The sequence below is a fragment of the Absiella sp. AM09-50 genome, from assembly GCF_003433845.1.
GTDB lineage: Bacteria > Bacillota_I > Bacilli_A > Erysipelotrichales > Erysipelotrichaceae > Hoskinsella > Hoskinsella hominis.
In genome coordinates, this window is sequence record NZ_QVFI01000014.1 from 1 (window position 1) to 57,671 (window position 57,671).

55 protein-coding genes, 1 tRNA gene, 1 CRISPR repeat array and 1 other annotated feature (1 of these 58 running past the window's edge) are annotated in these 57,671 nt (G+C 34.4%); of the genes, 8 read left to right on the forward strand and 48 right to left on the reverse strand.

From position 1 onward, the window contains the following. Positions 1-100: 100 nt before the first annotated feature. The 15 genes from DW114_RS12325 to DW114_RS12400 form a co-directional block, all read right to left on the reverse strand. Positions 101-1,450, reverse strand: coding sequence for an IS4 family transposase (locus DW114_RS12325; protein ID WP_158552255.1), 1,350 nt, complete (start codon positions 1,448-1,450; stop codon positions 101-103). A gap of 337 nt (positions 1,451-1,787) precedes the next feature. Continuing rightward, the gene (locus tag DW114_RS12330) at positions 1,788-2,630 is read right to left on the reverse strand and encodes a radical SAM protein (RefSeq protein WP_117454064.1); all 843 of its coding nucleotides are present in this window, start codon (positions 2,628-2,630) and stop codon (positions 1,788-1,790) included. Continuing rightward, a complete protein-coding gene (locus tag DW114_RS12335; RefSeq protein WP_117454065.1) occupies positions 2,623-3,339 on the reverse strand; it encodes a DNA alkylation repair protein in 717 nt (238 codons plus the stop codon). Before DW114_RS12335 ends, DW114_RS12330 begins: the two co-directional genes overlap by 8 nt. 76 nt (positions 3,340-3,415) lie before the next feature. Continuing rightward, on the reverse strand, positions 3,416-4,432 hold the full coding sequence (asnA, locus tag DW114_RS12340; RefSeq protein WP_117454066.1) for an aspartate--ammonia ligase: 1,017 nt from the start codon (positions 4,430-4,432) through the stop codon (positions 3,416-3,418). A 97-nt stretch (positions 4,433-4,529) separates the two neighbouring features. Then, complete coding sequence (locus DW114_RS12345) at positions 4,530-5,174, reverse strand: ABC-2 transporter permease (protein WP_117454067.1); 645 nt, start codon at positions 5,172-5,174, stop codon at positions 4,530-4,532. Then, complete coding sequence (locus DW114_RS12350) at positions 5,168-6,031, reverse strand: ABC transporter ATP-binding protein (protein ID WP_117454068.1); 864 nt, start codon at positions 6,029-6,031, stop codon at positions 5,168-5,170. Before DW114_RS12350 ends, DW114_RS12345 begins: the two co-directional genes overlap by 7 nt. 45 nt (positions 6,032-6,076) lie before the next feature. Then, positions 6,077-6,454, reverse strand: coding sequence for a GntR family transcriptional regulator (locus DW114_RS12355; RefSeq protein ID WP_117454069.1), 378 nt, complete (start codon positions 6,452-6,454; stop codon positions 6,077-6,079). A gap of 128 nt (positions 6,455-6,582) precedes the next feature. After that, the gene (locus DW114_RS12360) at positions 6,583-6,858 is read right to left on the reverse strand and encodes a hypothetical protein (RefSeq protein ID WP_117454070.1); all 276 of its coding nucleotides are present in this window, start codon (positions 6,856-6,858) and stop codon (positions 6,583-6,585) included. Between the two features lie 59 nt (positions 6,859-6,917). Continuing rightward, the gene (locus DW114_RS12365) at positions 6,918-7,379 is read right to left on the reverse strand and encodes a GNAT family N-acetyltransferase (protein WP_117454071.1); all 462 of its coding nucleotides are present in this window, start codon (positions 7,377-7,379) and stop codon (positions 6,918-6,920) included. A gap of 272 nt (positions 7,380-7,651) precedes the next feature. Next, positions 7,652-8,818, reverse strand: a complete 1,167-nt coding sequence (locus DW114_RS12370; protein WP_117454072.1) for an ABC transporter permease — start codon at positions 8,816-8,818, stop codon at positions 7,652-7,654. Between the two features lie 3 nt (positions 8,819-8,821). After that, complete coding sequence (locus tag DW114_RS12375) at positions 8,822-9,721, reverse strand: ABC transporter ATP-binding protein (RefSeq protein WP_117454073.1); 900 nt, start codon at positions 9,719-9,721, stop codon at positions 8,822-8,824. Between the two features lie 13 nt (positions 9,722-9,734). Continuing rightward, entirely contained in the window at positions 9,735-11,087 is a 1,353-nt protein-coding gene (locus DW114_RS12380; protein ID WP_117454074.1) for a hypothetical protein, read from the reverse strand. An 861-nt stretch (positions 11,088-11,948) separates the two neighbouring features. Then, entirely contained in the window at positions 11,949-12,566 is a 618-nt protein-coding gene (locus DW114_RS12385; RefSeq protein WP_117454075.1) for an ATP-binding cassette domain-containing protein, read from the reverse strand. A gap of 533 nt (positions 12,567-13,099) precedes the next feature. Beyond that, entirely contained in the window at positions 13,100-13,747 is a 648-nt protein-coding gene (locus DW114_RS12395) for a hypothetical protein (RefSeq protein WP_117454077.1), read from the reverse strand. Between the two features lie 399 nt (positions 13,748-14,146). Beyond that, a complete protein-coding gene (locus DW114_RS12400; RefSeq protein ID WP_117454078.1) occupies positions 14,147-15,379 on the reverse strand; it encodes a helix-turn-helix domain-containing protein in 1,233 nt (410 codons plus the stop codon). Between the two features lie 318 nt (positions 15,380-15,697). Here DW114_RS12400 and DW114_RS22095 point away from each other — a divergent pair, with 318 nt between their 5' ends. Then, complete coding sequence (locus DW114_RS22095) at positions 15,698-16,621, forward strand: collagen-like protein (RefSeq protein ID WP_270324846.1); 924 nt, start codon at positions 15,698-15,700, stop codon at positions 16,619-16,621. A 46-nt stretch (positions 16,622-16,667) separates the two neighbouring features. On the opposite strand, the gene DW114_RS12410 is transcribed toward DW114_RS22095, so the two are convergent. The 7 genes from DW114_RS12410 to DW114_RS12435 are packed head-to-tail and all read right to left on the reverse strand — an operon-like array spanning position 16,668 to position 21,774. Continuing rightward, entirely contained in the window at positions 16,668-16,985 is a 318-nt protein-coding gene (locus tag DW114_RS12410) for a (Fe-S)-binding protein (protein WP_117454079.1), read from the reverse strand. 18 nt (positions 16,986-17,003) lie between these two features. After that, positions 17,004-17,177 carry a hypothetical protein gene (locus DW114_RS21285; protein ID WP_158552256.1) on the reverse strand — a complete coding sequence of 58 codons (174 nt, stop codon included), beginning with the start codon at positions 17,175-17,177 and terminating at the stop codon, positions 17,004-17,006. Between the two features lies 1 nt (position 17,178). Then, positions 17,179-17,760, reverse strand: a complete 582-nt coding sequence (locus DW114_RS12415) for an electron transport complex protein RnfA (protein WP_117454080.1) — start codon at positions 17,758-17,760, stop codon at positions 17,179-17,181. Positions 17,761-17,763: 3 nt separating this feature from the next. Next, on the reverse strand, positions 17,764-18,423 hold the full coding sequence (gene rsxE / locus DW114_RS12420; protein ID WP_117454081.1) for an electron transport complex subunit RsxE: 660 nt from the start codon (positions 18,421-18,423) through the stop codon (positions 17,764-17,766). Between the two features lie 12 nt (positions 18,424-18,435). After that, entirely contained in the window at positions 18,436-18,954 is a 519-nt protein-coding gene (locus DW114_RS12425; protein WP_117454082.1) for an FMN-binding protein, read from the reverse strand. Positions 18,955-18,967: 13 nt separating this feature from the next. After that, the gene (locus DW114_RS12430) at positions 18,968-20,470 is read right to left on the reverse strand and encodes an RnfABCDGE type electron transport complex subunit D (protein WP_117454083.1); all 1,503 of its coding nucleotides are present in this window, start codon (positions 20,468-20,470) and stop codon (positions 18,968-18,970) included. A gap of 11 nt (positions 20,471-20,481) precedes the next feature. Further along, complete coding sequence (locus tag DW114_RS12435) at positions 20,482-21,774, reverse strand: RnfABCDGE type electron transport complex subunit C (protein WP_117454084.1); 1,293 nt, start codon at positions 21,772-21,774, stop codon at positions 20,482-20,484. Positions 21,775-22,031: 257 nt separating this feature from the next. Here DW114_RS12435 and DW114_RS12440 point away from each other — a divergent pair, with 257 nt between their 5' ends. Further along, positions 22,032-23,144: an FAD:protein FMN transferase gene (locus tag DW114_RS12440; RefSeq protein ID WP_158552257.1), complete on the forward strand. Its 1,113-nt coding sequence runs from the start codon at positions 22,032-22,034 to the stop codon at positions 23,142-23,144. Between the two features lie 37 nt (positions 23,145-23,181). Here the strand turns inward: DW114_RS12440 and DW114_RS12445 are convergent, their stop codons facing one another. After that, positions 23,182-23,373: a hypothetical protein gene (locus DW114_RS12445; protein WP_117454085.1), complete on the reverse strand. Its 192-nt coding sequence runs from the start codon at positions 23,371-23,373 to the stop codon at positions 23,182-23,184. A 77-nt stretch (positions 23,374-23,450) separates the two neighbouring features. Then, positions 23,451-24,521 carry a branched-chain amino acid aminotransferase gene (locus DW114_RS12450; protein WP_117454086.1) on the reverse strand — a complete coding sequence of 357 codons (1,071 nt, stop codon included), beginning with the start codon at positions 24,519-24,521 and terminating at the stop codon, positions 23,451-23,453. A 559-nt stretch (positions 24,522-25,080) separates the two neighbouring features. On the opposite strand from DW114_RS12450, the gene DW114_RS12455 reads away from it, so the two are divergent. After that, positions 25,081-26,823, forward strand: a complete 1,743-nt coding sequence (locus DW114_RS12455) for a carbon starvation protein A (RefSeq protein WP_117454087.1) — start codon at positions 25,081-25,083, stop codon at positions 26,821-26,823. Positions 26,824-26,966: 143 nt separating this feature from the next. Beyond that, positions 26,967-28,025: a CRISPR direct-repeat array (repeat unit 34 nt; unit sequence GTTTAAATCCACATCATGCATATAGCATAATGAC). 375 nt (positions 28,026-28,400) lie between these two features. Here DW114_RS12455 and DW114_RS22000 read toward each other — a convergent pair. Beyond that, positions 28,401-28,532 (reverse strand): hypothetical protein, encoded by a 132-nt coding sequence (locus tag DW114_RS22000; RefSeq protein WP_255411903.1) that lies wholly within the window; start codon positions 28,530-28,532, stop codon positions 28,401-28,403. A 123-nt stretch (positions 28,533-28,655) separates the two neighbouring features. Here DW114_RS22000 and DW114_RS12460 point away from each other — a divergent pair, with 123 nt between their 5' ends. Then, positions 28,656-29,558 carry an HD-GYP domain-containing protein gene (locus DW114_RS12460; RefSeq protein ID WP_117454088.1) on the forward strand — a complete coding sequence of 301 codons (903 nt, stop codon included), beginning with the start codon at positions 28,656-28,658 and terminating at the stop codon, positions 29,556-29,558. 86 nt (positions 29,559-29,644) lie between these two features. Here DW114_RS12460 and DW114_RS12465 read toward each other — a convergent pair whose 3' ends face one another. The 3 genes from DW114_RS12465 to DW114_RS12475 form a co-directional block, all read right to left on the reverse strand. Next, positions 29,645-32,266 carry a valine--tRNA ligase gene (locus DW114_RS12465; RefSeq protein WP_117454089.1) on the reverse strand — a complete coding sequence of 874 codons (2,622 nt, stop codon included), beginning with the start codon at positions 32,264-32,266 and terminating at the stop codon, positions 29,645-29,647. After that, complete coding sequence (locus DW114_RS12470; RefSeq protein ID WP_117454090.1) at positions 32,250-32,825, reverse strand: GNAT family N-acetyltransferase; 576 nt, start codon at positions 32,823-32,825, stop codon at positions 32,250-32,252. Before DW114_RS12470 ends, DW114_RS12465 begins: the two co-directional genes overlap by 17 nt. Before the next feature lie 33 nt (positions 32,826-32,858). Then, positions 32,859-33,065, reverse strand: a binding site (T-box leader). Positions 33,066-33,166: 101 nt separating this feature from the next. Next, positions 33,167-33,919 (reverse strand): stage VI sporulation protein D, encoded by a 753-nt coding sequence (locus tag DW114_RS12475; protein ID WP_117454091.1) that lies wholly within the window; start codon positions 33,917-33,919, stop codon positions 33,167-33,169. Between the two features lie 144 nt (positions 33,920-34,063). On the opposite strand from DW114_RS12475, the gene DW114_RS12480 reads away from it, so the two are divergent. Next, the gene (locus DW114_RS12480; protein ID WP_117454092.1) at positions 34,064-34,699 is read left to right on the forward strand and encodes a hypothetical protein; all 636 of its coding nucleotides are present in this window, start codon (positions 34,064-34,066) and stop codon (positions 34,697-34,699) included. A 14-nt stretch (positions 34,700-34,713) separates the two neighbouring features. Here DW114_RS12480 and DW114_RS12485 read toward each other — a convergent pair whose 3' ends face one another. From DW114_RS12485 to DW114_RS12515, 7 genes are all read right to left on the reverse strand, one after another. Then, a complete protein-coding gene (locus DW114_RS12485; RefSeq protein ID WP_158552258.1) occupies positions 34,714-35,595 on the reverse strand; it encodes an SdpI family protein in 882 nt (293 codons plus the stop codon). Next, positions 35,573-35,866, reverse strand: coding sequence for an autorepressor SdpR family transcription factor (locus DW114_RS12490; RefSeq protein ID WP_117454094.1), 294 nt, complete (start codon positions 35,864-35,866; stop codon positions 35,573-35,575). The genes DW114_RS12485 and DW114_RS12490 overlap by 23 nt, the downstream gene beginning before the upstream one ends. Position 35,867: 1 nt before the next feature. Then, positions 35,868-36,152, reverse strand: a complete 285-nt coding sequence (locus DW114_RS12495; RefSeq protein WP_117454095.1) for a DUF1648 domain-containing protein — start codon at positions 36,150-36,152, stop codon at positions 35,868-35,870. Between the two features lie 95 nt (positions 36,153-36,247). Further along, positions 36,248-36,838, reverse strand: coding sequence for a ribosome biogenesis GTP-binding protein YihA/YsxC (gene yihA, locus DW114_RS12500; RefSeq protein WP_117454096.1), 591 nt, complete (start codon positions 36,836-36,838; stop codon positions 36,248-36,250). Continuing rightward, on the reverse strand, positions 36,839-39,163 hold the full coding sequence (gene lon / locus DW114_RS12505; protein ID WP_117454097.1) for an endopeptidase La: 2,325 nt from the start codon (positions 39,161-39,163) through the stop codon (positions 36,839-36,841). Positions 39,164-39,218: 55 nt separating this feature from the next. Next, positions 39,219-40,496, reverse strand: a complete 1,278-nt coding sequence (tig, locus tag DW114_RS12510) for a trigger factor (protein WP_117454098.1) — start codon at positions 40,494-40,496, stop codon at positions 39,219-39,221. 25 nt (positions 40,497-40,521) lie between these two features. Continuing rightward, the gene (locus tag DW114_RS12515; RefSeq protein WP_117454099.1) at positions 40,522-41,250 is read right to left on the reverse strand and encodes a hypothetical protein; all 729 of its coding nucleotides are present in this window, start codon (positions 41,248-41,250) and stop codon (positions 40,522-40,524) included. 211 nt (positions 41,251-41,461) lie between these two features. On the opposite strand from DW114_RS12515, the gene DW114_RS12520 reads away from it, so the two are divergent. After that, positions 41,462-41,761, forward strand: a complete 300-nt coding sequence (locus DW114_RS12520) for a hypothetical protein (RefSeq protein ID WP_117454100.1) — start codon at positions 41,462-41,464, stop codon at positions 41,759-41,761. Between the two features lie 72 nt (positions 41,762-41,833). Here DW114_RS12520 and DW114_RS12525 read toward each other — a convergent pair. The 4 genes from DW114_RS12525 to hpf all read right to left on the reverse strand — a co-directional run bounded on the left by DW114_RS12525 (position 41,834) and on the right by hpf (position 45,180). Further along, a tRNA-Arg gene (locus tag DW114_RS12525) sits at positions 41,834-41,910 on the reverse strand. 311 nt (positions 41,911-42,221) lie between these two features. Next, positions 42,222-42,779 carry a DNA-3-methyladenine glycosylase I gene (locus DW114_RS12530; protein WP_117454101.1) on the reverse strand — a complete coding sequence of 186 codons (558 nt, stop codon included), beginning with the start codon at positions 42,777-42,779 and terminating at the stop codon, positions 42,222-42,224. 25 nt (positions 42,780-42,804) lie between these two features. After that, on the reverse strand, positions 42,805-44,388 hold the full coding sequence (locus DW114_RS12535; protein WP_117454102.1) for an ATP-binding cassette domain-containing protein: 1,584 nt from the start codon (positions 44,386-44,388) through the stop codon (positions 42,805-42,807). A 252-nt stretch (positions 44,389-44,640) separates the two neighbouring features. Further along, positions 44,641-45,180, reverse strand: coding sequence for a ribosome hibernation-promoting factor, HPF/YfiA family (gene hpf, locus DW114_RS12540; RefSeq protein ID WP_117454103.1), 540 nt, complete (start codon positions 45,178-45,180; stop codon positions 44,641-44,643). Positions 45,181-45,338: 158 nt separating this feature from the next. Between hpf and DW114_RS12545 the strand changes: the two genes are divergently transcribed. Continuing rightward, the gene (locus DW114_RS12545; protein WP_117454104.1) at positions 45,339-45,752 is read left to right on the forward strand and encodes a DUF1893 domain-containing protein; all 414 of its coding nucleotides are present in this window, start codon (positions 45,339-45,341) and stop codon (positions 45,750-45,752) included. A gap of 3 nt (positions 45,753-45,755) precedes the next feature. Here DW114_RS12545 and DW114_RS12550 read toward each other — a convergent pair whose 3' ends face one another. From DW114_RS12550 to DW114_RS12565, 4 genes are all read right to left on the reverse strand, one after another. Then, positions 45,756-46,706, reverse strand: coding sequence for a dipeptidase (locus DW114_RS12550; protein WP_117454105.1), 951 nt, complete (start codon positions 46,704-46,706; stop codon positions 45,756-45,758). A gap of 28 nt (positions 46,707-46,734) precedes the next feature. Next, positions 46,735-47,718: a zinc dependent phospholipase C family protein gene (locus tag DW114_RS12555; protein WP_117454106.1), complete on the reverse strand. Its 984-nt coding sequence runs from the start codon at positions 47,716-47,718 to the stop codon at positions 46,735-46,737. Positions 47,719-47,812: 94 nt separating this feature from the next. Further along, positions 47,813-49,684: an ATP-dependent zinc metalloprotease FtsH gene (gene ftsH / locus DW114_RS12560; protein ID WP_117454107.1), complete on the reverse strand. Its 1,872-nt coding sequence runs from the start codon at positions 49,682-49,684 to the stop codon at positions 47,813-47,815. Next, positions 49,668-50,114, reverse strand: coding sequence for a MarR family winged helix-turn-helix transcriptional regulator (locus DW114_RS12565; protein ID WP_158552259.1), 447 nt, complete (start codon positions 50,112-50,114; stop codon positions 49,668-49,670). The genes ftsH and DW114_RS12565 overlap by 17 nt, the downstream gene beginning before the upstream one ends. 358 nt (positions 50,115-50,472) lie before the next feature. Here DW114_RS12565 and DW114_RS12570 point away from each other — a divergent pair, with 358 nt between their 5' ends. Then, positions 50,473-51,864, forward strand: coding sequence for a peptidoglycan-binding protein (locus DW114_RS12570; RefSeq protein WP_117454109.1), 1,392 nt, complete (start codon positions 50,473-50,475; stop codon positions 51,862-51,864). A gap of 30 nt (positions 51,865-51,894) precedes the next feature. On the opposite strand, the gene DW114_RS12575 is transcribed toward DW114_RS12570, so the two are convergent. From DW114_RS12575 to DW114_RS12595, 5 genes are all read right to left on the reverse strand, one after another. Further along, positions 51,895-52,596 (reverse strand): LrgB family protein, encoded by a 702-nt coding sequence (locus DW114_RS12575; protein WP_117454110.1) that lies wholly within the window; start codon positions 52,594-52,596, stop codon positions 51,895-51,897. After that, on the reverse strand, positions 52,597-52,947 hold the full coding sequence (locus tag DW114_RS12580) for a CidA/LrgA family protein (RefSeq protein ID WP_117454111.1): 351 nt from the start codon (positions 52,945-52,947) through the stop codon (positions 52,597-52,599). Continuing rightward, positions 52,944-54,821, reverse strand: a complete 1,878-nt coding sequence (locus DW114_RS12585) for a YgiQ family radical SAM protein (RefSeq protein ID WP_117454112.1) — start codon at positions 54,819-54,821, stop codon at positions 52,944-52,946. Before DW114_RS12585 ends, DW114_RS12580 begins: the two co-directional genes overlap by 4 nt. Before the next feature lie 246 nt (positions 54,822-55,067). Continuing rightward, positions 55,068-56,933, reverse strand: a complete 1,866-nt coding sequence (locus DW114_RS12590) for an ATP-binding cassette domain-containing protein (RefSeq protein ID WP_117454113.1) — start codon at positions 56,931-56,933, stop codon at positions 55,068-55,070. After that, positions 56,926-57,671: the 3' portion of a GHKL domain-containing protein gene (locus tag DW114_RS12595; RefSeq protein ID WP_117454114.1), read on the reverse strand. 556 nt of this gene lie beyond the right edge of the window; 746 of the gene's 1,302 nt are visible here — the last part of the coding sequence; its start codon lies beyond the right edge, outside the window — the gene reads right to left on this strand; the stop codon is at positions 56,926-56,928. The genes DW114_RS12590 and DW114_RS12595 overlap by 8 nt, the downstream gene beginning before the upstream one ends.

The window sequence follows — 57,671 nt, forward strand, 5'->3', positions numbered from 1 at the left end:
AAATCAAAGGCTAATTCCTCTTTTTTTTGCGTTTTTTCTGATATATAGATAGATTTATGGCATTATGAAAACAACATTTTGATTCTTGATAAAAATTAGACTAATACGTGCTTTTATAAGACATTGAAGAAGGCGTTGTTGTTCGCTTTCGTTCATAGGCACGTCCTTTTTTAATCCATACTAAATTGCCTGCTATATTATCCTTTATTACTGATAATGCATAATCATTTGTATCTTCATCCATGCTGATTAATGCCCTTATAAATAACTTCTTCATAATTCCTATTGCTTTATTGAAATTTCGCTTTAGTATGTATTCTCCCTCCTGTTTCTGTTCTATCGCTACTTGATCATTCGCATACAAGATTTCTAATGATATGATATTATATAGCCAGATATCTGCGTATATATCCTGATAAATAAGTGTTGATTTGTATCCACTGAAATTCTCCAGTTTCATCCTGTTTTTTAATCTGTTATAAGATGTTTCAATCCTCCAACGTAAATGATATAGTTCTTTTAAATCATCCTTACTATATTCATCTTCTGGTAAGTTTGACATTAGTAATTCAACGATATCTTGGTCGTCTTTGTCCTGTCCTATAATCAATTTAGTGAATCGTAGGGTATACGTGGTATTCATCAGATGCTGTCGAAACTGAATGTCATCTCGATATTGATTCGTACTTTCTCTATCAAAGGTAATGTGTATGACCTTGTCTTCTCCCGCCTTTATTTGATTTGTATATGCTTTCAAAAAACTACTAGGTAATCTGAATACGAAATATTGCTTACTGTTTATCAGTTGATCTACAAGTCTCATAGATGGATATCCTCTATCCAAGGTGAAAATGGCACTATCAATGAAGTTTTCGCAGTATGTTGTGATATGCTTCGAAGCGAAATACTTCTCACTTGATGAACATGGACCAAACTTTACATCAAGAAACGTATCGTTCAAACAATCATGAAGGGTAGATAAAAGACCACTAACAGGTTTGGAATCAAAATCTTTGGATGTAGGCTTCGCATTTATACGACCAAAGATGGCTTCATTCTCTTTTGTATTAGGTAGGATGATCTTGGAACCATCAACGGATAGTACTAGATGGTTTTTCCATTTTTTCATTTCATCGGCATTGTTGTCATAAAAATTGGCAATAAACTCATTGCTCATGACACGCAATGCCTCAGGATTGAATTTTTTTCTGGCAAGGTAAAAGCCAGTTTCTGTTATTGTTTGTTTTTTATTGAGGTCATCGTAAAAGTTCATAATATCACTCCATTGTGAGCACCCTTTTCGATCAAACATTTGATAAATAATATCAAGAACAGATAGTTTCCGTAATCTGGTAAAAGAATCAGGATTATCGCCTTTGATAAGTTCTAAAAAATGCAGGGATGCATCGGGTAGATAATCATGTACGGCATGAATAGCACTATCTACCATATAAGTTACCTCCATTATAACCTAAAACCAGGCTTAGCGAATAGTAAATAAAGAATAGAAACAAAGAAAAAAAGAATATACATGAGAATGAAACATGAATCGTATTCAAATGAAAAGTGTCAAATGAATTCTGTTTATAAATGAATAACATAAATGAAGTCCTCCTTTGTGTGCATTCACTTATAAACAAAGCCGCGTAAGCGGCCAAATTTTGATTCTTTTGTCAATAGTGAAAAATAAAAAGTGGTACCTAGTGGGAAATTCACTAGATATCACTTTTCATTGTTGTCAATGCCCTTAACTTATTGGCATTGGAAATGAACAAATCTTCTCTTTTTTACGATGCATTTTTCTGTTTCTTTTCTTCTACCAGTTCTTCATGGTAAAAATAATTGATATGTGGAATCTTATGTTCCATACAATAATCATGAATATCCTTCGCAAGACTTTGCCAATAAGATTTATCTTTTTTGTGATAGATTTGATCATATAAATCCATATATTGAGGGTAATCTGTTTTTATGATATCCAAAATTTCCTTCTTATAGGTTCCTCTCAAATTTAAATTTTCAAACCAGAAACAATCAACGAAATCCCTGCTTTTCTCTATGATGCCTTTCCAATCTGTCAACATGGGAAAAATTGGCGACATAAATAAAATGGTATAAATTCCATGTTCATGTAGTTGTTTTAAAGTAGAAAAACGATCCTCTATCGTACTAGCATGATCCATTTTCCTTCTAAAATCTTCATCTAATGTATTGATAGACATGGATACAGTACAATGTTTACATTTCGTTAAAAGATCAATATCCCTTAAAATCAGTTTTGATTTCGTAGAGATATTTAACGTGCAATCAACATCCCTTAGTTGTTTTAAAATTGAGCGGGTCTTTTCATATTGTTCTTCGATAGGCTGATAACAATCCGTCACGGATGATAGAAACACGGTTTTCCCTATCAGCTTTTTGGTATTCATTAATTTATCGCAATGCTTTACATCCACAAAACTTCCCCACGGCTCTTTATGTCCGCTAAATCTTTTCATAAAACTAGCATAACAATAACGACAGCCATGTGCACAGCCTGTATAAGGATTAATCACATAATCACTATCAGGAAGATTAGATTTCGTTAACAAATCTTTGACCTGAATTTCTTTTACAATTATCTCATTCATCTTTTTCTTTACCCATCATGGAATCTGCGGAAATTAGCCTTCCCCTACCTTCTACCTTCACAACATTTTCCAGTTCTTTTAAAGCATCTTTCGCAATCCATTGCTGGGGCTTACTGCCCTCTTTTAACTCATGTGCCAGCAAAATAGCCTTTTCATTTTCTGTGAAATCCTTCTTTCCAATCTCACGTAATGCCCATGAGGCAGCTTTCTTTACATGATCTCGATCATCATCACTATAATTTTTTACCATATCCAAATACTCATCTATGGTATCTTCTGTGATTTTCTTATTATGAATAACATCTGCGACCATTAAGGTAAAAGCACCGCGTTTTTTATATGTATCATTGGATATGATCCATTCATTGATCAGCTCTGTGAACCCTTTGATTTTCACAATCAGATTCTTACATAAATGATCGCATAAATCCCAGGATATCACATCATCCATTAACTTAGCAGCTTCCTTGATGGTTAATGTCTTTTTATCAAATAAAAGCACTGCCAGTAATCTTGCCTCATGATATCCACTTTCCCATAATGCATATGCCAATGCATTTGATTTTTCAATGGTTTTCGCTAACTTGCGAACTTCTCCTGTTGATACGCCAATGCTATTTGCTTCCGGAATACCCATTTTCACAACATTAGCCTTATATTTTTCATTAGACATACCCTGTAACTGCGTTATTATTTCTTGTACTTCCATTTTCCTCACTCACTTTCCCAAATATTTGTAGTATCATTATACCATAAAAAAACAGGATATATGAACTTCTATCCTGTTATAGTAATGTAATATGGTGTTCTTCACAGACTTTCACCATTTCATCATCCCACTGGCTTACCTGTACTTCACCAATGTGTGCTTTGTTCAATAGAATCAAACAGATACGGCTTTGACCAATTCCTCCACCAATGGTTAATGGCAATTCATCGTTCATCAGCATTTGATGAAATGGGAGTTGTAAACGTTCTTCACAACCAGCTTTTTTCAACTGTTCCTGTAATGATTGTTTATTTACACGAATGCCCATACTACTGATTTCAATAGGGCAATCCAGAATTGGATAATATAATAAAATATCACCATTTAATGCCCAGTCATCATAATCCGGTGCACGACCATCATGTTTTTGACCACTTTTTAATACATCACCAATCTGCATGATAAATACTGTTTTATATTGCTTGGTAATTTCATATTCTCTTTGTTTCGGTGTTAAATCAGGATAACGGTCTTCCAATTCTTGAGAAGTGATAAAATAAACATCTTCCTGAATAAAAGGCTCTAGATTTTCAAATACAATATCCAGTTCTTTTTCCGTTTCCTTTAACGCTTTCATAATATTACGAACTGTCATTTTCAAAAATTCAACATTACGGCTTTTTTCATCAATGATTTTTTCCCAGTCCCACTGATCCACATACGTAGAATGAAGATTATCCAAGACCTCATCACGTCGTATTGCATTCATATCGGTATAGATACCTTTTCCAATATTCATGTTATAGCGTTTTAACGCCATACGTTTCCATTTTGCCAAAGAATGTACGATTTCAATATCTTCATCTTTGATTTCTTTTATATCAAAATCAACTGGGCGTTCAATCCCATTTAAATCATCATTTAAACCACTGCTTTTTCTTACATAAAGCGGTGCACTGATACGCATCAGATTCAAATGATGCGCCAGTCTTCTTTCAAATAAATCCTTGACATATTTAATCGCTATCTCTGTGGATATGATATCCAACTTGTTTTCATAATATTTTGGTATCAATAAATCTTTTGCGGCCATATCATCTCTCCTCACTATACAGCCTCTATTATACCGTATTTTGTTTCTAAAATATATCTTTTTTTGAAAATATTTTCGTAATAATTTTCATTTTTTATCATTCTATAGATTTTATTTCATAAATTTTTAAACTAAGGAAGTATGAAAGAATAAATAATACTAGGGATATCGCTAAAAATACGTAAACATACATATTTAAATCTGTATATTGAAAAGAAATCGTTGTGTATTTAATAATCAAAGCACCACCACCAAAGATTAAAAACATCAAAATCATACACGTAAGCATCGCCATTTCCAGTTTTTCTCCTTTATAATAATAAATACTTGGAAAAAACAATGAAGCATAAAATAATGGCATAAGTAAGGCAATCGCCATTCCTAATTGCAAAGTAAAGTGATGATTTGTTTGTGAAAAATTTGTTATATTCATATAAACAACACCAAATACAAAGGAAAATAATGCACCTATACCCATTAATATAGCAAATGTCAGATATCTTGCGAATACAACATTTTTTGCAGATATTGGTAATGTCATACATTTTTTATTCCATTTTAAAGCTGCATCACATTGAAAACTTCCCGTGATTGAAAATGCAAAGAATACAGGTAAACTAATCACCATAATCATTCCATAGTTAAAAAAGATTGCGACCACCATAATAAAGATAGATGATAATATAATTGACCTTAAGGAAGCTTTTAAATTGATAAAATCCCGATATAATAGCCCTAACATACTTTTCTTTCTCCTTTCGCATACAGCAACATGATATCATCAATACTTGGCTTATCCATAATGATATCCTTATATTTCTTTTCCATTTTGTTCTTATGATCTACCAAAATATCAACTGAATAATCATGTTCTAATTTAGCAATAATATCTTCTTCATCAATCAATGAAGCTTGGTTTTTGCTACAACGCATAATACCAAAGTTCTCTAATAATTCATCTTTAGATTTACTAAAGATCACACTGCCTTCATGAATATAAGTGATGTAATCAGCAATTTTTTCTATATCTGTAGAGATATGTGAGGACAACAAGATAGAATGATGTTCATCTTGTACAAAATCAAGAAAAATATCTAATATTTCATCTCTTGTGACAGGATCTAAACCACTCGTTGGTTCATCCAATATTAATAACTTCGCCTCATGCGATAATGCCATGGCAATCGCTAATTTCATATGCATGCCTCTTGAAAAATCTTTAATCAACTTATCTTCTGGCAATGCAAATCGTGAATGACACATTTCAAAAAATTCATCTGCATGCCAGTTTTTATAAATTTTTAGCATCATCTTATTTATTTGTTGGATATTCATAGTATCAAAATAATTATTTTCATCAAATACAACGCCGATGTCATCTTTTAAAACAGGATCTGTATGTTTTCTACCCAGCACTTCGATTTCACCATCATCCAGTTTTAATAAATTTAAAATGCATTGAATCGTGGTTGTTTTTCCAGCACCATTTTCACCAACAAACCCCATAATCGTTCCTTCTGGTACTTCCATATGTATGTTTTGTAATGTGAATTGAGGGAATATTTTATTCACATTTTTTATAATCAAACTTTGTTCCATCTTTGTGAATCCTCCTTGTCTATTTCAGCGATATCAATTAGATAATCATTCATCATCTTGATAAAACATCGTCAATAGCTCTATCATTTTTTCTAATGAAACAGCACTGCTTCTTCCTAAATCTGCAGCATCCATAAGCTTTTGTTCGATCTGGCGTAAGTGTTCCTCTTGGATAAAGTCCTTGTTTTGCGCAGCAACAAAGGTTCCTTTTCCAGTTACCGTTTCAATAAAGCCATCTCTTTGTAATTCTTCATAAGCTTTTTGGCCAGTGATTACACTGATATGTAATGATTTTGCCAGCGCGCGCATGGATGGCAGCATTTCTCCGGATTGCAATTCTCCACTCATAATCATTGCTTTTATCTGTGAAATAATCTGTTCATAAATAGGCTTACTACTGTTATTACTGATAATGATATCCACATCATCACTCCTTCCATTAGAAAAGTGTAATATAGTGTACTTATTGTACAAGTACACTATATTACACTTCATAAGATATGTCAATCTCCAATCATGATTTTTCTAAAAAATTCGCTCAAACTATATATCTACATTTCATCAATTTCAATTTTATATTTCAATTTTGATCCTTTTTTTATTTTAGATGAAATCAACTTATCCAGCTTACATACAGCTTCATTTTCATCATTACTATTAAACCAATATATCCAATTATCCTCTAAATCTGCTTCATTACTTGTGGAATCAAAAGATATATTTTGAATCTGATCTGTTATAAAATCTATTACATCCACATCGATCATTAATTCTTTTTCTACATCTAAATCATGATTGCCATAATCAAAAAAACATAGTTTAATCATCTTTACCTCCTGCCCTATTCACATTATTTAATTTAACATGATGTGAATATATTTTCAATCTATTTATATTTTCGATAAATAAACAGGTGTTCTATTTTCTCTTTTTGAAAACCATTGTGCTCCAATACTTTCTGACTAGCAATATTTTTTTGATCTACCATTGCATATATACAAAAAACAGGCAATTTATCAAATGCTTCCTTGCATAGTAAAGATACTGCTTTACTCATAATCCCCTTTCTCCAATATTTGACTCCAAGCCAATATGAAAGCTCTGCAGAATGTTCATTCTTCACCTGTGCGCTGATAAAACCCGCAACGTTTCCATCTACGATTACAGCACGATATAAAAAGCGTTTCGGATCTGCATTTTGATAAAAGTAAATCGTACTCATTGCATTTAAAAATGTATCTGGATAAAAATATCGAAATAATCGTTCTTTTGACAAATATGGATGTTTTGATAAAGAATGTAAAGCAAACGCATCTTCCTCATTCCACTCTCTAATTTCAACAAACATAAAAACACCGCCCTTTTCTTATAAGTATGCACAATTATCCATTTTGATATACAAAATAGGTATTCGCATATTCTTAATATTTTTTAGCGCATAGCTTAAGTAACGGTGAAAAATTATTGAGAACAATCATGAAAGCCAAAAATGAGTTAATATAAAACCGTAAAAAACGAAAGAGGAAGATTCATGATAATAATTGATTCTTCCTCTTTTATTAACACCCTTTTCTATAAGTATTAGAAATCACTTATAATATAGAGTTTCATATAGCTTGACTATCCTTTTAAATCGCAATAAACAAGATATAAATAATTAATGAAAAAACATAGGATACCTATCAAAGCCAACATGCCAAATGTTGATAACTGCGACACGTATTGTGTTTCACTATATAACTTTTCTAATTGATAAATATTTATCAGATTGGCATGTTCACTTAAACCAGCAAAGACCATCGCAATCAATAGTGTAAAAATTACCAGCAAACTCAATTCGGTTTTCTTCGCAAAAAATGAAACAGTATGGATTACAATCTCTAATATGCTAATATACAGAATCTGGCGTAATAGAAATTTTATCAGCAGTGATGAAGTTGTTACATATGTAAACACCTGATCAGCGGATGTTTGTACACCATGCAGCATTGTTTGATTCACTGCTACAATGATTGGTTCCCCAACTCCATATTGAATATATGCACATGTAGCAAGGGTCACAATCATCAAGAAGAATAGACCAAGACTCATGATGATCTGCACAAGTAATTTAGATATATAAATACTTTTTCTTTGATATGGTTGAATGAACGCCAACCGATATGTTTGATTTTCAAATTCCGATGACCAGATGTTAAAATTCACAATACACAAGATAAACAGAATCAGAAAAATCGTCGCATCAGAGCCAGAAAATATTTTATATAAGACATAATTGACATCTGGCACATTCTTGACCACTTTCTCTTTGATATGCTGTTGTTCATAACTTTCCCGTAATTTTATGCGATTATTTAAATCTTCAGGTGTATTACGATAAATCTGCATATTCATTGGTTCTATTCGATTTTCTTCTAAACGTAAAAGGTTTTCATCCCGCTGCTTTTCCAAAGATAACAATTCCTCATCAAATCGTCCATCTGTATTATTGTTCCATAGATTCATTTCTTTTGCTAATAATTGATATTCTTTATCATATATATCATATGCTATCTTTAAATCTTCACTATCATCTATTTTCATATTCATTCCATAAATTCTCATCACCGAGCTTACATCTGTATATTCATTTTTTAAATTTACGTATTCTTTTTCATAATATGAGAGATAGCTTTGATGGTAATAAAATTCATAAAACAATACGCAACAGCCCATCAGACATAAGAATGCACAGATTTTTTTTCTTGTAAACCACCTTCGACACTCATTTTTTATTAACTGTTTCATACGCTATTTCTCCGCATTTCGATATAAATTTTTATAATACTGTTCCAAATGGTCTGCACTATTCACTTCTATGATATCAATATTTTCACTTACAACAGCCTTAAAGAATGCATTCAATATCTGTGGAGTATCAAAACGAATGGATACATGTGTACCTTCTTCTCTTATTTCTAAATTCATTTTTTTACATACTTGTCTTGCTTTTTCAATAGGTTGTAATTGAAATGTATAATATTGCATTTGTTGTAAAGCTTCAGTAGTAATAGAATTCACGATTCTGCCATCTTTTATAAACACGATACGATCACATATCTTTTCTACCTCATTTAATTGGTGAGAAGATAATAAGATACTTGTATTTCGTTTTCTTAAATCCAATAGTTTTTCTCTAAACTCAAACGTCGCCTGTGGATCTAATCCATTTAATGGTTCATCCAACAATAGCAGTTTGGGAGAACCAATCAATGTCAATGATAGCATTAAACGTTGCTTCATTCCCATTGAATATGTACGTACTGGTCTTTTTAAAGCTTCCTTTTTTAATCCACTTAATTCATATAACTCCTGTAGATTTTCTTTTTTCTCTTTTCTCCAATTTGCCACCATCGAAAAATGATCATATCCATTTAAGTCTGGAAATAAAGCAGGTGCCTCAATACTTGCTCCTAAATACCGCAAAGCTTCCACATGGTGATCATACATATCTTTTCCCATAATATATACCATATCTTTAGGAACTTTGAATAAACCTGTTATACATTTCATGGTAGTAGATTTACCTGCTCCATTTGGCCCCACAAAACCTACGATTTCATTTTCAAATACTGAAAATGAAATATCATGCAAAATTTCAGTTTTCCCAATCTTTTTTTTCAGCTTTTTTACTTCTAATATAGTTTCCATCTCATTTTTCTCCTTATTCAATACTGCATTTATCTGAAATGATTTTATTAAACACAATCAATACCAGCCATGTTGCTATTAAAATCAAAATCGCATGTAAATAAGTAATCGTAGCTCCTCCACCAAGTATCTTGAATCCATTTTCCATACTAAATGGATTTATTGACAACGCATGTGGATAGAACAATTGTGAAACAAATAAATATCCTACCAATACAGAACCTGTCATAATGATATAAGGAACCTTTCGCAACCAGAAAGTAATACTTACTGTGACTGTAATAAATGTTATTATTTTCATAGTTAACAATAATACAGCTAAGCTCATATTATTTAAAAAAGTTGTCATTTGTACTTCTGATGGTATTGACACTTCAAGTGTTTGTCCAAGATTCTCTTTTGTCGGAAGATAAGACAATCCGACATAATTTATTACATCGCCATGATCAAATAATTGAAAGCCTGTTAATCCATCTTTATACATGAATACTGGTTGTCGCAATCCATCAAAACCATATTGAACCCCTAGTAATAAAACAGGTATCAATAAAGACAATACAATAATAAGCAAATAAGTTAGAGCTATCATCATGACCTGTTTCATCACGATTCGAAATAAAGAAGTTGGTTGAATACACATCAGATACAAACGATGATCTTTTCTTAGCATCATCACACAGGAAATCGTATATAACATGCCAATCATCACAATGACTGTTTCTGCGTAACTCTGATCTCCTAAATGATAAATCAGATAGCTCCAAGGATTTATATCTTTTTCTGTTACTTCCACCATATCTTGATCTAACATTTTAAAATAATACTCTAATTTCTGACAATTAGCTTTATATTGAATATCCTTTGTTGCGACACCACCAAGTTTTGATAATCTTTTGGTATCAAAGCCAAAAGCCTCCTCATTGATAAAATCTTTATGATTTTCTATTTCTAATGAGTATTTTTCTTGATAATAAGGATAAACTGTATTTCCATCTGCATAAAGATTGATTTCCAACAAAGTTTCTAATATATTTAATTTTAATATAATTTTTTTATAATCTTTTAAAGTTTTATCCTCATCCATTTGATCGTAGGCTTGATGATGGAAATTAGCTAAAGCCAAATTATTCTTATAAAGAATTTCAAATACCTCTTTGTATTTTGGAGAATCTGTTGATTCTACATATGATGTCAATCCCATATAAAATAATTCTAAATCCTTCATTTCCTGTTTGATCGATTCTTTTGTGACAACATCTTCTCTAGTTACAAAATTGTATAATTGAAACATATTGAACATCAACAAAATGATAAAACAAAAGACTGTCGTTTTTGTCTTTAAAATGTATTTCATTTCTTCTCTCATAATCAATATCCTTTCTTTTAGACTTTTTAGCTAAACGATGATATAAATTTAAAAATCACTCAATACTATCTTGTATTCCTACTACTCCTTGTTTTGTAATGCTCATTATAATTTAGTGATAGATTGAGATATTTTTCTAAAGAAAGATAATAGCTAGCTTTCTGATACCTTTAGTATACTATATTAACATAAATTATACTATATGAAATTATCAAATACAGGAATCATAGTTTATATTAATAAGTGCCTTATTTAATAGAAAGTCTCAAAAAAAGAGCTTTACTAAACATCTTGCTTAGCAAATGCCCTATCTTTTTTGTTAACTGATTCTTTATAGTATAAAGTACTTTATTGAAAAAAACGATGTTGATATTTCAAAAATTATTAAACAAAGTTTTCTTAATTCAAAATATATAATACAAGCATTTCAAGATAAAAATACAAAATGAAAAAATGATTATCAATATGTCTTGAGAAATACTTCCTAAAAATCTATTTAATATGAAAAATACAGAAATGATAATTGAAAAATATAAAAGGGTTATTCCTAATAAAATTTCGCCACAAGCTATATAATTTAAAATGCATTGTGAAATACCTAGTAAAACGAAACAATATAATATTTTTTTCAATAACAATGTATAATAATAATCTTTACTTGATCTGATTACTATTTCATTATACATTTTCACATAGTAGTATATATTGTCAATCAAGAAATAACCATTTGCCAATATAAGAGTTAATGTGAAGACCAATTCAATCATTCTTTTCGGAACAAAATAAACCATAAGAATATAGTTATCTCTGTTGAAATAAAAAACAAATATTAGCGTAATAAATATGGCGGTTATTATAAATCTATACTTTAATATTTGTCTTTTCAATTAGATGTCCTTCTTCCATATCATACAATTTATTAAAATTTATATTTGAAACACCATCATGTGCGCATATTATACATGTTTTTCCCATTTTATTCAATTCAGAGATTAGTTTGTCAAATGATTTCATACTAGCTTTATCAAGACCTCTAGTTGGTTCATCAAATAATATAAAATCCTGATCTTCCATTACTGCTTGAATAATACCTAATTTTTGACGCATTCCAATACTATATTTTTTAACTATAGTTTTATCCTCAATATCAAGTTGAAAATCTTTAAATAATGAAGAAACCAGTTCTTTATCAAAACTTCCTGTTAATTCCATTAGGAACTTCATATTATATAGAGCTGATTCATTCTCAATAAAATTAGGATTTTCAATAAAAGCTCCAATTTTGAGCGGTTTTTCAAAAATTATAGAGCCTTTCTCATAAGACATTAGCCCAGATATAATTTTTAAAAGTGTTGATTTCCCACATCCATTAATGCCTTGTATTAAAATCAAATCACCCTTATCTATACAAAAGTCTAAATTCTTTATCACCTGTTTATCCTTGAATTTCTTTGACAATCCTTTAATTTCAATTAACATTTTACTTCCTCCTTTTTTATATTTGAAAAAATAATATCGGAACAATTACATAATGGAATACAATATTAAATATAAAAGGCACTATAATATAAAGAGTACTTTTTTGTTCTATGATCATATAATTAAAGAATACTTCATATAAAGAGAAGATCACTAAATTAAGAATAATAAAGACGAAATATGTAGAAACTATAGAAAGGGTATTTATGAATAATAAAGAAAGAAAAATATATGTTGTGAAAAAATATAATGTCAGACCTTTGAAAGACATCTTATAAAGTTGAAAATAAAAATTGTTCTTTCCTATTCTAATTAAAACCATATCTCTAACATTCTTTAATACACCCATTTTCTTTACTTGTAATAAGAGAAATGCATTATTTACCAAAATAGTTATAGTGTTATTCGTTATTAACCATTGATCGATTGGCGTGGTATAATTACTTTCTATAAAATATCGCCTAAAATAAAGTTGTATCAAAGATAGAAAGAATAACAAGAAATAAGGCGATTTAAATAATCTTCTATATAAACTAACCATTTTTAAGCTTCTTTCTAATAAATACATTCAGTAATAAGCTAGTCGCTAATGGATATATGATTGAAAATCCTATCATTGAAACAAAAAGCCATAAGACCATAATTCCTCTAAATATATATTTGTTTTTTATAAAGTATATAATTGAGAACCAAAAGCAGCTAAATACACCTGTTCCTATAGAAGAAGTGATTATATACGCTAGTAAATTTACTAAGGCTTTATCACCAAATATTGCATGTGTTGATACTGAAGAAGTGAAATTTATATTAGATTTTAAAAAATGTATTTCTAAAACGAATACAATCTCAACTATAATTCTAAGTAAAAAAGTCAAAATCAATATTTGAAGAATAGCTCGTAAATAATATTTCTTATATCCTATTCTTAATAAACAAAGATTATCGTGTTTATTATGATAATCATCATAATAATAAATCAATAGCAATGATGGAATAAGTATTATCAAAAAAATTGTATAAAATATTTCTCTACTAGAATTTTGAATTGAGAAATAGATATTATAACCTAAATTAGGTTCTGTAGGAACGTCCGCCAACATTAATAATATATTTTGAATAATTATAATAACTAAGGCAAGGAGTAGACCTCGCTTTACTATCTGTTTATATTCAACTTTCATTTATAAATCGCCTCCTTTTATATGAAAGGAAGCAAAACATAGTAGCATTACTTCCATGATGATATACATTACCCTTATGAATTACATAAATGTAAGCAAATCCAGTATCCAGTAGTATCTGTTTTTCAGATCATGCTTACAAATGAAATACATAACAGGTAAACTAACATCAAAGCCACAGCAATGGTAAGTAATACCTTAATTCTTCACATTTTTGCATACTGCATGTAATGTACATGAAATTCTACTAAGTTCGCTTTCATTAAACAAATGAGCATCCTTTGTTTATGGTCATAGTATATAATATGTAAATAGAACAATCAATACAGGTCTAATAAAAGCAGTTAACTCATTTTTGAAATTTTTTTTATATTTGATGAATAATATTCTTTATTTGATTTACGCCTCATATAATTTGATTTTTTCTTTTAAATATTTATTAGAAAGCTTGTATTTTCCAATTTCTTCATAATACTCTATTAATTCATCTAAAACAAATACCCTCAAATCTACATCATATTTTAAATTGTCATTAGAATGAGTTTCCAAAAGAAGATGTAAATATTCTTCATTCTGTTTTTCGTTATTTATTTTCATATGTAATATTTTAGTTTGCTGTTTAAAAAGAATTGTCTTTATATTATTAATATTACTTTCATAATACTCATTAAAATCTTTTTTGTTAGATAATTCATAATAAACATATAGTCTCATAAATATAACATTATCATTTACTATATTAATTTCATCTAATATATGTAAAGCTTCTTCATATTTTTTTAAACTAATGTTCGATTGTGCCAAATTAATAAGGAGTGTTTTTTTAAAATTCTCATTTAACTGATAATTATTCAATATTTCTTTTAGAACTTTTTCAGCTCTTTCCAATTCTCCACATCTCCCTAATATTATAGCTTCTTGTGCTTGCGAATATATTATGCGTTTAAAATTCCCATCACATTTAAATCTCAATATTGATTTTTGAATATTAAGTAAAGCAATTGCTACACTGTTTTTTAATGATTGTGTTATTGATAATTGATAATATGTTATTCCTGTTATATCCTTAAATTCACCAAATTTTAAAGATTCTAATAAAAAAGATTCACTTTTATCACAATTTGATTTTTGTCTATAGTATATACCTACAAAAGTATAGCATATACTTCTGTCTTTTATCTCAAATATATTAATGTTATCTAACAATGATTTCATTAAATAATCTAATTCACTATCTGTTTGGTTATTCATGGAAACATTATAGACAAATTTACTTAGGCAATAACGTGGAAATGCTTTATATGATTTATAATCTTCTTCTTCGTTTCTCATTTTGCTATATAAAGCATCTCTTTGCTCTTGTAAATTATAAAATATATAGTGCAATAAATCATCTACATCTTGCTGCAAGCATAAACCTTTTTCTAGATAATTTTGATAATTTAAATTTAAACAAGTAAAAATAGCGTCAATAGTATTATTTAATTTTTCTGATGGTATTACTCTGCCACTTTCTATTTGACTCAGGTAAGAGCGACTAAAGTTACATTTATAAGCTAATTGGCTGATATTCAAATTACGTCTTTCTCTTTGCAATTTTATATATTTTCCTAAATATACTAAATCTTCCATTTTCAAATCCTCCTATTCTAGAATTATAATTTCCTGTATTTATGAATATATTTGTCGATTCTAAGAAATATTAGATCTACACCATTCTGATATATCTTCCACATTTTTCATAATATTTATCATAATACCATTTATGGTTAAATTTATTCATTATTTTACTTCATTATAACAGAATAAAAATAGTTTTTGTATCAGTTTTTAGAAAGTCAAGCTGAATACAAAAATACTATATAACGTTTGAAATTATACTATATACAAAACAGGTTATTGCATATACTTTAAAATTGTATATACATAACCTGTAATGGAGGTGAAATCATGTGTGATTTTAATAACATATACGATGATGATATATGTTGTGGCTGTTATTACTACAGGGGGCCAAAAGGCGATAAAGGTGATACTGGACCTACGGGACCAAGTGGAAGTACTGGAGCGACTGGACCTACTGGAAATACTGGAATTACAGGCGCTACGGGTGCGACAGGCAGTATTGGAATCACCGGAGCAACAGGTCCAACTGGTGCCACTGGAAATTCAGGAATCACTGGTGCGACCGGGCCTACTGGCCAGGATGGAATTCCTGGACCAACAGGTAATACTGGATTAGCAGGTGCGACTGGACCTACAGGAAACACTGGAATTACTGGTGCTACTGGCCCTACTGGAAATACCGGAGTTACAGGACCAACTGGACCAACTGGAAATACCGGAGTTACAGGACCAACTGGACCAGAAGCTGTTAGTATAGGATGTGTATGTGTTCAACAAATGCGAAATGTCATTGAACAGTTAATTACCTTATATCCTACAGATAACGTTGTTGTTTCTATGGAAAGTGGCAATAATGCAAGCGGTCGTTTAGGTTCATTATTGCCTGCACCAAATAGCAATCCAAATGCTGGTTTATTACAATTAGTCAATGCCCAGGGTGTTCCACAGGAAGCAATATCGCTATGTCGTATTGCGGCAATCAGAATAACGAGTGCCACATACAATGAGGCGATTTCGTATTTACCAGCACCATCCCCACTTCCTACAAGCTGCGATGCAAACTGTGAGTCTGCTGTGCAATCATATCTACCAGTAAATACAACGAATGTATCTATTAATGCAGGTGGTCAGACTGTTGGACAGGGCACAGTTCATGTAAATGCATTTGGTATGGTCGTACTGGTATCCAATGGAAATTCCGATCCTACCTTTGTTTCCACATGTAAAACAGAAATTATCACAAAATAAAAAAATAGAGGCATATGTAAATAAACATTGCCTCTATTTCATTTGTTTAAGGTTTTACCTTTACACAGACACCATCTGGTCCCGGTGTATTATTTAAGTATTCAGCGATTGCAGCTTTCTGATCTGGTTTACATGGTTTACAAGTACCAACGACACTGATTTCACCATTTACCAAAGCTTCAGCAAGTCCGCTACATCCAGCATAACCACAGCTACCACAGTTGTAGTTAGGAAGCATGCTTGATACTTTTTCAATACGTTCATCAACTTCAACACTTAAAAACTTATCAGCGATACCTAATCCCAGTCCAAGAATTGCTCCTAGAACAAGCATCATCGCAATCGCAGTAATTACTGTTTCCATGGATTCCTTGCCCCTTTCTTATTCATCATGTGCAGGGTTGTTACAGCAGGATAGGTCATGACAGCCATTGCACTCTGCTTTTAAATTTTCGCATCCTTTAGGTAAAGGTGTTTTATGATTTAAATAATAAACCAATGCATATAGCCCACCTAAGATACCTAAGTAAATGACAGATTTTAATATGATATCCATTTTATACCAATCCCATCAATCCAGAGAATGCCAGTGCCATGATTCCTGCTACGATCAAAGCAATTGGATTTCCTTTGAATGCTACTGGAGTATCACAAGCCTCTAAACGCTCACGAATTGTAGAGAAGATATAAAGTACCATTGTGAAACCTACTGGAATCGCAATAGAATATGTCAACATTTCAATGAAATTATATCCATTAGTAATATTGTTTAATGTTACGTTTAATACAACACAGTTTGTTGTAATCAAAGGCAGATATACACCTAACGCTTTATATAATACTGGACTTAATTTTTTAATGATCATTTCTACTAACTGAACCAAAGCGGCAATTACCAGAATGAAAGTAATCAAATCCATAAATTCTAGATGCAATGGTGTTAAAATACCATAATACAAACCATAAGTAACGATAGATGCTACAACGATAACAAAGGTAACAGCAGCACCCATACCAATAGCAGAGCTGCTCTTCTTGGAAACACCCATGAATGGACACATACCAAGGAACTGGTTTAAGACGACGTTGTTAATGAAAACAAACGTGATCAGCATAACGAATAAATTACCCCAATCCATACCTTATTTCGCCTCCTTTTCCAGTTTTTTAGCTTTATCAGCCTGATGATTCTTATAGGCAGCAAGTGCAGCTGCCAAAATAGCGAATGTACAGAAAGCACCAAATGGTTGTGAGAACATAGAAATTGTGAATTCCTCTGGAATAATACGAATAGAGAAAATATTCTGTGTTACATCAAATGGATTGTCAAATGACAAGATACCAGTTGCGATAATCTGACGAATTGCAGACATTACAATAATACTTGCAGTATAACCAAGACCCATTCCTAAACCATCTAATGCAGAATCCAGCGGTTTATTTTTGCTGGCGAATGCTTCTGCACGTCCTAAGATAATACAGTTTACAACGATTAATGGAATAAATACACCCAGTGCACTATCCAAACTTGATGCGTATGCTTTGATTAACATCTGAATAACTTTAACCAGTGTCGCAATAATTACGATATATACTGGGATACGGATTTCAGATGGTGTAATGTTACGAATCAATGAAATGATAACATTACTCATGATCAATACCAGAATAACGGCAACACCCATACCAATGGCATTGTTTAAGGTTGTCGTAATCGCTAATGTAGAACATAAACCTAAATAAAGTGAGAATACAGGATTTTCACGGATGAAACCTGCTGTAAAATTTTCTTTACGATTCATTATTCATCCCTCCTATTTCAAATTGTCAGCCTGATATTTGGCTGCTTCCATAATACCTTCAATGACAGGTTTACTTGTAACAGTGGCACCTGTAATCGTATCATTTAAGATATCTTTGCTTGTTGCATCCGCACCTTTTAGTTTTTCACGGAATGGTGCTTCTGTAACCTGTGTACCTAAACCTTGTGTATCGCCATTAGAGATTGCTACATAATCAACTACTTTACCATCTTTATCAAGTGCTACAAGGAAACTTGTACCGTCTTTATAACCTTTGGTCTTCATCTTGAAAATATAGCCTTTTCCTTCTACCTGGAAGATTTTTTCAATGGTATCAGATGCATTATCTGCGACCTTTTTGAAAGCATCATCCGCTACATCAGGATAGATTTCTTTTAATGTTTCTTTTTCTGCTGCCAGCTCATTTGCTTCAATAACAGGCGCTGTCATTTTATTGGCAAAACCTAGTGCAGCACCAGCAAGTGCAGCAATCAGAGCTAAGAAAACAGTTAAATGAATAATTTTTTTCATGTTTGCTTACCTCCTAATTTCCCATTACATTCTGCACTTCTTTAACCGCACGAACGGCTGATTTTGTGGAGAATGTAGCGCCAGTAACAACATCATTAACTTCTACCTGTACATCTTTTGTCAGGTCGGCATCTTTAAACTGTTTTGTGAAATCTTCAGCCAAGATGCGATCTCCAACATATTCTGTATCATTAACTTTTGTAGGAGTTAAAGAAACGATTTTCTTATCTTTTACAATGATTTCAAATTCATTGTATACATCTGGTTTTTGAATAGATGCATATCCTTGTGCTTTTACACGATATGTTGTAGATCCATCAGAATTTACAAATTGTTCTGTAACTTCCGCTTTGAATTTATCAACATCTGCATCTTTTGTAGAAACAAATACCTGTGGAGCAGGTTCTTTTGCTTCCACAACACTGCCGGCAAGTAATGTAGCACCAAGTCCTACTACTGCCACAACGCCAAAGATAATGCTTGCTTTTTTACGTAAAACCAATTGTTTTCCTTCCAATGCTTTTTCAATCATTGGTGTCAACATGTTCATCATCAGGATAGAATATAAACATCCTTCTGGAAGATTTGCTTTTACACGGATCAATACAGTAATGATTGCTGCACCTAATGCAAAGATACAACGTCCCTGTGCACTCGTTGGAGATGTAACAGGATCTGTCAACATAAAGATTGCACCAAATACAACACCACCAGTTAATACATGTAATAATGGATACCAGATAAATCCAGGCAGACCATTATAAGAACCAACTCCACGCATCAAAGCGATAGCCGCTGTCAATACAAAGATACTTCCAAGATAAATCGTTGGTACACGCCAGTCAATTACTTTACGGATAGCAAGTACCACACCGACCAATAAAATGATCAATGCACTTGTTTCACCGATTGCTCCAGGATACCATCCAATAAATAAATCTTTAAATCCACCCAGTTTTTCCATCATTTCCGTAATCATTTCTGGTTTAATGACCAACCAGTTGAATTCAGAAGCAATCATCGTTGTAGGTGTTGCACTTGTGACAACATCGGTTGTTGCGCCCATAAAGGTTGCAAATACGATAGCTCTACCAACGGCTGCCGGGTTGAAAATGTTATTTCCAAAACCACCAAATAACAGTTTTGCAAAGAAGATGGCAAAGAATGTTGATACACCTAATGCATATGGTGTGATATCAATCTTGCACATCAATGTCAGTATAATAGCTGTAATCCAGCCAAAGCTTCCTGACAAATAGTTCTTTAAATATGTAAGATCAAATTTGTTTTCTTTCTTCGTGAAAAATGCCCAAGCTGATTCCGTAACCAGTGCAACCACTAAAGATACGACCATCAGTTTGACAGCCTGCATAGCGTAATCCATACCCCATGCATTATTGTAGTATACCAAAGAGAAGGCGAATACTACCAATAAACCAATCATCAACTCTAACATGATGCGTTTCGTGCTTTGTGCCTGACGTAAGTTAGGTGATGCATTAAAATTAAATTTCATGATGCCCCTCCTTACTTCTTAGCCAGCATCAACTGGCGTTTTGCTGTTCTCACATTTTCTGTAACATTTAAACGTGATGGACAGATATAGGTACAAAGACCACATTCAATACAATCCATGGCACATAGATTTTCCATGGCTTTTTTATCTTTTGTTTTTACTGCCTGTGCAATTCTAACCGGCTGTAGTCCAGCAGGACAATGATCAGAACATTTACCACAGCGTAAACATGCTACAGAATCAAATGGTTTATTTTCCAGAACAGTCAATGCGTTCATATTACGATCGATAACGAATTTATCATTTACGATTGTTTTACCCATCATAGGTCCACCTGCAATCAGTTTTACATCTTCGCTGGTGTAACCACCACATGCAGCAATGACTTCACTTGCTGGAACACCAACAGGTACTCTGACATTTACAGGGTTTTTAACTGCATTTCCAGATACTGTCAACACTTTTTCAGTAATTGGCATACCTTTGCTTAATGCTCTACCAAATGCAATTGCAGTAGATGCATTATTCACAACAGCACCAACTTCTCCTGGCAGTTTATCATATTCTTTATGAATCAATTCTCTTACCAGTGTACGTTCCCAGCCCATAGGATATACATCTGGTACAGGTGTAACTTTAACACCCTCCATGCCTTTGATTGCTTCTTCCACAAATGAAATCAAATCAGGGTGTGTTTTCTTGATAGCAATGCAAACCTCAGGTGCATCTGCCATCTTTTTCATAGCCGCAATACCAGTTACGAAATCTTCCTTATTTGCAAAAATCATTTTGTAGTCTGCAGTGATATATGGCTCACATTCAACTGCATTGATAATCAGTTTTTCAACATTTTTCGCAAACTTGTACTTAATATATGCAGGGAATCCTGCACCTCCTAAACCAATAATACCGGCATTCATCATAAAATCTACCAATTCATCTTTGCTGGCAGTTTTATAATCCAACGTATCGAAAGACTGTTCTTTTCGATATTCCCCGTCATTCTCTATTACAATGTGATCAGCTGGTTTTAATGAAGAATGCATAATCTTCTGAATACCCTTTACCGTACCACTCACACTGGAATAAATAGGAACCACATTGCGTTCATTGCACTCGGCAAGCTTTGTTCCAACGGCAACCTTGTCGCCCTCTTTTACAAACATTTCAAAGTTTTTTGCAGCTCCGGCAACCAAAGGAATATATACTTCCTTGCCTGCTTTTACTTCCTGGATATCACTATGATCCGTCAAATCTTTGAAACCTTGTATGTGCTGACGCATTGGACCTTTAAACAATGACATCATAGTCACCTTACCTTTCTCTAAGATTTTCTATTTATCATGTGGCTGTGTTTTCCACATACAGTTCTTATTATAGCATTATCATGTGCCAAGAAAAAGCAATTTTTTTAATTTTTGTTACAATTCTTATAGATTGTATATCCTGCTGAGAACATATCCCCATTCCTTTCCAATTTATATATATTAATAAGATAGGAAAATGTTTTTCTTGTATTTATAATACAATGTCGGCTATAATAAGGGACGGTGATGAAGAAATGAAAAAATTAATTTGTGTACTACTTGTTTTGTTTACAATGAGCGCATGCAGTGAAAAAGCAGTCAGCAAACATACCACAACCATGACAGATGTTGGATTTGATACGTTTGTTAATTTTACAGGATATACCACAAACGAAGCACAATTTGAAGAATACGCCAGTGATTTAAAGAAAGAATTTAAACGCTATGATAAACTGTTCGATAAATATAATGATTATGAAGGTACCCATAATATCAAAACTATCAACGATCAGGCTGGTATCAAACCAGTGAAAGTAGATAAGGAAATTATTGAGTTACTGAATCTTTCTAAAAAATATTACGAAATCAGTAATCATCAATTTGATATCACGATGGGAGAAGTGTTAAATATCTGGCACGACTATCGAGATGAAGGTGTAAAAGCCAATGAAGAAGGAAAAGAAAGTCGTATTCCTTCCAAAGCAGAACTTGAAAAAGCTGAAAAAGACAGTGGCTGGGATAAAATAGAAATCAATGAAAAAGACAGCACCGTTTATATTAAGGACAAAAACACATCCTTAGATGTCGGGGGTGTTGCGAAAGGATTCACAGTTGAAAAGGTTGCCAAGAAATTAGAAGCTGATGGATTGAAGCATGGCATCATCAATGCAGGCGGCAATGTTCGTCTGATTGGAGAAAAACCAGATGGTGATGCATGGAGTGTTGGTCTTCAGATTCCAAATGCAAACGAACTGTCCAGTGATTCATTATTATCTTTAAAATTCAGTGAATCTAATTCATTTGTGACCAGTGGTGATTATCAACGTTACTATATGTATAAAAATGAAATTATGCATCATATTATCGATCCAGATACCCTCTTTCCTGCAAAACATGCAAGAAGTGTAACTGTAATATGTAAAGATAGCGGTATCGCAGATATTTTATCTACAACTTTATATACCATGACCTATGAAGAAGGAACTGCCTTATTAAAAAACCTTCAGGCAAAAGAAGGTTTCAGTGTAGAAGCAATCTGGGTATATGATGATCAAGTAAAACCTGAAAAAGGTGCAGATACAATTGATGTAAAAGGCTATCACATCGCAATGAGTGATGGTTTAAAAGAACATACCAATATTAAATAAAGCTGTGATGATGACATCTTAATTCAAATGTCAAATATCATAGCTTTTTCTTTACCTTTTCATTCTTATAAAACTCCCATGTACGAAAGTAACCAATATAATCCGTTTTGCGATAACGTAACGTTTCCCAAAATGATTTTAAGTCTTTCCATTTATCAAATTTTCCATCTAAAAGACCAATTTTACCATATGGTCCTTTTGCTGTTTCTTTATAATCTCCCCAGTTCATTCATATCCCTCCCGTTTCTTTCCTTTAAAATAACATAAAAAAGATGGATATTTTATAAACATCCACCTGTTATCACTTTATTTTTTAACAACTCTTGTCCATCCAAAATTATCTTCTACATTACCCCATTGAATACCAGTTAATGTATCATATAATTTCTGTGTAAGCTCTCCTGTTTTGAAATTATTGATTGTTACGATTTCACCTTTATAATTCAATTCTCCAACCGGTGAGATAACCGCTGCTGTACCAGTACCAAATGCTTCTTCCAAATGACCAGTCTTGCCAGCTTCCATCAAATCATCAATTGCAAGATGACGTTCTTCTACTTCATAACCCCAAGATTTTAATAAATGAATAATTGAATCACGAGTTACACCAGGAAGTACTGTTCCATCACATGGTGCAGTCACGATTTTTCCATCAATCTTGAACATAACATTCATAGTTCCTACTTCTTCAACATATTTACGTTCAACACCATCTAACCATAGAACCTGTGTATAACCAAGTTTTTCTGCTTTTACCTGTGCAGCAATACTAGCGGCATAGTTACCACCACATTTTGTAAATCCAGTACCACCTTTTGTTGCTCTGACATATTCATCTTCAACAAAGATTTTAACAGGATTTACACCTTCTGGATAATAAGCACCAACTGGTGATAAAATAATGACAAATTTATAAGCATTACTTGGATGTACACCAACAGCTGCTTCATTTGCGAACATAAATGGTCTGATATATAAGGAAGTTCCTTCTGCTGTAGGAATCCAGTCAGATTCATAAGCTACCAGCTTTTCAATTGCTTCTACAAACATATCTTCCGGCAATACTTCCATACACAAACGACGATTACTATTCGCAAAACGTCTTGCATTCATTTCTGGACGGAATAATAAAATTCTTCCATCTTTTGTCTTATAGGCTTTCAAGCCTTCAAATGTTTCCTGTGCATAATGCAATACCATTGCCGCAGGATCCATACAAATCGGTGCATATGGTTCAATTTTTGCATTGTGCCATCCTTTTTCAACTGTCCAGTCCATTGTAAACATATAATCTGTAAAATATTTACCGAATCCTAAGTTTTGATCCCAGGCTGGTTTTTCTTTTAGTGTTTTTGCTTTTACATATTCGATTTCCATAACTACACTCTCCCTTACACTTGTGGTTTTAGATTACACCCATTTGCTTTATAAGTCAATAAATTTTCATAAACTTTCATAACTTTTTCATTAATATAAGTTTTAAAGTGCATCTTACTTCCCTTTTATGTCAAATAAAATCATTGTTTTATCACATATATAAAGAAATGTAACAAATTACACGATTTTCATATTTTTTCAATTTTATATTGACATCACAAAAAAGCAGGTGTAAGATAAGTGGCGAACAAGGGTAAATGCAATGAACAAGACATATTGCATAGGTTATCCGCCTTACAGAGAGTTTACGTATTGCTGCAAGTAAACAGGTGGAGCTTATGCATCTCACTTGTGAGCAGTAAACAGAACGTAGTCATATTGACTATCAGTAAGGGATACCGTCATTCCACGTTACAGGAAATCATATTGCACACGATATGGTAAAGGGGCATGTATTTGCAAACTAAGTGGTACCGCGTAAACATTCAGGTTTTCGTCTTAGAATCTAAGCGAGAACCTTTTTATTTACCCTTGTATTTAGGAAAGTGAGGAAATTTGTATGAGTGGATTAGCAATTTTAGGTATTGCAATCATTGTATTGGCAGGAGCGTACTTATTATATGGTCGTTACCTGGCAAAAACATGGGGTATTGATCCCAAAGCAAAAACACCAGCTTATGAAAAAGAAGATGGTGTCGATTTTGTACCAAGCAATAAATGGGAGGTATTTGCACATCAGTTCTCAAGTATTGCAGGTGCAGGTCCAGTAACTGGTCCTGTTATGGCAATGATGTTTGGCTGGCTGCCAGCATTTTTATGGGTATTGCTGGGAGGCATTTTCTTTGGAGCTGTACAGGATTTCGGTGCATTATATGCATCAGTTAAAAGCCATGGTAAATCCATGGGTGGTGTCATTGAACAATACATTGGAAAAGCTGGAAAGAAATTATTTTTCTTGTTCTGCTGGCTGTTTACATTATTAGTTATCGCAGCTTTCGCAGACATGGTAGCTGGAACATTCAACGGGTTTAGCGCTGATGGAGCCAAACTTCAGCCAAATGCCGCTGCAGCATCTATTTCCATGTTATATATCGTTGTTGCGATTGCCTTTGGTTTATTCCTGAAGAAAACCAAAATTGGTGGTTGGAAACAAGCATTGATGGGCATTATACTTATCATTGCCATGTTGGCTGGTGGTATCGCCTTCCCATTATATTTCAGTAAGAATGTATGGATCTATGTTGTATTCATCTATATATTCTTTGCCAGTGTTACACCAATGTGGTTATTGAAACAACCTCGTGATTATTTGACAACCTTCTTATTTATCGCAATGATTGCTGGTGCTGTTATTGGTGTATTGATCAGTAATCCAAGTATTACAACCCCTGCATTCACAGGTTTTGTCGCAAAGAATGGTTCTTATATGTTCCCTACTTTATTTATCACGATTGCATGTGGTGCTGTAAGTGGTTTCCATTCTCTGGTATCCAGCGAAACAAGTTCTAAGCAAATCAAAAACGAAAAAGATATGTTACAAGTTGGATATGGTTCCATGTTACTAGAATCATTATTAGCTGTTCTTGTTATCGTAGTTGTTGGATCTTTAACTGCTATGGCAAGCAATGGTACTTTAGATGCTGGCCTTGCTGGTATTGCACTTGCAGATACAGCTACACCATTCACGAAATTCTCCGTTGGTGTAACTGGACTGTTAAGTAAATTCGGCCTACCTCAGGAAGTCGGCATGTGTGTTATGACAATGTTTGTTTCAGCCCTGGCTTTAACATCTTTAGATGCTGTCGCAAGAATCGGTCGTATGTCTTTTCAGGAATTCTTTGAAGTTGAAGAAGGAAAAGAAGCAAGTCCACTTGTAAAATTTGCGACAAACAAATATGTTGCAACTTTAATTACATTAGCTGGTGGCTATTTATTATCACTTGGTGGATATAATAATATCTGGCCATTATTCGGTAGTGCTAACCAGTTATTAGGCGCTATGGTTCTTGTATCATTATCTGTATTCTTAAAAGTCACTGGAAGAAAAGGATGGATGTTATATGTACCTATGACCCTGATGTTAATTTGTACTATGACATCACTTGGTTTATCTATCTACAATATCTGTTTGAAATTATTTGTTAATGGTGGTTTCGTATTTATGACAGATGGTTTACAATTAATCTTCGCTGTTCTACTTGTGGCATTAGGCTTAATGATTACCTTCTGTTCAGGTAAAAAGTTATTCAATGAAGAAGAAAAGCCAGAAACTAAAACCGTTCTGGCAGATAGTAAAGCTTAAACATTTTGAAGATATCATATCCAAATCGGATGTGATATCTTTTTTAGTTTAAATTCAAGACATTTACAACGATACAATGCTTCAATCATTGCCGTATAAAGTATAACAACAGTTGCAAATGGTTCATTAGCACCGGTGCTAATCGTTAGATTCACATTACGCATATAGCATAATGACGAAACAATATATATAGATGGTATTTTTAAAATAGGTTTAAATCCACATTATGCATATAGCATAATGACTCTTTTTATCTTATTAAAAAATCAGGAATAACAGTTTAAATCCACATTATGCATATAGCATAATGACAAAGTAACTGTAAACCAAAAGCAATTAGAAGTAAAGTTTAAATCCACATTATGCATATAGCATAATGACCTTTAAGATGTATAAAAAAAATCTTAATCTTATCGTTTAAATCCACATCATGCATATAGCATAATGACGCTGGCAGTTTGGATTATTTGGTTGGTCTATCATAGTTTAAATCCACATCATGCATATAGCATAATGACTTAACAGCAATTGAAACACCTCTTTGCCATACTTGTTTAAATCCACATCATGCATATAGCATAATGACTTAAATAGTAATCAATGGGGAAACGTATTCGAAGTTTAAATCCACATCATGCATATAGCATAATGACCATGACTATATACAAGTGTGTATCGTACCTAAAAAAGTTTAAATCCACATCATGCATATAGCATAATGACCCTTGGTCGGATGGGAGCGACATTTTTACTTTCTTGTTTAAATCCACATCATGCATATAGCATAATGACAGGCGGCTTTTATGGCCGTCTCCGTCATAGTGTGTTTAAATCCACATCATGCATATAGCATAATGACTTACTTGGTGGCGTTTTAGCATTATTGGTCAAAATGTTTAAATCCACATCATGCATATAGCATAATGACTCTACCGTGCTACCATAATTTCCACCTACTATCAGTTTAAATCCACATCATGCATATAGCATAATGACCGGGGACACCATCTCCTCCGTCAGCAGAGGTTTTCGTTTAAATCCACATCATGCATATAGCATAATGACGCTATGGTTTCTTACGAGTATACAGCTCACGAAATGTTTAAATCCACATCATGCATATAGCATAATGACCTGGACAATCAGGCACAGAAAATTTTAATGACCAGTTTAAATCCACATCATGCATATAGCATAATGACCGCAAAATTGTTAGAATCATACGCTAATGAAACAATTTTTTTTGCTTTTCAACGCATGATTTTAAATCTTTTTTTCATTTCGATACATATAGTGCAAAATAAGATATCTCCATGCGCGAATGTCCTAGGAATATCATGTGAGCTTAAGGTTCGCAAGCGTTTAAATAAGATGATTGTTTAAGCATTTAGTATGATATGCAAGCTGTTGAGATGTTTGGAAATAATGCTCTCCATTCTTCATGACTTGTAAATCACAATGAAATTTGTGAACAACCAATCACACATATCATTCTTTTCTCCATAAAGGATATCCGAATAGACCATATCTAAATTGGTTTATCTCTTGTTTTCTAATTGTGTTTCATCTATATGAAACTATTCCATCATATTTTCTACAATAACCTGCATATTCACAATTGGTGATAGAAACCACGCATGCTGAATTGGTTCATCTGCATATGCCAGCAATGAAAAATAAGTTCCTATACTATATTTATATTTTATCACAAATCTGTCACTTATCCATTGTAATCGCTTCAATTTCCGATTTTTTAATTCTTTTTTTGTAAATAATCTTCTTTTTCGCTGATATTTTCGATATAATAAAATTCTGAAAGTGGGGAGTATCCTATGACGATTACAGAAATCCGACATAACGCCGATATCTTGCAAGATACAAAACAACGTGCAGAAGAAATCTATACAAATTCACGTCTACAGTTAGGTATTTACAATATCTATCAGGGTACAAATATGGGTATCACACATGAAGAAGGCGAAGATGATACAATATTCATTGTATATGTTTTAGAAGGTGAATTACATTTTACATCAACGTTAGAATCTTTCACGTTAAAGAAAGATGACAGCGTTATGATATATGATATCGTGGAATCATATTTTGCGAAGGCTATAACACCATGTAAATTATTGATGATTTCATCTCAAAGCAATCATCAAAAAATTCAGGAAACCAATGCCTGTTTCAACAAACTTGTTGAGGTTGAGTTAAAAGACAGTTATACGAAAGGACATGGACGAAGAGTCAGCACCTATGCTGTAGCTATTGCCCTTGAACTTGATCCTTCTTATGATATTCTCAGTCTTGGTTCTGCAGCTACCTTCCATGATCTTGGCAAATATTATACACCTATTGAAATTCTTCAAAAACCAGGCAAATTGACGGATGAGGAATATAAAATTATAAAACAACATCCAATCGATTCTTATAAGTTGTTACAGAAAACACATGGTGAAGAAATTGCAAATATTGCTTTACAGCATCATGAACGTATGGATGGCAGTGGCTACCCTTATGGATTAACAAAGGATAAAATATGTTTTAATGCACGTATTGTTGCTGTCGCCGATGTCTTTGATGCCCTGACCAGCAATCGTGTGTATAATCGCCAGATGAGTTTTGATGAAGCAATGGAATTGATGATATCACAAAAGCATTTATATGATCCAATCGTTTTAAATGCATTAGTAAGACTTGTGAAAGAAAATAAGCTTGAAACAGTAGATGTTTAAAATCTGCTGTTTTTTTGAATTCTATCGCTTATTATATAAACAAAAAGAAGAAATCACATCATCTCATGATTTCCTCTTTTTTTGATTTATGCTTTTTTCTTCATTTCTTCTAGCTGTTTTTCTACAATAGCATATTGTGAGCGATAGCCCTCCAATTTTTCTTTTTCAGCATTTACTTTTGCTTCTGGTGCTTTATTTACGAAGTTTGGATTACTTAACATTCCCTCTCCACGTTTAATTTCACCAGTTAAACGTTTTAATTCTTTACTTAGTTTTTCGATTTCTTCTTCTACATTGATAATACTAGCCAAAGGTACGGATAATGTACCATTTAAAATTGGACGAGTTACCATTTCTTCACTGCTTTCCTGGGCTGTCCAGCTGGCATGACACATTTTCTGTAGGATCGCGTTGATTTTAGCATCCGGTTTCATTAATGTTTCTTTTTCATCTTTGATCATGACATTGATATCCATGCTTGGTTTCAGGTTATAATCTACCTTGATTGCACGTACTGCTTCTATCATCGTAATCAACTGTTTTACGGAAGCCATTTCTTCTTCACTCATCGTGATTTCTGCTTTTTCAGGCCATGCTTCCTTGTTGATGCTTTCATAAGCGTGAGGCATACTTAAATAGATTTCTTCACTGACAAATGGCATAAATGGTTCTAACATGCGAATGATGCCACTCAATACTGTAATCAAAGTAGATTTCGCAGCAGTTACAGCCTGGGCATCATCACTTTGTAAGCCGGCTTTTGATAATTCGATATACCAGCTACAGAAATCATCCCAGATAAAGCTGTATAATTCATTTCCAACCAGTGCGAATTCATATTTATCCATATTGTTTGTGACATTTTCCAATACTTCATTAAAACGTGTTAAAATCCATTTATCAATGATATTCACATTGCTTAAGTCTACTTCTTCCAACGTCATATCACCAACTTGCATCATCGTAAAACGACTTGCATTCCAGATTTTATTGATAAAGTTCCAGCTTGCTTCTACTTTTGTGTCAATAAAACGTAAGTCCTGCCCTGGTGTTGAGTTTGTCGTTAGGAAGAAACGTAATGCATCTACACCATATTTTTCAATGACATCCATTGGATCAATTCCATTGCCTAATGATTTAGACATTTTTCTACCCTGTGAATCTCTGACAAGACCATGAATCAATACATCCTTGAATGGGCGATTATGCATACAATATCTTGTCTGGAACGCCATACGTGCTACCCAGAAGAAGATAATATCATATCCTGTAACTAACAGATCATTTGGGAAATAACGATTTAAATCATCTGTTTCATTTGGCCATCCAAGTGTTGAGAAAGGCCATAAAGCACTGGAGAACCATGTATCCAATACATCTTCATCCTGTGTCCAGTTTTCGATATCTTTTGGATCCTCCATGCCTACATAGATTTCACCTGTTTCTTTGTGATACCATGCAGGAATACGATGTCCCCACCACAACTGACGGGAGATACACCAGTCTTCAATGTTTTCCAGCCACTGGTGGAACGTCTTTTCAAAACGTACAGGATAGAAGTGAATTTTTTGATTTTCATCTTCCTGATTCTTTAATACATCTTCAGCAAGTGGTTTCATTTTTACAAACCATTGTTTTGATAAGTATGGTTCTACGATTACACCTGTTCTTTCAGAGTGTCCTACTTGGTGCATATGTTTTTCAATGTGATCTACCACACCGGCTTTTTCAAAGTCCTCTACAAGTGCTTTACGACAAGCAAAACGATCCATGCCTGCATACTTATGTGCCATTTCATTCATTGTGCCATCTGGATTCATACAGATTGGCATCTTTAAACCATATTTTTTAGCCAGCGCAAAGTCATTAGGATCATGGGCTGGAGTACATTTCATAACAGCAGTACCAAAAGACATATCGATATAATCATCTGCCATGATTGGTAATTCTTCTCCATTGGCAGGGTTGATGACATGCATACCAACGATATCTTTATAACGTTCATCTTCTGGATGTACAAAGATCGCCTGATCCGCAAACATTGTTTCTGGACGGGTTGTCGCAATGACTAGATTCGCCCCTGTTTCTACAACTTTATAATTAAAGTAATACATTGCCCCTTCGATTTCTTTATGGATAACTTCAATGTTGGATAATGCAGTTTTAGCCTGTGGATCCCAGTTGATGATTCGCTCTCCCTGATAGATCAGACCATCGTTATATAAGTCTACGAATACTTTACGTACTGCTTCACTTAAGCCTTCATCTAGTGTAAAACGTTCTCTTGTATAATCTAATGAAAGTCCCATTTTTGCCCATTGTTTACGAATGGTAGATGCATATTCTTCCTTCCATTCCCATGCACGGTCCAAAAACTTTTCACGTCCGATATCATAACGGCTGATGCCTTCGTTTTTCAAGCGTTCATCTACTTTTGCCTGTGTGGCAATACCTGCATGGTCCATTCCTGGAAGCCATAACATATCATATCCCTGCATACGTTTGTAGCGGGCAACGATATCCTGTAATGTTGTATCCCATGCATGTCCCAAGTGTAATTTCCCTGTAACATTTGGTGGTGGAATAACGATACAGAAAGGGTCTTTGCTTTTATCCCCCGCTGTAAAATATCCTTTGTCAATCCATGTTTTGTAGTGTTCCTGTTCAACTTTTAAATGATCATATTTAGGATCAAGTTCTTTCTTCATGTTTCTTTACTCCTTTCAGCCATTCTTCTCTTAAAATGGAAGTAATTACCATATCGTGGTATTTTCCATCACTTAATTTTGCATATTGTCGTAATACGCCTTCTTTTTCAAAGCCGCATGCCGCTAATACTTTGCCACTTGCGATATGCTCTACATCATATAATGCTTCAATTCTATGAAGTCCGATATGATTAAAGCCAACATATACAAGCTGCTCTACTGCTTCTTTCATAATACCTTTTCCCCAGTAATCCTGATGAAGCAAGTATCCGATCTGTCCGCAATCTCCCTCCACTGTATGAATATTGAGATTACCAATGACCTTTTCATTTTCTTTCCATACGATGACCCAGGTCTGTGGCACCTGTCGTTTTTCATAAGGCAATAAATACTGTTTGATTGCTTTTAAGGTGTCATCCACATGTTTATGGGGCTGTAGTGTTAAATACTTCATAACCGCTGGATCTTTGTAATATGCAAACATATCACAGGCATCCTCTTCTTCTACAGGACGAAGATATAAACGTTTTGTTTCTACTTCCGGCATTGTTAATCGCATAAAACACCTTCCTTCATAAAAAAAACGTCCTAATCAAAGGACGTGATTGACGTGTTACCACCTTAGTTTACATACGATGTATGCCTCATTACAGCTTAACGCGCTTTGACGGATTTTCCTACTGTGTTTTCAGAAAACCAACTCCCAGACTACCTTCCATCTAATTCCATGCCATGTTCCACCAGCCCATGTGCTCTCTATGATTTCCTTATATGTACTCCTTCTGTTCACCGTATTTACCTCATTATTATAAACAAATGGCACTTTTATTTCAACTCTTTTTTGAAATTAACCGTTATTATAAGGAAAAGCGACTCCCATATCTTTGGAAGTCACCTGCCTTATGGTAAGATTACCAATGTTTTATGATGGATTTCTTTATCATGATTATTAGATCGAAGTGCTGCTTCATCCACATCATAGCGCTTTGCAATGGATGCATAGGTATCCTGTTCCTGCGCCACAATCATACGATAACTGGTATAGGTGGTATCTGCGTCTTCAAATAAATCTTCAAATTCATCAAAAGTATCTGTTATAGGTGCTGCATCTTCCTGTGACTCCTCTTCTTCAGCAATCTCTTTATCTTCCATTGTTTCTGTTTTACTTACAGCTTCCTCCACAGGTTCTATAGCTGTCGGTTCTGGTTTTATTTCTTCTATTTCAGGCTGTTTTGGTACTACTGGCTGTTGTAAGATGACATTGGCATTTGTTTCCTGATGACTGTTTATATCCTTCTTACTGACTTCCCCCTGAACATCCTTTTGATCTTCTTTTAAGCCATGAATACGCATGGTAATATATAAATGTATGGAATCATTTTCAGGAATACCCTCATAATCCTCTATCTGAATAAAAAACTCCCCATTGCCTAATTTTTCAGATGGTGCCATGATATCCATATCCAGCACTTCCTGAAAGTTTTGGATACTGCCATCCATTCCTTCATATTGTCCTTTGATAAACAAAGGTCCAATTGCCCGTTTGCCATCCTCTTCCATCTGATATTGCAAGCCATCACGAACCTGCAGCTTCATCACCTGTTTTACACTGTCCGCAAATAACAGCTGTTTTTCTATCTTCATTGTTTTCATATCGTTATGCCTCCTAATGGTATGTATGTTTCAGAAGTGACAAGTATGATAGAAAGTTGTATGTGAAATTAAAAACTTTTTTTACGTATGCCAAAATAATTTTCTATGATACAATAAATGCAAGCAAGAAATGAGGTAGATGAAATGATTAAAATAGAACGTGACGCTGTCATGAATTTTGAAAATGCCATCCGTGGCGCAAGAAACCCGATGAATAGCTGGAATCGTATGGATTCTTATTATGATGAAGATGGAAAATTCATTATGGGACCAAATGATTTAAGTTTAGCACAGCGTTTGGCTCGTGCAGGAAGTGATCATCGTAAATTTATCCGTCAGATTTTTGTATCTGTAGATTTTACAGCTCCATTATACTGGTGGAAAGAATATGATACATATAAGGTGGCAACGGTTGCTAATTCTACAAGTACCATGCATAAAATTGCCAGTAAGCCTTTTGAGTTAGATGATTTTTCTCACGATCATATGAATGAAAAAGCTTTAGAGAGTTTAAAAAGTGTGATTGCGGTATTAGAAGAGCTTCGTCTAGAGTATGTAGAAACAAAAAATAAAGATGTATGGTACAGTATGATTCAGTTATTGCCTAGCAGCTATAACCAGATGCGGACATGTACTTTGAATTATGAAACATTAATGAATATCTATTATGCAAGAAGAAATCATAAACTTGAAGAATGGCACACTTTATGTGATTGGATCACAACGCTGCCTTATGCGAAAGAACTGATTTTAGCAGTAGAAGAAAACAAAGGCGAATAATCTTCGCCTTTTCTTTATATATTAAAATTTCCATACATGATCAATATATAAATACTGAAGCATGTGAATAATAATGCCAGTAGAGATATTAATATCCACTGTCTTTTTACATCCGATTTCTGATAGAAAAAGATCAACAGGACTTCAATTACAGCCATCAAGGCAATCGCATAAAGCTTTGGAAGTGTATAATTTACATCCCCCTGATAAGACAGCTGCATAGGAAATGCATCAGGATAATATGGATATAATGCCAGATTACATATGAAATGTGTTAAGGGTATCAAAAAGATTGCCTTACGTACTTCAGTAAATGGGTTTCTTTTGTGGTACTCGATATAAGAAAGAATGGATGGCACAAGTACCAGACCTGTGATCATTGTAATCAAGCCCAGGTATTGTTTGTCTAAGATATACATGATCATCATGCATACAGCACTGATAATGCTGCAATACCCTACCATACGATGCGTATAGCGCCAAGAAGCTTCATCTTGTATACACCAGGACAAGCGAAGTCCTAACCGCCTGTTAAAAGGGATACGAGGTGCCTGATTACCAAACATCAACATAAAGAATATAAACAGAAAATAACGGGCATTTTTTAGGCTTTCCTGATATTGTGGCAGAATAGATTCCATGATTAGGGAAAGTAACACCATCAGCATCACAAATATATTTAGAATAACCATACTGCGATATACATCTACTTTGCGATTTTGCTTTGATAATTGGGTTGTCTGTGGTGCATCTTTGTATAAGAATATATTCGTGATGATAGCGATAACCGGAATCAGATAAGTCATATATTTCATCCATAAACTGCATATGCATAAAAATAAAATGATGCAGCTGCAAGTCAATATAAGAAGATTATTTCTTTTCTGCAGATTCATTGTGAAAAACTCCCTCCAATCCATCAAATACTTCTAAAAATTTTCGATAGATATTTTGTACAGCAGTGGTGTTGATGGAATAAACAACAAACTGTCCCATCTTTTCACAGCTGATTAAGTCACTGTTTTTTAAGATATCCAAATGTTTAGATATCGCAGGTTTCGACATTTGAAAATGCTCCGCTATTTCTCCAGCATTCATATCCTGTTTACTTAACATATTTAATATTTCCCTGCGTGTGGGATCTGCGATTGCTTTAAATGCATCCATTTTATATACCTCCAAGACTTGTGATCATCACAAACAGCTGTATGAACATTAATAAAACAACCACCAGACCTGCATTGTTATTTTCTTTATTTCGATTCCATAATAATAACACGATTTGTAAGCATGGCATGATCCATAAACCAATCATTTTCGGCAATGTCCAGTTTGCTTCCCCATGTATATTAAACTGCATAGGGATATCTTCTGGCAGTCTTGGGTATAAAATCAATGAAATAATAATCAATACAATTGGACATAAAAACCATATATTCTTTTTTTCTAACATATGTGACCCTCCATAATATTTAACTAATTAGTTAAATATATAATAGCATAGGATATGGAATATGTAAAGAAAAAGTGCATCCTTATGGACACACTTTAAGATTCAAATATTGGAATCAGATAATCCCATACAGCTTCCATTCCTTCTTTTTTCTCTGCAGAGAATGGAAATAACGGTTCATCATCATTTAATTCTAATGTTTTACGAATCATCTTTAATTGATTTTTTAGTTTCGTTGTTGGAAGCTTATCAGTCTTTGTCGCAACGATAGCAACAGGAATCTCATAATAACGAGCAAATTCCAGCATTGTGATATCATCCTCCGTTGGTTTATGACGGGCATCTACCAAAATGACAAGACCTTTTTTCTGTTTACGCTGCGCAAAATAATCTTCCATCATCTGACCAAATTTCATCAACTGTGTTTTTGAAATATTCGCATAGCCATATCCTGGTACATCGACAAACATATATTTATCATCCAGATTAAAGAAATTCAATAATCTAGTTTTCCCAGGTGTATTTCCTACGTAAGCCAGTTTTTTTCTTCCACACATGGTATTGATGAAACTGCTTTTTCCCACGTTACTACGGCCCGCAAGAACGATTTCTGGCAAATCTGTTTCCGGCCATGACTTTTTATCTGGTGCAGAAACCACCAGTTCTGCTTTTTGAAACGTAATCATTTATTTAACCAATGCAACATCTAAAACCTGAGAAACACGTTCTACAGGAATGAAGTTTACACTTTCCTTTACTGTCTGAGGTACATCATCCAAATCTTTTACATTTGCCTTTGGAATCAATACAGTCGTAATGCCACAACGATGTGCAGCCATGGATTTTTCTTTTAATCCTCCAATAGGAAGAACATTTCCACGTAGTGTAACTTCTCCCGTCATTGCTAGATTCGCTTTGACAGGAATATTGCTTAAGCTGGATACAAGTGCTGTGGTAAGTGTTACACCTGCACTAGGTCCATCTTTTGGTACTGCACCTTCTGGTACATGAATATGAATATCATTCTTTTCAAAAATGTCTGGTTTGATTTTATATTTCTGGCAATTTGCACGAACATAGTCATATGCAATAGATGCACTTTCTTTCATGACATCACCAAGTTGTCCAGTAAGGATCAATTTTCCTTTACCTTCAAAGTGGTTAACTTCAATTTGTAATACATCTCCGCCAAACGCAGTATAAGCAAGACCAGTAACTGTTCCTACCTGATCTTTCATTTCACGTTTGCCATACTCAAATTTTTCATTACCCAGCCATTCCTTCACAAGTTTCTTTGTGACTTTGATAGAACGTTTCTTATCCTTTAAGATAGCTAAAACACTCTTACGACAAACTGTCGCAATTACACGTTCTAACTGACGTACACCACTTTCTCTTGTATAATAACGAATCAGGAAGCTGATCATATCATCGTCAATCTTTAACTGACTTTCCTTCAGACCGTTTTCTTTTAACTGCTTAGGTACCAAATGGCGTTTTGCAATTTCTACTTTCTCAAGTTCTGTATAAGAAGATAATTCAATGATTTCCAGACGATCACGCAGTGCATTTGGAATATTTTCCAAATAGTTTGCTGTTGCGATAAACAACACCTTACTTAAATCATAGCTTTCTTCAATATAGTGATCTGAGAAGTATTCGTTTTGTTCAGGATCTAATACTTCAAGCATCGCACTGGCAGGATCACCTTTATAATCACTTGCCATCTTATCGATTTCATCAATCAGGAATACTGGATTGATGGTGCCTGCTTTTTTCATTGCCTGAATAAATCTTCCTGGCATACTTCCTAGGTATGTTCTACGATGACCTCTGATTTCAGATTCATCCTTCACACCACCTAAAGAAATTTTTACGAATTTACGATCCAATGCTCTTGCGACAGATTTCGCTAAAGATGTTTTACCAACACCAGGAGGACCTACCAAACAGATAATTGGAGCTTTTAAAGAATTGGTCATCTGTTTTACTGCCAGATATTCTAAAATTCTTTCTTTTATTTTTTCTAGTCCATAGTGATCTGCATCTAAAATTTCTGAAGCTTTATTCAAATCTTCATTATCCTTGCTTTCCTGCCACCAAGGCAAATCCATCAACCAGTCGATATATGTTTTGATCACACCAGTTTCTCCACTTGCAGCTGGTAACATTTCATAGCGGGATAATTCATCTTTTACTTTTGCTTTGATAGTTTCAGGATAAGGATTTTCTTCCAAACGCTTACGGATCGCATCGACATCTTTTTCTGTATCAGGAACATCTCCTAATTCTTCTTTGATGGCGCGCATCTTTTCACGCAGGTAGTATTCTTTTTGTCCTTCTTCAATTCTTGTTTTTACTTTATCATTAATACGATTTTCGATTTGTGAAAGTTCTTTTTCACTTTCGATTTCCTGTAAAATCATGTATAAACGATCATTAATGCCTAAAGTTTCCAATAATTCTTCACGACGTTCCAATGTGAATGGGAACAATTGACAAATCTGATCAGCCAGCTGTTGGGCACTTACACCCTTTGCCAGTTCATTGATCATTTCCTTTGGAATTGTTTGAGAAACACTTTCGATTTCCTCAAATTGTTTGGCAATTTTTCTTACCAAAGCAACTTCTTCCATCGCGTCCTGATGAATATCTTCTTTTACTTCCGCATCTACAACCATCATATTTTCATCATTTACAACCGTATGCAGTGCCACACGTTTGACACCTCTGAATTTCACACGTAAATATCCATCCATGCGGCGGATGTGTTTAATCTGACAAAGAGTACCAAAGGAATATAAATCATTCACATCTGGATCTTCCACCGTCAGATCTCGCTGTGCAGCCAGTACGACTTGACCCTGGTATTGTTCCTGAGCAGCTTCAACTGCATGACAGGATTTAGCTCTACCAACATCAATCACAATTTCCTGGTTTGGGAATACAATGACACCTCTTGTACATACCAAAGGATAACGTACGTTCAGCGTTTCATTTACTTCACTCATAATTCCTACACTCCTTTCTATAGGGCAAAAAAGACGCGTTCTGCGTCTTTTTGCATTACTTGCCTACTGATTCTTTTACAAGTTCCAATGCTTTGCGAATACGCAGGTCATAAGAAACAGCATCTGCAGATACAAGACTTCTTACTTTTTCTGTTTCCATACCATACATGTTTGCGATTCTTTCGATTTCTGCATTTACATCTTCTTCACTGATTTCAATTTTTTCTTCAGCAGCGATAGCTTCCAATACCAAACGTACTTTTACTTTGTTGAAAGCATCTTTACCCATTTCTTCACGAATTGATTCATCGCTTTGTCCAGTGATCTGTTTGAACTGATCCAAAGAGAATCCCTGGGACTGTAAACGCTGAGCAAAATCACGTACTAAGTTATCAGTTTCTTCTTCAACCATAACTTCTGGAATTTCAACTTCTGCATTTTCAGTAATTGCAGTTAAAATATCGCTTTCGAATTTATTTTCAGACTGCTGTACTTTCGCTGTTTCAAGATTCTTACGAGAATATTCTTTATAAGCTTCTAAAGTTTCAACATCTTTGATTTCAGCCTGTTTTACCAATTCATCATTTGCTTCTGGAAGTTCTTTTGCTTTGATGTCATGTACAGTTATTTTGAAGACAACAGGAGCACCAGCTAAATCTTCAGCCTGATAGTTTTCAGGGAATGTTACGTTGATGTCTTTTGTTTCTTCAGATTTCATACCGATCAACTGTTCTTCAAATCCTGGGATGAAAGAACCGCTGCCGATAACTAATGGATAAGCTTCTGCTTTTCCACCTTCAAATGCTACACCATCTTTAAATCCTTCAAAGTCGATAACAGCAGTATCTCCGTTTTCAACTGTTCCTTCTTCTTTTAACACTAAATCAGCAAATCTTTCCTGTAAACGAGTGATTTCAGCATTTACATCTTCATCAGTTACTGTAGTGTCATCTTTAACGATTTCAAGTCCTTTGTACTGTCCTAATTTTACTTCTGGTTTTACAGTTACTAAGAATTTGAAAGTAACTTTTTCTTCATCGATGCTGTCGATATCCAATGATGGACGAGCAACCAACTCTAAATCATGTTCTGTGATTCCAGCAGTTAATGCTTCACCAGCTACTTCATCGATAGCTTCCATTAATATATTCTGTGAACTTATGTGTTTCTTAACCAAAGCTTCTGGAGCCTGACCTGGACGGAAACCTGGCAGGTTCACTTTCTTAGCAAGTTTTTTGAATGCTTTCTTCTGAGCTTTCTGCCAAACATCGCCTTCTACTGTTGTCTTTAATTCACCTTGTGATTTTTCTTTTAATTCCCATGTTGAACTCATTGTTCATACCTCCTACAATCATGCATTACATTTCATGCCTATTTAATAATAATTCATAACCTGCATACTGTTTTAAATTTTTATCCTGTAGGAATGCATCCATTCCTTCACGATTTTCACTAGCAATAAATACATAACATACAATTGCTACAGCAAGCGCTAAAGCTTCATCTTCTTCTACATTGAAAGGTAGTTTCAAATAAGCTTCCTTGACCAAAGATTCCACACACATCATCAAGAATGTCGGATCTTCATTTTCAAACCATTCACGTAAGTAGTCAATCGCTTTGATTACCCCATCGCTTTCCATCACTGCTTCGATGTAACATGGCGTGAACACAACTTCTAATCCATCGATCATTACTGTGATTTCATCTGTAATGTTCTGTTCCATCATCGCTTCCATGAGAAAGGAGCGTACAAGATAATGTGGCTCATTTTTCAGGTATTCCTGTATCTCTGTCAAATGATTACGAATATTACTTTTCTTTAATTGTTCAATCGCCAGAAATGCTTCATCCAGACTTCCATTTAAAAGATCGGCTATATCATCCTCATCATAGACTTTTGCTTTACGATTCTGGCGAACGACACTACGACATTCATTGTAGTGATCCACAAGCTGATCTTCATATTCCTTTGGAATATATGGCATAGAAAGCTCTTCTTCCAGGATTTTTAAACATGCATCATAGTCCTCATCCTGCTTCAGATTTTCTACTTTTTTCAGAATATCTTCATAATAAGTATCCATGGCTTCTCCTTTACGACTAAACATACATTAATATAGCATATTTCCTAGGTTTTATCAATTCTAAAGTACACAAACCTTTTTTTTCACGATATTTTTGAATACTTTCACACATTCCTGCCGAAATCGATTTCTTAAAAAGGAAAAAAAGTTCCTTTTCAAAAGGAGAAAAGTGTATTAAAATTGATAAAGTACAGGCAATTGAGGTGATAAAATGAAGATGCAGGATATTTTTGGAAACACTGGTTATCTGGCAGGGGCAGTTCCTTTATCTATACAAGAATTAGGATTTGCATATCTGAATGATATTGGACTTTGGAACATTACCATTAACAACAAAAACGTAGAATGTATCAATGGAACCATACGTGTTTCTCAGCTATTAGATATCTTTGAACATCATTGTAGCTGTTTTCATAATCAAAATGATGTTTTGATACAGGAACAGCAAAAAATGATAGATAAAATCAAAGCTTTTGATCCAGATGAAATCATAGAATTAGTACAGGAATAATCTTCCTGTTTTTTTATTGTCGCAGGTTTTACAAGCATGAAAAAACTCGACAATGTCGAGTTATTTTCTAAATGGCGTCCACAGCAGGATTCGAACCTGCGACCGCACGCTTAGAAGGCGTGTGCTCTATCCAGCTGAGCTATGTAGACAACTAGGCGTTTTGTTTTACCGCCTAATTATAATAGCAAACTTCCTTAACAATTTCAACCACTTTTTTGATTTTTTTCATTTTTCGTTTCTATTTCATCCCTGAATAGTATATAAGGAATAGAAATATCCTTTTTGTTCATACAGTTCATCAAAACTTCCCTTTTCAATAATGGTATGTTTGCCAATCACCAAAATCTCATCATAGCGTGACAGTATTTGTTTTAACAGTTTATGTGTTTCACAAGGGATGTATTAAAGTTAACTCTGGGTTGTATATCAAATAAAAGAATCAGGCACTGTGAAACAGCACCTAATGTTTTTGATATAAGAAACAATCTTTTTCATGAGAATTCACAACACCAATTGCCTGCAGATAGGCATATATGATGGTAGTTCCAACAAACTTCATCCCACGTTTTTTTAAATCATTACTGATTTCATCAGACAAAGGCGTACTTGTCGGTATTGGTTCATCATGATCATATACCACTTTATTATCTGTAAAATGCCATAAATAGGCATCAAAGCTGCCAAATTCTTTCTGTATTTGTATAAATACGTTCGCATTGATCTTAGCGGCTTCTATCTTTCTTTTGTTTCGTACGATTGCTTTATTCTGCATCAATGTTTTTATTTTATCTTCATCATAATCTTTGATGATCGTTGCATCAAAATGATCAAATGCTTCACGAAATGCTTCTCGTTTCTTTAAAATGGTTAACCATGATAACCCTGCCTGAAATCCTTCCAAAATCAACATTTCAAACAGATGATGATCATCATGACATGGGACGCCCCATTCTTCATCATGATATTTTACATAAATCTCTGGTACATCACTTGCCCATTTACATCGTTTCTTTTCCATAATAACCTCACTTTTTTTAATTATATCACATATTCCTATGTTTTAACTGTTGGATGATGGTTTCCATTTCTTTTTCAAGTCTTTCTTTTTCTTGATCATCCCTTGTTTGATAATGTTTAGCACTCGCATGACTTAATCGCATTTCCAATATACTTTTTTCAATTTTTACTTCTTTCTTTTTATTTTTTTGATCTATGAGATATTCTTCATAATTTCCTTGAAACATGAAAATTAGTTTATTTTTCAATATCCATAATTCCTCAGCAAGTTTTCGCAACACTCGTTCATCATGCGTGATTATCAGCATACATCCTGGATATTCTTTAACAACGTGAATAAATGCATCAACACTATCGCTATCCATATAATTGGTTGGTTCATCCAAAAGCAGGACATTTGCATTTGATACAAGCAATTTTATGATGGATAAGCGTATTTTTTCGCCACCGCTTAAAAGTGATACCTGTTTCTTTAAGTCATATGTATCAAATAGTAGTTGGTCACAGATTCTGCGTAATACCTGATCTGATTGTACACAATCCATTTTGGCATTTTCCCAAAGTGTTCTTTGCTTATCTAAATTTCTAAAATCCTGATCTAGTTTCGCAAATACCGGATGTCCTCCATACCAAAACTGTTCATTCATAGAGGCAATATTGTTCATTAAGGTTGTTTTCCCACTACCGTTTTCCCCCAAGATACAGGTACACCTTCTATTATATAATGTAAAAGATGCATGCTGAAATATGATTTTTTGATCATATGCAAATGAAAAATCATGCGCTGATACAACGATATTCGATGGTAATTGCTGTATATTTGATAAATCAAATTGAACAGTTTTCTTTTCATGTGGTTTGTTTTTTACTTCCATATGCTTGATTCTTTTTTGTAAAGCCTTAATTTGTTTTGCGGCCTTTTTCTCTTTTCCTTGAAAACTTGTACGTAAAGCGACATATCCTCGCATCTTAAATTCTGAATGGGACATATGTTTCGGCTTTTTAGATACCTTTGCCATTTTCTTTCGTTTGTCATCTATCATATGTTCAATTTGCTGTTTTTGCTGGATGTATGTATTATATTCTTCTTGTATCTTTTTATTTTGTTTTTCCTTTTGTATTTGATATGCTTCATAATTTCCTTCATAAATCTGTACTTGATGATGGGAAATCTCGATGATTTTTGTACATTCTGACAATAATTGAGGATCATGTGATACGATGACATAAGTATCGCAGTGATGAAGGAAATAGGATACCTTTTGTATCCCTGCATTGTCCAGATTACTAATTGGTTCATCTAATAGGTAAACAAATGCATTTGATTGTATCGTTTCCTGCAAACGATTTCTGAGTGCTTCTCCACCACTGATATCATCATATAGCTGTTCATCAAATTGTTGAAAGTATTGATATGTCGCATACCAGGTAACCTTACCTTCATCAGGCATTATTTTATTCGTCAGGATATTTAATAAAGTGGTCTTTCCACAACCATTTTCTCCTACAATTCCTATATGGTCATGTTGTCTGATTTCAAAGGTAACATGCTGAAACAATATCTTATTGGAAAACGTTTTATCGATATGATCGATTTTACACAACAACAAAAAAAATCCCTCCTTTACTGGACGGGAAAAATTATCATATTAACATATGTTTATCATATATATTTCATTAGATAATTTCACCGTGCATGACAAAAAACATATTTGTTTTCTTTTATTGTCCATGTGTTGATCAAATTATCTAGTTTGCATGTGTTTTACCGGTTTCCTTTCTTTATATTTTCATTCTAACAAGTCTCACTCACTTTGTCAACGCAAAAAAAGAAAGCCTTTTCAGACTTTCTAGTTATTTCTTTATTCTGTTTCAATCAAACCATAACCACCATCATTACGTTTGTAAACAACAGCGATTTCTTTAGTTTCATCATCACGATAGATGAAGAAACTGTGATTCAACATTTCCATACGCATGATTGCTTCATCTAATTCCATTGTATCAGGAACGATAGATTTTGTTTTTACAAGTTCATCTTCATCATCATCTTCATCATCAGCAACTTCAAAATCTTCTTCAATAAATGCATATGCTAATTTTTCTTTATTCTTTCTTGTCAGACGTGTCTTTTGACGACGAATCTGATCTTCTAATTTATCAATAGCTTTATCGATGGCTGCATATAAATCATCATCCACAACTTCAGTACGTAATACTGCATATTTGGTAGGAATTGTAACCTCGATTTTCTGTTTGTTTGGATATACACGAACCACCACATTTGCTACCACGTTTTCATCAATTATGAAGTATTTTTCTAAGTGAGATAACTTCTTCTCAATCTTTTCGGCGATTGCCGCAGTAACTGTAATATTTTTTCCGTAGATTTGGACTTTCATATAAAATCCCTCCTTGTTGTTCTATACCTATATTATACGTAAAAAATTCCAGATAAACAGTCTTTCATTTTAAACGATACTGTGATAAACTATTGATGTAAGGGCGATGTCAAAAATTGTCCTTTTTTTACTAATTTTGCCAGAAAGAAGGTATTTCCTTGGAAGATTTGAAAAAAGCTTTAAAAAAGGAACAATTAACCTGTATTGTTTCCTCTTGCGGACATATTTATAAAGAGAAAAATAAAGGTATTCTTCCTTTACTGCATTTTATTGAGCAGGGGGTGCTGCGTGAGGGCATCGTGGTAGATAAAGTCATTGGAAAAGCTGCTGCCATGTTAATGATTTATGGCGGTGTTAAAAAAGTTCATGCCTGTATGATCAGTGAACATGCTTTAACGATGTTTCGTCAACATCATATCCCAATCAGTTATGATGTACTTGTGCCTTATATTATAAATCGAAGTGGGACAGGGATGTGCCCCATGGAAGAAAGTGTATTGGCTTGTGAAGATATAGAAGAAGCTTATCATATCCTTTGTAAGAAAGCAGAAAGTATGAAAAAAGCCGGCTAATGATTATAGCCGGTTTTCATATGCTTTTGAAACTACATGAATTGCATTTTTGAAACAGATTTGTTCAACTTGTGATGCATCAAAACCTTGATGATATAATTCATCTACAAAGTTTTGTGCCTGTGTAGCATTTGATAAATCTGTAATGGCCCCATAAATATCCGCGTCATCATAAAAATCCATAAAATCAAATCCAACGGCGATATGCTCGATACCAATACATTCTTTTAATGCTTTCACATGCGCTACGAGATGAGGAATATCCTGTTCCTCTTTTTTTGTGGACACAAAGCCTGGCGCACACACAACACCGATGACACCATCTTGTGCAGCAATTGCCTGCGCCTGTTTTTTCCATAGGTTTCTTGGATGATCACATAAATCACGCAAGTTGGAATGTGTCGCAATGACCTGCCATGGGTTTGCATTCATGATATCCCAGAAAGTTTTTTCATTCGCATGGGATACATCCACAATTATATGCAGTTTGTTCATTTCATCAAGTGCTTCTTTTCCCATATCTGTTAATCCTCGTGTTATGGTTCCCTTTACACCAGTTGCCAGTGCATTTTCATCATTCCAGCAAAATGAAGCGATTCGTACACCCTGCTCATACATCCATCTGATTTTCTCTCTTGGTGCATCCTTAATGCCACACATACCTTCCACACTCATGACTGCTTTTTTATGCCCATTGTCATTTAATAAATCTTCTTTACTTAAAACAAGGTCAATATCAACACATTCTTCGATCTGTTTACGAAGGCTTTTGATCATATCCTGCATATATGTCCAGTCTTCTTTGCCTTCAAAGAAACTTGCCATTGCCACATAGGCGATTTGCCCCTGATCAAATTTTTTCGCATGGGTGTTTTTCACCACATGAAAATCTCCTTTTGTTTTTTCCTCCATGACATCGTATCCAATGTCCGCATGTAAATCAAAAAGTTTCATTACTTACCTCCATTTTTCACGGGAACATTTATGCTTTTTCTTCATATATGATATCAAAGAACTGCATCTGCTTTCCCTGTGCCATACCAGTATCATATGCTTGATCCTGTAAAATATCCATCACACCATCTATACCCGCATCATATTCGATACAGCCATAGGCTTTTTCTATGACAGAAATGGCAGTGAAAATGCCTTTATCAAATAATTCCAAAAAACTTTCATTTGAACTGATATGATCATCACAAGGATGATACCATACACGTTTTTCTTCATTTAATACATCATAACGATCATCTATCTTACTTTTTACAATATTGCCAGAAATTGCCCATGGTTTACGAATAACACCTTCGATTCCTTTTAATATTGCATATTTCACATGATTTGGATCATATAGTAATTTTTGTACATCATACCATGAATTCAAGGTTTCTCTTAGATCATGTACTTTTACCTCCACATGGTACACTTCTTTTGCGGCGGGTACATAAATACGTGAAATTGCCTTTAAAATACTTTCGTTATATTCACATATTTCATAGCTTCGATAATCTTTAATATTGATATTATGGTATTTTTCCAGCATCATGGTATCCATCATGGATTCAAAACGATGATGATATCCTGCACTGACACCTTTACAATTGCCGGTACGATAAAAGATATATGGATGAGTGGTTTTATCTAATGCCCAGTGGCATAAATGCCCAAACAGATATGCCATCATCATTTCTTTTACTTCAACATTTTTCTGTCGTTTAACTTCGCGAATAGCAACTTCATAAAAGGCATTGACTTTTCCTGCATGCATGGCACTTCCTAAACGATTCAAGGTATGACTTTTCATTGCTTCCCATGGTTTCGCATGTTGAAAGAATAAAAAATCCGGTCCATTGCTTCCAATATAATAAATCTGATGATAACGCTCGATAATATCTTCAATATCCTTTTTTGATATTTTTTTCAAGACTTCTTCTGCAAAAATTTTATGTGTGATAATATTTGGCATATGAAATTCCTCCTAGTTCTTTTATGGCTATTATATCATTCTTCAAAGGTAAGTGGCAACGTCAAAAAACGAAAAGGCGCTGTATGCACCTTTTTTAGCATTCTTTATTTTCTTGTGTTTCCAATAATGGCTTACGGTTTAATATTTCCATAAACTGCTCTCCTGTAATGGTTTCTCTTTCATACAGGAATTTCGCAAGCTCATGTAATTTGTCTTTATTTTCTTCTAATATCTTATACGCATTGGCGTAAGCTTCTTTAATCAGTTTGACAACTTCTTCATCAATCTTGGTTGCTGTTTGATCACTGCACGCAAGGGAAGCATCTCCACCCAGATATTTATTATTGATGGTTTCCAGTGCTGTCATACCGAATTCATCACTCATACCAAGTCGTGTAATCATACTACGTGCAACCTTGGTTGCCTGTTCAATATCATTGGCAGCACCACTGGTAATGGAATGGAAGATCAAGTCTTCTGCTGCACGACCACCACAATATGTAACGATCTTTGTGAACGCTTCTTCTTTGGTAATCAGATTAGATTCATCTTCTGGTACCTGCATTGTATATCCAAGGGCACCACTGGTTCTTGGCACAATCGTGATTTTGGTTACTGGCATACTATTTTTTGATTTTGCGGCTACCAGTGCATGACCAATTTCATGATAAGATACAATCAATTTTTCTTTAGTGGAAATCACTGCATTCTTACGCTGATAACCAGCGATTACCGTTTCTACAGCTTCTTCTAAATCTTTTTGAATGACCTGTGTACGGTTATCCTTTACCGCAAGCAATGCGGCTTCATTAATGATATTGGCAAGCTCTGCCCCACTGGCACCAGCTGTTGCTCTGGCGATACCTCTTAAATCTACATTCTTGCTTATACGCACATCTTTCGCATGTACGGCTAATATTGCTTCTCGTCCTGCTAAATCTGGTAATTCTACCGGTATACGACGATCAAATCTTCCAGGTCTTAATAATGCCTGATCTAAGGATTCAGGACGATTGGTTGCGGCTAAAATGATAACGCCGGTAGATCCATCAAACCCATCCATTTCCGCAAGCAGCTGATTTAATGTCTGTTCACGTTCATCATTGCCACCATATCCTGCACCGTCACGTTTTTTACCAATTGTATCCACTTCATCAATAAAGACAATACATGGCGCTTTTTCTCTGGCCTGTTTGAATAAATCACGCACACGTGCTGCCCCACGTCCTACAAACATTTCCACGAATTCTGAGCCGCTGATAGAAAAGAATGGAACATTTGCTTCTCCAGCAACCGCTTTTGCTAATAATGTTTTCCCGGTTCCTGGAGGACCTACTAATAAAGCACCTTTCGGCATCTGTGCACCGATTTTTTTATATTTTTCCGGATTCTTTAAGAATTCCACCATTTCCTGTAAAGCTTCTTTTGCTTCTTCCTGACCAGCTACATCTTCAAAAGTCTTTCCACTCTGGCTTTTTACATAGACCTTTGCATCGCTTTTTCCAAAGTTGCCAAAGCCGCCTCCACCAAAGCTCATGGAATCGCCGCCCATCTTTTCCTGCATTTTCTTAAAGGTACGATTACCCAGCCACCACAATAGTAATAATGGGGCTACGACTGTTAGAAACAGATACAGCCATGGATTCATTTCCTTGGCATGCTCTCTTGTGAAAGTAGCACCTGCCTGATGCAGTTTATCTATTAACGTTGTATCATTTTCCATGGTTTCCGTCTGATAAGCCTTTTTTTCTTCACCTTTGATGGTATAGGTAATATCTTCATCACCTATATTGACCTTATCTATTTTCTTTTCATCAATGGCAGTTAAAAACTGATCATAACTAACACTTTCCATATGTTTATCATACATATAATTACTCAAAAGGTAATTACCAACCAATATCACGATCAATATGATAAAGTAATAAAAATATAAAGGTCGCTTTTTCTTATTTGTGTTCTTCATGTTGTACACCTCCTACGATTGCCTGATTCAGCATTTGTAAACATTTTATGATATCATCCTTTTCTTGTTGTTTTAATGGTGCTAACAAGTCAAAATGGCGATGTAGATCTTTTTGCATTTCTGCCATACAGTGTTTGGATTTTTCACTAAGTGATACCATCACGATTCGCTCATCCATAGGATTTCTTCTTCTGATCAAAAGATCATGGCGTTCCATCCGTTTGATGATGGCAGATAAATTGGAATTCCCCATCTGTAAATGCTTCGCAAGTTCACTTGTACGTATCTCTCCACCATTTTCTGCGATTTCCATCATCACCTGACATTGTACCCCTGTGATTCCATATGGTTCATAATAATGATTCATGATCGTAGACAGATTACACATTATGTTTCTCAACAGGCGTATAACTACTTCATTCTCTTGCATGTTACACCTTCTTTTACCAAAATATTTCATGCGTGAAATATTTACACAAGAATAGTAATGCTAAATAAACATTTCGTCAACCTAACCATGAAAGTTTACATAATTCTATAAGTTTATCCCATAATTCACATAAACAACAAAAGCCATAACGCACTTAGGCATATTCCCAAGCGAAAACAGGCGTTTGACATAAGGTAATGTAGGGGGTGAAATTATCGCTACAGGTTATTTAAAAATTATCACAGGCATTCATCGTATTGGTCTTTATATCCCTGATGTCAATGTTCGTATCTATCGTAAACAAGCTGATATTGTAGCCTATGAAGATTTCTTTTTAACAGATGAACATGGGGAAACAATGGATATTCCCTTGTATGTGGATGAGGAAATCAAACATTATGCTGTCGAGATCACAAAGCAGGGCTATCAAAAAATACAGATAGAAAATATCGAAATCTTTGATCATATACATGCCTGCTTAAAAGTTTCCTTGCGCCCTTTGTTAAGTGATGAAACAAACATAAAGCTGAAGATTATTTCGTCTATGGAAAAAAAGCCATGTAACATGCAGCCATGGCAAATCAAGAAATTCACATTTCCGGCTTATGTTGCTTTCAAAAGAAATCATCAACGCGTGTATCTTGATGGAACATCATATCTAAAAAGCATCGCAAATGCGAACGTGAATCCTACCTGGCCTTTAGATATCCTTAAAACAACAATCAGTGAATTGTTGTTTACTACATTTCAACAAGCTGCCGCAAAGGATAGCATACAGGATCAAATTTATGTGATAGATGAAACATGCTCCTTCCTGCATGCGTCCATTCAGCTGTCTTATGATATTGTGGACAAGCTCTTAATGGATATATTAGAGAAACATCAAAATGAATGGATCCTGCCTGTAGATGATAGCTTTCATTCTTCTATTCGATCAATGGAAGATATTATCTATCATAAGCATCTAAAGATTTCTTCCATTCAAGAGTATGGCACACAGGGAAATATCATGGGGGATCTACAAACCTGCCTTTCCTTTCTTGCGAATTTTTATGAAGAACTGCCACCACTTCGTGTCACACATATCTTTGATAATGAAACCAAAGATGCGATCATTGCGTTTCAAAAATTAAGCCATACACAGGTGAGTGGCCTCCTTGATTCAACAACGCAGACAAATCTAATATCTGTCTGTACACGTATTTTAGAATTAATAGATCCTCAAAATCAACCAATGGATTATCCTGACAGCCTACAGGACATGAAAACAGTCTGTATGATACAGCGTGCAATCAATACAGTCGCTTCCATGTATCCAGCCATACCAAACATCCTTGTGGATGGTATCATGCATGATCGATGTGTAAATGCAATCAAAGTATTTCAAGAGCTATTCCAAATACATGGGGATGGCATAATTGATCAAAACACATGGAACTTGTTGTTTACCACTGCCTCCAAGATCGAAGCGGGCATCTTTACGACACAGGGAATGCCTCCTTTTCCTAAAAAACCACTAACCCTTGGCGCTAGTGGAGCCTCTGTCTTACTCATACAAAATCGCTTACAAACCATTTCTAATTTTTACTCCTCCATTCCTTTTATTGACGCTGATGCCTGCTTTGGCGTAGCAACGCATCAATGTGTCCTTGCATTTCAAGATCTTTTAGGCCTGAGAAAAGATGGTGTCGTTGATCATTTCACATGGACACTGCTTCATCAGGTATATCAGGAAGTAATACGCATTTAAAAAAACAGGTCACATGGACCTGTTTTACTGTTATAGAAAAGCTTGTATCATATCCCATACAACCGGTGCACAAAATACTGTGATCAATCCACTGACACCAATCGCTAAAGAACTCATGGCACCTTCGATATGACCAAGAGATAATGCCTTGGTTGTGCCAATTGCATGGGCACTTGTTCCAAGTGCTACTCCTTTGGCAATAGGATGATCGATATGGAAAATACGAAATACCATATCTGCGACAACTGCTCCCATAATCCCCGTTACCAGAATCGTTAATACGCTTACTGCCTCAATACCGCCAAGCTGTGCGCTTAATTCAATTCCAATTGGTGTAGTAATGGATTTTGGCATGATACTGGCAATAATTTCACGATCAAAGCCCATAAGCATACTACATAACAAAGTAGAAGTTAAGCCACAGACAACTCCTGCACAGATGCCAATCATGATTGGCGCAAAATAGTATTTCAGATTATGTGCCTGACGATATAATGGGATTGCCAATACTACCGTTGCTGGTCCTAAAAACATATTGATCATATTTCCACCCACCTGATAAGATGATAAAGGAATATCACAAAGCAATAGTAAAACGATAATCATTGTAATTGCCAGCAATAAAGGATTCAATACCAATAATTTGGTTTTCTTCTGAATCCACAGACCAATTTCAAAAGCCACTAAGGATAACAGAATGCCAAACATTGGCGAAGTAAATAACGCCTTCATTTAATCACGCTTCCTTTCCATCAGCTTTTGTATACAAAATCCACTGCACCCCATGGTAAGAATCGTTGTGATCAAACATACCAAAAGGATTTGAAACCAGATGCTTTGGATATGCATAAAATTCGCCATTAGCGCAACCCCAGCGGGAATAAAGAAAAATGGCAGGTGCGCAAGTAAAAAATCAGCAGTATCTTCCACTGAAGATAATGGCAGTATATGTAACTGTAAAGCACAAAACAATAAGATCATACCTACAAGTGAGCCTGGTAATGGTAAATGAAACAAGGTAGATATCCATTCTCCTCCATAGTAAAAGCCAAAAACGATAATCAACTGACGAAAATATTTCATCGTTTCTTCATTCCTTTACGCTCATTCCCCTTTTTCGCATATGGCTTCTGACCATATCGCTTACCTTGATCACGTCTGGATGGAAAATGCCCTGGTTTCTGATATGGAATCAGACATTTAGGCCCATTGCCCACCAGATCCATACGACCAGCTGTTTTTAATGCTTTATATACTAAATCATAATTTTGAGGATAAGTAAACTGCATCAATGCTCTTTGCATGGCTTTTTCTTCATGTGTTCTTGCCACATAGACCGGTTTCATTGTTTTAGGATCAAGTCCAGTATAATACATGCAAGTCGCCGGTGTTCCCGGCGTTGGATAGAAATCCTGTACCTGTTTTGGGGTATGATGAATTTTTTTCAGGTAGCACGCTAATTCAATCGCACCATTTAAATCACATCCTGGATGGGAACTCATCAGATATGGCACGATATATTGATCCTTATGGAACTGTTCATTCTTCTGTTTAAATTTTTCAACGAATTTCAAATACAATTCTTTACGTGGTTTTCCCATTTTATCCAATACTTCCGCACTGATATGTTCAGGGGCAACCTTTAACTGTCCACTGATATGATGCTGTACCAGTTCATCAAAGAACTCATCATTTTTATCATACATCAGATAATCATAACGAATACCTGAACGAATAAATACTTTCTTCACCCTAGGCAGCTCTCTTACAGCACGAAGGATATCCAAATAACGGCTATGATCAACAATCAGGTTATTACATGGTTTCGGGAATAAACATTCTCTGCTTTTACATGCGCCAAATTCTCTTTGTTTGTCACATGCCTCTCTTGAGAAATTGGCAGTAGGCCCTCCCACATCATGAATATATCCCTTAAAGTTAGGCATTTCCGTAATCCGTTTTGCTTCCTCCACAATACTTTCCTTACTTCTGGTAGAAATGACTCTACCTTGATGATGGGTAATTGCACAGAAGGCACAAGATCCAAAACAGCCTCGATTTGATACAATGGAAAACTGTACTTCTTCAATTGCTGGTATGTATTTATATTTAGGATGATACGTTCTTTCATATGGCAGTGAATACGTAAAGTCCATTTCTTCCTGTGTCAATGGAAGTGGTGGTTGATTTTGTACCACATACCATCCATCATATGGTTCTACCAATACCTTTGCTGCAATCGCATCAATATTTTCATGCTGGATATGAAAGCTTTTCGCATACGTACGCTTATCTTTACATACTTCCTCATAACTTGGCAGCATGATATAATCTGATACATATTCAATGGATTTTGTTTTCCATACGGTACCTCTGATATAACAAATATCCTTTGCCTCTAATCCACTTGCCAAAGCATCTGCGACTTCCACGATGGTGTTTTCTCCCATGCCATACATCAATAAATCGGCTTGAGAATCCATTAAAATACTTCTTCTTACTTTATCATCCCAATAATCATAATGAGATAAACGTCGCAAGCTGGCCTCGATTCCACCAATCATAACCGGCTTATGCGGATATAAACGTTTCAATATCTGTGTATATACAATGGTAGGACGATCTGGTCGTTTTCCCATAACCCCCTCATCACTGTAGTAATCTTTATCACGTCGTCTTTTATTAACAGAATAATGATTCACCATAGAATCAATATTTCCAGCAGATACCAAAAAGCCAAGTCTTGGTTCTCCAAATTGTGTAAATTCATCGTCGTTATGCCAGTCAGGCTGTGCAAGAATGGCACAGCTATATCCATATGCCTGCAAGACTCTGGTGATAATTGCACATCCAAAGCTTGGATGATCCACATACGCATCCCCACTCACATATACAAAATCCACCTGTTCATAGCCCTGTTGCAGCATTTCTTCTCTTGTTGTAGGTAAAAAAGCCATATTCTCAACTCCAATCAGTATTAGTTTACCATAAGTTTGCCATTTGAAAAAGAAAAAAGAAAAAGGAACGCATGAGGAAATACGTTCCAATTTAAGAAGTCAGATAATCTTGTTGGTTGTAAAGTTATGAAAGGTTTAAAGAGGATTACATTTTGAGAAAGGAATGTTTATGCAAGCTCTCATGTTAGTTAAATCTAACTTCAAACATACTATATACCAAAAGTTAGCCTTTGTCAACAATTTATATTAATTTCTTAAAATATTTTCTGGCTGATTCTTGCGAAAGAATATAACGCTATATATCATCGTTACCAAAACAACAATAACAAATAAGATCACATAGAAAATCAATTGTGCGATTCCATCAATTTCTAATTTCATAAGTCCACTAACTGATAAAACCATCCACACGATGCCACTGACAATCATCGAAATAATCAAGGACAACAAAATCTTTCCTACAATTTCCATCAATGATAATTTATGCAAATCACGATGAGCCAGCCCATTTACGCTCAATAATGCAAATTCTCGCTTCCGTTTATAGAAATAATTGATCTGTAAAGCACTCAACATCAAAATGAATACAATCAAAAAACCACCTAACACAAGAAAACGTAAGTTCTGCGTTGTATGTGCTAAAGTATTTAATGCATCCAGATTGACCTGTCCTTCATTTACCCCAAACCCTAAAGCTTTTGCCTCATCTTTATCCTTCATTAACGACTGTAAATTATTTGAACATAAAATATATCCTCGTGTATCCTTTTGTGAGCTATACTTTTGATACAATGCATCGATTTCTTTATAATACATATAAATAAAACTTTTCTCATCTTTTAAGTATGGACAATGAATATTTTTATCCAATACCCCTTTCACAAGGAAGCTTTTTTCAAAGGGATGCCCCATATCTTCCCCATCTTGAATATCAAATACCACACCACTTGCGTCAAATTGATTATCCACAAATGCCATATCTTTCATATCCACATACAGCTGATGAGAAAAATACACACCCTGATTATCCCCTAAATCCATTTTTCTTAACATCTTATCACTAAAATCCTGTCCATCAAAATAAGGAACCACACTTACCCACATACCATTCACAGAAATCATCATCTTATGATATGGATATAGACTATCCCCATCTTCCAGCTTCAGCTTTTCCATGTCCTTCATCACAGGTAATTCCCCATTCATATACATCTGACTCTTATCATCAGTGATAAACAACTGTTTATCCGTCAGTCTTTCCAATGCCTCATAACTGGATTTCGCATGTGCGTCAATAAAGCCAAGCGATAAGGTAGATGCCATCATACACAAAATCATGGCAGTAATCATCATAACATTCAAACTTTTATATTTTTGAAAGAAATAACGGATATAGTTTGTGAAAAAAGATAAAGAAAGCTTCTGTTTGTCATCTTTCCATGTAATACTTGTCCCCTGATACTGCTTTTCACATATCAGTTTTTTCTCTTTAATTGAATAAATCTGATCTGCATATTCCTTGGCTAGTGCACTATGGCTTGCCATCACGATGCACTTACCTTCTTCATGTGCTAACTGTTTCAATACTTCCAATACGATTGTTTCATTCTTTTTATCTAGGGCACTCGTTGGTTCATCTAGTATCAATACTTCCGGATCTTTACATAATGCGCAAGCAATTGCTAATCGCTGCCGTTCTCCACCAGATAATGTTTCAATACTTTGATGCATTGGAACCTGTAAATGCACAAGCGACAACAAATGCAAATAAGCTTCCTCACTTTTTTCCTTCCCCGCAAAAGAAGCATACAACTTCAAATTTCCTAATACATCATATTGTTCATAAAGACTGGCATCCTGCATTACATATCCAAAATGCAATCTTCGATATTGACTCTTACATTTTTCATCTCTTAAATCAATCGTTTTTCCATTGATTTCATACCCATAATCGCATTGATCAGATATCATTCCAACACGATATAATAATGTACTCTTCCCTGTACCACTCAATCCGGTAATTAATGTCAGTGTTTTATCTGGTATTTGCATACTGCCATTTTCTAATAACACCCGATCATAACTTATCTCTATATTATTTAACTTAATCATCCATCTCTTCCTCCCCGGCAATTGCCCTTAAACAACATATTACATCACTCACAAAATACCCATCATCTTCTTCTACCAATAAACTGCCCATATATAACTCAGCAATTTTTCTTGTATTATCCAATCCATGTCCATGATGTTTTATATCTTCTTTCTTTGTTTTCAGATCAGGATTATCCTGTAACACACTTTGATCTATCGTATTTTTAATGACTACACGCAAAGCATTTTGTACAATCCATGCTTTCATAACAATTCGCTTTTCCCCACTACAATTTTCTATCGCATTATCCATCAAATTAGATAAGATACGATATAAATCCATCTCCTCCATCGCAAGCGTTTCAGGTACACGTATATCATAATCAAATTGAATTTTCAAATCTTCCATCTTTGCGATACGCTCATTTAACACCATATTGAATATCGTCTGATTACTAAAACGATAATACTTCCATGTATTTACCTCATCTACTCTCTCTTTTAATACTTTTATTAACGTTTCGATATCCCCTTGTTCCACCAGTTGATACATATAGGAATATCGATATTTTTCATCATGCCTAGATTTTCTGATTGCTTCTTCTAATTCCTGCATCTGTTTATATGCTTCCATATCATTATGAAACAAAGCAAGTTTCAACTTATCATCATACTTTTCTTTACTGCTTTTTTGTAAATTATAAAACATGATGAGTACCATAAAGGCAGTAATCATATTGATAAATATCATAAACA

Bases quoted from the DNA above. Each gene is read 5' to 3' on its own strand.
- DW114_RS12425 (WP_117454082.1), bottom strand. From the start codon at position 18,954: ATGAAAAAAATTATTCATTTAACTGTTTTCTTAGCTCTGATTGCTGCA.
- DW114_RS12380 (WP_117454074.1), bottom strand. From the start codon at position 11,087: ATGAGAGAAGAAATGAAATACATTTTAAAGACAAAAACGACAGTCTTT.
- DW114_RS22095 (WP_270324846.1), top strand. From the start codon at position 15,698: ATGTGTGATTTTAATAACATATACGATGATGATATATGTTGTGGCTGT.
- DW114_RS12370 (WP_117454072.1), bottom strand. From the start codon at position 8,818: ATGAAACAGTTAATAAAAAATGAGTGTCGAAGGTGGTTTACAAGAAAA.
- DW114_RS12335 (WP_117454065.1), bottom strand. From the start codon at position 3,339: ATGGAAGTACAAGAAATAATAACGCAGTTACAGGGTATGTCTAATGAA.
- DW114_RS12345 (WP_117454067.1), bottom strand. From the start codon at position 5,174: ATGTTAGGGCTATTATATCGGGATTTTATCAATTTAAAAGCTTCCTTA.
- hpf (WP_117454103.1), bottom strand. From the start codon at position 45,180: ATGAAAGTCCAAATCTACGGAAAAAATATTACAGTTACTGCGGCAATC.
- DW114_RS12450 (WP_117454086.1), bottom strand. From the start codon at position 24,521: ATGGAAATCGAATATGTAAAAGCAAAAACACTAAAAGAAAAACCAGCC.
- lon (WP_117454097.1), bottom strand. From the start codon at position 39,163: ATGAGTGAAGTAAATGAAACGCTGAACGTACGTTATCCTTTGGTATGT.
- DW114_RS12530 (WP_117454101.1), bottom strand. From the start codon at position 42,779: ATGGAAAAGAAACGATGTAAATGGGCAAGTGATGTACCAGAGATTTAT.
- DW114_RS12410 (WP_117454079.1), bottom strand. From the start codon at position 16,985: ATGGAAACAGTAATTACTGCGATTGCGATGATGCTTGTTCTAGGAGCA.
- DW114_RS12485 (WP_158552258.1), bottom strand. From the start codon at position 35,595: ATGAATCTGCAGAAAAGAAATAATCTTCTTATATTGACTTGCAGCTGC.
- DW114_RS12455 (WP_117454087.1), top strand. From the start codon at position 25,081: ATGAGTGGATTAGCAATTTTAGGTATTGCAATCATTGTATTGGCAGGA.
- DW114_RS12430 (WP_117454083.1), bottom strand. From the start codon at position 20,470: ATGAAATTTAATTTTAATGCATCACCTAACTTACGTCAGGCACAAAGC.
- yihA (WP_117454096.1), bottom strand. From the start codon at position 36,838: ATGATTACGTTTCAAAAAGCAGAACTGGTGGTTTCTGCACCAGATAAA.
- ftsH (WP_117454107.1), bottom strand. From the start codon at position 49,684: ATGAAGAACACAAATAAGAAAAAGCGACCTTTATATTTTTATTACTTT.
- DW114_RS12435 (WP_117454084.1), bottom strand. From the start codon at position 21,774: ATGTCATTGTTTAAAGGTCCAATGCGTCAGCACATACAAGGTTTCAAA.
- DW114_RS12460 (WP_117454088.1), top strand. From the start codon at position 28,656: ATGACGATTACAGAAATCCGACATAACGCCGATATCTTGCAAGATACA.
- DW114_RS12490 (WP_117454094.1), bottom strand. From the start codon at position 35,866: ATGGATGCATTTAAAGCAATCGCAGATCCCACACGCAGGGAAATATTA.
- rsxE (WP_117454081.1), bottom strand. From the start codon at position 18,423: ATGAATCGTAAAGAAAATTTTACAGCAGGTTTCATCCGTGAAAATCCT.
- DW114_RS12475 (WP_117454091.1), bottom strand. From the start codon at position 33,919: ATGAAAACAATGAAGATAGAAAAACAGCTGTTATTTGCGGACAGTGTA.
- DW114_RS12360 (WP_117454070.1), bottom strand. From the start codon at position 6,858: ATGATTAAACTATGTTTTTTTGATTATGGCAATCATGATTTAGATGTA.
- DW114_RS12330 (WP_117454064.1), bottom strand. From the start codon at position 2,630: ATGAATGAGATAATTGTAAAAGAAATTCAGGTCAAAGATTTGTTAACG.
- DW114_RS12520 (WP_117454100.1), top strand. From the start codon at position 41,462: ATGAAGATGCAGGATATTTTTGGAAACACTGGTTATCTGGCAGGGGCA.
- DW114_RS12555 (WP_117454106.1), bottom strand. From the start codon at position 47,718: ATGCCAAATATTATCACACATAAAATTTTTGCAGAAGAAGTCTTGAAA.
- DW114_RS12415 (WP_117454080.1), bottom strand. From the start codon at position 17,760: ATGGATTGGGGTAATTTATTCGTTATGCTGATCACGTTTGTTTTCATT.
- DW114_RS12440 (WP_158552257.1), top strand. From the start codon at position 22,032: ATGAAAAAATTAATTTGTGTACTACTTGTTTTGTTTACAATGAGCGCA.
- DW114_RS21285 (WP_158552256.1), bottom strand. From the start codon at position 17,177: ATGGATATCATATTAAAATCTGTCATTTACTTAGGTATCTTAGGTGGG.
- DW114_RS12465 (WP_117454089.1), bottom strand. From the start codon at position 32,266: ATGAAGAAAGAACTTGATCCTAAATATGATCATTTAAAAGTTGAACAG.
- asnA (WP_117454066.1), bottom strand. From the start codon at position 4,432: ATGGCCGCAAAAGATTTATTGATACCAAAATATTATGAAAACAAGTTG.
- DW114_RS12325 (WP_158552255.1), bottom strand. From the start codon at position 1,450: ATGGTAGATAGTGCTATTCATGCCGTACATGATTATCTACCCGATGCA.
- DW114_RS12515 (WP_117454099.1), bottom strand. From the start codon at position 41,250: ATGGATACTTATTATGAAGATATTCTGAAAAAAGTAGAAAATCTGAAG.
- DW114_RS12575 (WP_117454110.1), bottom strand. From the start codon at position 52,596: ATGAAGGCGTTATTTACTTCGCCAATGTTTGGCATTCTGTTATCCTTA.
- DW114_RS12445 (WP_117454085.1), bottom strand. From the start codon at position 23,373: ATGAACTGGGGAGATTATAAAGAAACAGCAAAAGGACCATATGGTAAA.
- DW114_RS12495 (WP_117454095.1), bottom strand. From the start codon at position 36,152: ATGTTAGAAAAAAAGAATATATGGTTTTTATGTCCAATTGTATTGATT.
- DW114_RS12580 (WP_117454111.1), bottom strand. From the start codon at position 52,947: ATGAAATATTTTCGTCAGTTGATTATCGTTTTTGGCTTTTACTATGGA.
- tig (WP_117454098.1), bottom strand. From the start codon at position 40,496: ATGAGTTCAACATGGGAATTAAAAGAAAAATCACAAGGTGAATTAAAG.
- DW114_RS12365 (WP_117454071.1), bottom strand. From the start codon at position 7,379: ATGTTTGTTGAAATTAGAGAGTGGAATGAGGAAGATGCGTTTGCTTTA.
- DW114_RS12570 (WP_117454109.1), top strand. From the start codon at position 50,473: ATGGATATTCCCTTGTATGTGGATGAGGAAATCAAACATTATGCTGTC.
- DW114_RS12385 (WP_117454075.1), bottom strand. From the start codon at position 12,566: ATGTTAATTGAAATTAAAGGATTGTCAAAGAAATTCAAGGATAAACAG.
- DW114_RS12590 (WP_117454113.1), bottom strand. From the start codon at position 56,933: ATGATTAAGTTAAATAATATAGAGATAAGTTATGATCGGGTGTTATTA.
- DW114_RS12400 (WP_117454078.1), bottom strand. From the start codon at position 15,379: ATGGAAGATTTAGTATATTTAGGAAAATATATAAAATTGCAAAGAGAA.
- DW114_RS12585 (WP_117454112.1), bottom strand. From the start codon at position 54,821: ATGGCTTTTTTACCTACAACAAGAGAAGAAATGCTGCAACAGGGCTAT.
- DW114_RS12565 (WP_158552259.1), bottom strand. From the start codon at position 50,114: ATGCAAGAGAATGAAGTAGTTATACGCCTGTTGAGAAACATAATGTGT.
- DW114_RS12350 (WP_117454068.1), bottom strand. From the start codon at position 6,031: ATGGAACAAAGTTTGATTATAAAAAATGTGAATAAAATATTCCCTCAA.
- DW114_RS12480 (WP_117454092.1), top strand. From the start codon at position 34,064: ATGATTAAAATAGAACGTGACGCTGTCATGAATTTTGAAAATGCCATC.
- DW114_RS12375 (WP_117454073.1), bottom strand. From the start codon at position 9,721: ATGGAAACTATATTAGAAGTAAAAAAGCTGAAAAAAAAGATTGGGAAA.
- DW114_RS12470 (WP_117454090.1), bottom strand. From the start codon at position 32,825: ATGCGATTAACAATGCCGGAAGTAGAAACAAAACGTTTATATCTTCGT.
- DW114_RS12395 (WP_117454077.1), bottom strand. From the start codon at position 13,747: ATGAAAGTTGAATATAAACAGATAGTAAAGCGAGGTCTACTCCTTGCC.
- DW114_RS12550 (WP_117454105.1), bottom strand. From the start codon at position 46,706: ATGAAACTTTTTGATTTACATGCGGACATTGGATACGATGTCATGGAG.